A 57671-nucleotide genomic window follows, 5' to 3' on the forward strand; every position below is an offset into this window, starting at 1 on the left:
GAGCTCGCCGCGGCTGCTCTGCTCGAGGATGCGGGGAAAGCATCAGCGGATGGAGCGCGCCTGGTGGCGGCTCGCGAAGCGATCCTGCGGCAGCGTGATATCCTCGAACGTGCCTTTCCCTTCCCGGTTGATTGGTTCGAGACGGTCCCGGACGAGACGACGCTGTGTCGTTGCGAGGAGATTACCATTGCAGAAGGACGCCGCGCCATTGCGAGCGGCTCCATCAGCGAGATCAACCGCCTGAAGGCGCTGAGCCGGGTCGGGATGGGACGTTGCCAGGGGCGCATGTGTTCCGCCGCTGCCACCGAGTTGTTGAGCGGGCTTTGTGGTGTTTCGCCCGGTGAGGTTGGTCGCCTTCGCGCTCAGGCGCCGGTCAAGCCGATCCCGCTTGGTTTCGGTGCTGCCGTAGAAGCGGAGGCTCGGTCATGAGCTGGCGCATCTCCGTCGACGTCGCGATCATCGGCGGCGGGCTGGTCGGCAGCTCCGCAGCACTTGCCATGCGTAAAGCGGGGCTTTCAGTCGCCCTCATCGATAAGGGCTATTGTGGCGCGCAGGCGAGCGGGGTGAACTATGGCGGCGTGCGCCGGCAGGGCCGCGCCCCCGAACAATTGCCTTTGTCGCAGCGCGCACACGGTATCTGGCCGCAACTCAAGGCAATGGTCGGCATCGATGCCGAGTACATGCGCTCCGGCCATCTGAAGCTCGCCCGCACGGAAAAGGATTTCGCCAAGCTCGAAGCCTATGCCGAGATGGTTCGGGACTATGGGTTGGGGCTTGAGCTCGTTGCCGGTTCGGCGTTGGCGCACCGGTTCCCCTGGCTTTCCGCCCAGGCGGTCGGCGCGTCGCTCTGCCCCGATGACGGTCACGCCAATCCGCGTCTCGTTGCGCCCGCCTTCGCAAGGGCCGCCGAGCGCGCCGGCGCGATGGTACTGGAGCAGACGCCGGTGCGCGACGTCGCTGCGACCGGAAACGGTTTCGAGATCCTCGCCGGCGACGGCATCGAGATCCGCTGCCAACAACTGGTCAACAGCGCCGGTGCCTGGTCCGACCGCTTTGCCGCGAATTTCAACGAGCCTGTACCGCTGACACGTATCTATCCCTCGATGGTGGTCACCGAACCTCTGCCATTGCGTTTGCCCGTCAGCATGGGTGAACAGGGCGGCAGCTTCTATGGCCGGCAGGTGGCGCGCGGCAACTACGTCATGGGGGGCGGTCGCGGTCTGCCCCTTGGAGATCCCGACTATTCGCGTCCGTCGGTGACGGCTGCATCCTCCGTCATGCAGCGTGCAATCACGCTCTTTCCGCATCTGGCTGAAGCCCAGGTCATCCGCTTCTGGTCTGGAACCGAGGCGGAAATGCCCGACGGCAACCCGGTGATCGGCCCGAGCGAGACGACATCAGGCCTCTTCCACGCTTTTGGCTTCTGCGGCGCAGGTTTTCAGACCGCGCCCGCCGTCGGCGAAGTGCTTGCAGAACTCGTCACCGAGGGCCGCAGCACTACGCCGATAGACGCCTTTTCCATTGGCCGCTTCCGCAAGGTGGCGGCCGAAACTGCAGCCTCGTTGTAAACAGAAAGGGGAATACCATGATCGACCAACGGCTTACCAAAACCACGGCCCTCGCACTGCTGGCGTTCGTTATGCAGCAGAATTCTGCCTCGGCGGAAACCAAGACGCTCTACATCGGCATGAACGGCGGAAACTTCGAACGCGCCTATACCGAGCACGTGCTGCCGCCTTTCGAAAAGGCGAACGACGTCAAGGTCGTCGTCGTACCCGGCACCTCCGCCGACATCCTCGCCAAGGCAACCGCCGCCAAGGACAATCCGCAGATGCATGTCATGCTGCTTGACGATGGCGTAATGGTGCGCGCCATCGGCGGCGGTCTCTGCCAGAAGATTGCTGCTGATCCGGTGCTTGACCAGATCCAGATGGCTGCCCGCCTGAAAGACGACATGGCGATCGGCGTCGACATGGGCATGACCGGCCTTGCCTATAACAAGAAGCTCTTCGACGAGAAGGGCTGGCCGGCACCGACCTCGTGGATGGACATGGCCGATCCCAAATTCGAAAACGCCGTCGTGTTCCAGTCGGCTTCCGCATCGAGCTTCGGCCTGCACGCCTTCCTGATGTTCAACCGCATCCAGGGCGGCGACGAGACCAACGTTGAACCGGGCTTCGACAAGTTCTCCGATACGATCGGCAAGAACGTCATCGAGTTCATCCCGAGTTCGGCGAAGATCTCCGAAATGGTGCAGACCGGAGAGGCAGCGATCTTCCCGCTGACCCCAACAGCCGTCAACAACCTCAAAGACAAGGGCATTCCAGTGGAATACGCCCAGCCGAAGGAAGGCTCCGTCGTGCTCGCCGTCACCGAATGCGTGATCGCCAACAACAGCGAACCGGAACTCAGTCAGAAGCTCGCCCACTACCTGCTTTCGGCCCAGGCACAGAGCCTGGCGCTCGATCACGGCAACATCATCCCGTCAAACGTCAACGCCAAGGCCGGCACAGATGCGGCGAACGCGAAGCTCTCGACGTTCAAGGCCAACATGGAGACCGCCAAGGTCCTTGATTGGGATGCGATCAACCAGAACCGGCAGGAATGGAACAAGCGCTGGAACCGTATGATCGAACGGTAAGTTTGGCGGGAACGCTCATCAGTCCGCCAGGCGCGCAGGCGTGCGCCTGGCGGTGCGACATGGAGCGGTGATCTTCCTGTCTGACCACGCAACCGAAGCTGGCTATTGGCGCAAAGCGGACATGTCTCACAACATCTTACTGTCGCGGATCTGTTGCGCACCAGTCGCTTCGTTCGTGCGAACCAAATCCCCTATTCTACGGCCGAAGGTGCGGTGAACGTATAACCCACGCCATAAACCACCTTGATCGGTACAGTGAGGTCGGTCTGCTCGCCGATTTTACGCCGAAGGCGACTGACGACGGCATCCAGGTGCCGGTTGTCGAAGTGGGTCCTAGGTCGGGCAATTGTCTCCGCCAGCTTTTCCCGCTCGCATATGCCGCCGCCGTGTTTGCAGAGCGCGCTTACCAGCGCGAATTCGGTCGCCGTCAGCTTGAGTGAGCGCTGGTTCGGCGCAGTGAGCGTCCAGTGTCGGCTGTCCAGCACCCACTTGTCTCCAGTGCTATCAGCCAAATCGACGTGCTCGCCCGTTCGTCGCAACAGGCTGCGGATCGCGGCTTCGATTTCCCGCAGCGTACTGTGTTTGACGAGATAGATGTCAGCGCCGCTTTCGAAGCCTCGGATACGGTCGTCGCTGTCGCCAAGAGCTGTGAGCATGATAATGCCGCAGCGATGTTTCTCGCGGACTTCTCGCGCGAGGTCGAATCCGTTGCCATCGGGCAACCCGACATCGAGAATGATGACGTCTGGCGGCTCATGATCATCCAGTACTCGACGCAGCGCTTCTGCAGTCGCAATTCCTTCGGCGGTGAAACCGCAAAGCGCCAGGAAGTCGACCAGATCCTTGCGCAGCCGCTGTTCGTCCTCGACGATCAAAACATGCGTCAATTCATCTTCTCCTTTAGCTGCGTTGGCTCCGCCGCCTCCCTCAGCAAGGGCACGCGTGCCACGGCAGTCGTCCCCCCTCCTTCATTGGAGAAAAGATCCAGCGTGCCACCATGATAGGCCAGAAGCTTGCGCGACGAGTACAGCCCGAGCCCTGTTCCACTTCCGGCCTTGGTGTTGGAGGCACGGAAGAACCGGCGTCCGATCTTGTGAACCTCCGCTTCGGGTATGCCGATACCGCGATCACGGACCTGGATAACGATGGACCCGAAATCGGATCGGCCATCAATGTGAATAGGCTGATCGTCGGGAGAATATTTGAGTGCGTTGTCAATGAGATTGATAACGACGGTTGCCAGCATGTCTGGATCGGCAATCGTAGAGACTGCTTCACCCTGCGTCCTGAAACGCAAGCGTTCACCGCGACCGGTCATGTCGAAATGTAATTGCACGTCGGCAATGAGAGATGCGATCTGCATCCGCTCCGGCCGAAAGCGATTGTCACCGTCATTTGTCATGAACCGCTCGATCAGGGAGAATAGACGATCGAGCGCCTCGCCAATGCCGGCAAGCCGTTCCTTCGTTGCGTCTTTGGATGTGTCACCTATGAGGCCGATCATGTCGACCGCATTGCGAATGACTGCAAGAGGCGTGCGAAACTCGTGACTGACAATGCGCATGAAGTCAGCCTGTTCTTCACGAAGGGCGCGTTCAGCCTCAAGACTGGCATTCAGTTGGAGTTCGAGCCTTCTGCGTTCCAGCACTTCGCGCGATAAGGCTTCGTTTTTCTCACGCAGGGCTGCCGAAAGTCGCGAGTTGACCATAAACAGCAGGCAAGCGAACAGGGCAATCAGGAACAGACTTCCCTGCAGAAGGTACCAGGCGTTGCGGTTGTTAAGGATCGCGATGTCCTGGTGCGCCGCCGGAAACCAGAATTCGATCGCGCTATGAACCATGCTGGCTGCCATGTATTCACCCAGCACCGCCATCGTAATCCAGCGCAGAAGCCGGGGCTGCGTCCGATCGCGCAAGAGGGCCACACACATCAATGACATCATCAATACCGTAAAGGCGGTCGATGTGTGGACGCGGATTGCAAGATCGCCCGGATCGAGCGTCACCGCGATACTCCAGGCTGCGACCTGAAGGACAAGCAGCGAGACGCCGACCCAGGTGTAGCGGGGCTGCCCTAAAAAGCGCGCCAGGCCCTCGGCGAGCAACACGAGGCCAAGCTTGATGATCGTATTGTGTAGCACGATCGACCACGCAGCTGGCTGATCGCCTCTCAAGATCATCAGGAACAGCCCGATGGCGATTGCAGTGTATCCGGCCGCCAGAAACTTCAATTCATAGAGATGGCGCCAAGCAAGCCAGACAAAGATCCACGCGACCGCCTGTAAACTGGCGGTTGCCAGATCGACGACGAGCACTGTCTTGAGGTCCAGCATCTCTCAGCATTTGCACAGGGCAGCGGTTCGCGCAAGTCTAGGTCGTCAGGCGGCGAGTTGAGGGACAAAGAAAGGACAGTAAGTTCAGCCGAGCTTTGGCAGAATCTGTAATAAATTTGAAGATTTGACCTAAATTGGAGAGCGGCGTCTTCCACCGGCAGTCTCGGATGGGCTCGTTCGCCTTCATGCATGTTTTGGTCAGAATTGAATAGTTTTGTTCTGTAGATTCGTCGACCCCATTTGCCTTACCGTCACTTCACAGTGACCTTGCATTTGTTTGATTGGGGGAGAGCCCTTCGCGCGCAGATTGCGTATGCGCCGAAGTCGGCCGCGCTTGCTCCAATTTTGAAGGGGCTCGCCGTATGAAACATGCCGAACGCACGGGAAAGATCTTGCGAGCATTTCGACTTCGGTCGAACGCTGCCTCGTCCCTCACCCAGGGGGAGTTGCCATTCTCTCAAACATGCAGTCGTGAAGTTGCTCCTTTCCGGCCTAAATTGATCAACCGAGCGCGGGGCAATGATGGTTGCCCGGCCGGCGTTCGGAACGTTTACGTCCCGCATGTGCTCATCATGTTGGCTTTGGGGCTCGGTGGAGCTGGTATGGCAGGCGAAGCGTCTGCAGGCTGCAATGGCGATCCAAACCAGACAATCGGCCAGGTCGACTACGGATATACGTGGTCAGCCTGTTGGGGCGACAGCGGTGTCGATCATGACGATGAAAAGGACGGAGACGCCGGAGCAAACATAACGATCAACACAAGTGCGTCGTATACCGCTGGCGCAAGTCTCCCCTACGTCGTGCCGTCGGGCTCAGCCGGCGGTGTCATCATGACATACACGATGGGCGGCGGCGGTGTCGACGAGGGACGCGCGGGTGCCGGCGGGACCGTGACGATCACTAATTTCGGCGCCATTACCCTGTCTGCGTCTACGGATCCGGGCACCATCGGGAGTTTGATCTCGGCAACGAGTTTCGGCGGCTCCGGGGACGAGGACAATGACAATTACAAATCGAACGGTGGTGCCGGCGGTGCCGGAGGCGCGGTAACGATTACCAACTATGGAATGCTGGCCGTGGAATCGCTGAAGTCGACCACGGCCAGAGGCATGGCCGGGATCTTTGCGGTGAGCAAGGGAGGCAGTGGCGGTGAACAAAACAGCGGCGCGACCGGCGACCAGGTGGGCGGCAACGGTGGCAACGGTGGCACGGTCAGCATCGCCAACACAGGGCAGGTAAATCTCGGCAGCCCGACCAGTTCGCTGAGTGGCCTCGACTATGCGTGGGGCCTGGCTGCCGAATCCACCGGTCAGCAGGGCGGTCACGACAACGGTGCGGGCGGTGCGGGCGGCTTCGTCGATATCGCGAACGGTTCCTCCGGAAACGCAAGCGCCGGGGCGATCAGCGTTTACGCAAACGACACCGACAGCGTGCGCGGCATCCATGGGCTGAGTCAGGGCAGCGACGGCACGGCATCGCGAGACAGCTCCGATAAAGGCGGTGTGGGTGGAGGTGGCTCGGTCGTAAATGTCGACACCTACGCAGATATGACGATCGTCGCCACGGGCCAGGTGACCGAGCTTTCGGGCGGCGTCGTCGCCGTCACTCGGGGTGGCGATGGTGGCGACGGTTGGAGCTCGAACGTCGCGGGTGCCGGCGGCGAGGGTGGCAGGCCAGACAGTGGGCTGGCCGCGACGACCGTGACGGTCCATTCGGGCATCATTTCGACGCAGGGCGACGACCTTGGCGGTGTGATCGCATTGAGCCAGGGTGGCCGTGGCGGCGACGGCCAGGACGGAGAGAAGGACAGCTCCGGCGGTCTCGGCGGGAACGGCGGTCAGATCCAGTTGAACCTGTCTGGCGGCAGCGTTTCGACAGATGGCAGCAACGCCTTTGGCCTGTTGGGCCAGAGCATAGGCGGTCAGGGTGGCAATGGCGGCGACGAAACGGCTGTTGTCGGCACGAGTGGTGGGGGCGGCTATGGCGGTAACGCCGGCAGCGTGGGCGCCTTTACGAACGGCGCATCCAGGATCACGACGACGGGTGACTACTCGACCGCCATCACCCTGCATTCCATCGGAGGCGGTGGTGGCACTGGCGGCGACTTCACTGACGTGCTCGGCGGGGGAGCGGGCAATGGTGGTAATGGCGGCAGTGGCAACACGGCTATCGTCAACAACAATGCAGCAATCACGACGGCGGGCGGACATTCCTACGGTATCCTGGTCCAGTCGATCGGCGGCAGCGGCGGCACAGGCGGCATTGCCGCCGGGCTCACGCTCGAGCTGGGTGGCGATGGTGGCAGTGGTGGGTCGGCGGAGACGGCCGGCGTCCTGAATGCCGGTACGATCACCACATCTGGCTATTCGGCGCACGGCATCATCGCCCAGTCGATCAGCGGCGGCGGCGGCGCTGCCGGTATGGCGGGTGGAATTCTGTCGATCGGCGGTTCCGGCGGCTCCGGTAACTTTGGCGGCAATGCGCAGGTTCAGAATTCAGGTGTCATCAGTACCGGCGGGGATGCCGCCATCGGCATCCTGGCGCAATCGATCGGCGGCGGTGGCGGTTCGGGTGCCGGCGCGTCGGGCATCGCGACCGTTGGTGGTTCAGGTAGCGCCGGCGGTGACGGCAGCGAGGCTGGCATATTTTTGCCCGGCGGCTCGGTCACCACACGGGGTGAGATGGCGCATGCGATCATGGCACAGTCGATCGGTGGCGGTGGCGGCAACGGCGGCAACGTGATCGACCTGTCGGTTGGTCTCCCCGCATTGGGTGTCGGCGGCAGTGCCTCGGGCGGCGGCGCCGGCGGCAAAGTTTGCGTCACCAACCAATATTCCGGTGACGGTTGTTCCGCAGAGACTGGTGCGCACGAGGCGGTTGATGTCGCCACTGCCGGCTCAGGCGCGGTCGGCGTGCTCGCACAGTCGATTGGTGGCGGCGGAGGCAACGGGGGAAATGCCACGGGTGGCGATGCCGGGCTTGGTAGCTTCCAGATTGGCGGGGGCGGTGGGGGCGGTGGCTATGCCAGCATCACCAGTGTCGACTTCCAGGGCTTGACCCTTACCACTCAAGGTTCGCACGCCGCCGGCATCGTTGCGCAATCGGTCGGGGGTGGTGGCGGCACGGGCGGCTCCGCAAGCTCCTACTCCGCAGGTCTCGGCTTTACGGCGTCGGTGGCTGTCGGTGGTACCGGCGGTTCAGGCGGCGCCGGCGGCGACGTCTCCGTCGACCTGACCGATAGCATCATTAGCACCGGCCAACACGGCGGCGATGTGACTGATGCCATCGGCGTCCTCGCACAGTCGATTAGCGGCGGTGGCGGTAGCGGTGGTTCCTCGGTTGCCGATGCGCTCACCGTGGCAGTGCCGACCGGCGAGGATGTCTCCTTGGCGATGAGTGTCTCAACGGCCGTCGGCGGTAGCGGCGGCTCAACCCACTCAGCGGGCGACGTCTCCGTGAGCTTGGACGGCAGCACGGCGGTCTCTACGAAAGGCGCTTCGTCGCATGGCGTGATGGCACAATCGATCGGCGGCGGCGGCGGGAATGGCGGCAGCGCGTCGTCGATGGCAGCGACCGCCGGTACCGTGGATACTGTCAGTGCCGACATCGGTGTTTCGGTCGGGGGCTCGGGCGGCGGCGGCGGCAATGGTGGTGCTGCCGAAGTCGCACTGAAGGATAGTGCCTCAGTGACGACGGCAGACGACTATGCCAATGCGATCGTGGCGCAATCGATCGGCGGGGGTGGCGGCAATGGCGGTGTCGGCAGCGTCAACAGCAAGCAGATTGGCGGCGGCTTCAACCTGACGGCCAATGTCGGGGTTGGCGGCTCGGGCAGCGGTGGCGCAAGCGGCGGGGTGACGACTGTCGATCTTGACGCAGGCACAGCCCTAAAGACCAGCGGCACGGGTGCACGCGGTGTGCTCGCCCAGTCGATCGGCGGCGGTGGTGGCACTTCGCAAGGCGTCAGTGTCGGGCTGTCGGCCAGCGCCAGCCTGCCCGGAGGCGAGGAGCCCGAAGGCAGTAGCGGCGACTTTTCCGCATCGGTTGGGGTTTCGGTTGGCCGGACCGGCGGCAGTGGCGGTTCGGCCGGGACGGTCAACGTCACCACATCGGGCAATATTGCTACCTTCGGCGCAGATGCGGACGGCGTGCTCGCGCAGTCGATCGGCGGCGGCGGCGGGCTTGGCGGCTCCGTGGGGCAGGCGAGCTCCGGTGATGCCGAGCCGCTCGATGACCAGGGCGCCAGTGATTGCCTGAGCGACGACGGTGACGGTAAGTCCGGCTACTGCTTCGATGTCAATGTCGGTGCCACGATCGATGACGGCGGTACCGGTGGCACGGCCGCCAACGGCAACACTGTCACGTTGACACATGCCGGCCGCATCAACACCACGGGTGATTGGGCCGACGGCATCGTCGCCCAATCGATTGGCGGCGGCGGCGGTGCCGGTGGTAGCTCTACCGCGTCTGGCAGCCAGGCAACTGCCAACATAACCGTCGGCGTCGGCGGCCGTGGCGGTGCGGGGGGAAATGGCGGCGAGGTCGACATCACCTTCGACGACAATCACGGCAACAGCATCAACACCTCCGGATACAGTGCCTATGGCGTGCTCCTACAGTCGATCGGCGGTGGCGGTGGCCAGGGCGGTGACGGTTCGGATCATGCGGCGGGCAAGATCACCGTCGGGGGCGGTTTCGGCGGCTCTGGCGGCTCAGGTGGGTCGGGGGGCCTGGTTGAGGCGCAGGGTTGGATCAATCTGTCGACCAGCGGCGACGATGCGCACGGTATCGTCGCGCAGTCTATCGGTGGCGGCGGTGGCGTCGGTGGCGCTGGAAGCCGTACGGCTTCCGAGGACGAAAACAGCCACGCGATCGACCTCGTGGTCGGCGGCAGCGGAGGGGTTGGCGGTCGTGGCGGCGAGGTCGACCTTGCTATCGGTACCGCGCTCAACACCTATGGAGACCGGGCGTTCGGCCTCGTCGCACAATCAATCGGCGGCGGCGGCGGCATAGGCGGCGCCGGCGAAGCCGACAGCATAGCCTCGCTTGTGGTTGGCGGATCGGGCGGCAGCGACACAGATGGCGGCGCTGTCACGGTCGATCTGACGAGCGAGAGCACGGTTCACACGCGTGGCATCGGCGCGCACGGCATTGTTGCCCAATCGATTGGCGGTGGCGGCGGCATTGGCGGAACGGCTTCGGGCGCGCCGCTCTCCTTCAAAGGTGACAGCCCTGCCAGCTTTGGTGATGGCGACGATGTTTCCGTCAATATCGACGGCGGCATCCTTACCGATGGCGACTATTCCTTCGGTGTTCTCGCCCAATCAATCGGTGGTGGCGGCGGTTTCGGCGGCAACGCGACCAGTGCTTTCATCGGGTCGAACGGTAACCTCTCTTCGGCCGGAAAAAGCGGCGATGTGACGGTCACCCTCGATGCCGGCAACGAAATCCGAGCGTCCGGCAAAGACTCGATTGGCATACTTGCGCAAAGCGACGGAGGCACAGCCAACAACGGTACGGTCAATGTGACGGTGGATGGTTCCATTACGGGCGGATCCGGTGACAATGGTGCCGGTGTCTGGGTCGCGGGCGGGCAGAACAATAGCGTGAACGTCAATTCCGGAGGCATGATCTCGGCTGCTTCCGGTGTCGCCGTCCAATATAGCGCCGGACTGAACCCGCTCTCAGACGGCACGCTGATGGTGGTGAACAACGCCGGTATCATCGACGGCAGCGTCAAGGGGGCCACCACCGTCGACGCCAAAATATCGAAGACGGCCCGTGTCGGAAGCGGCATGGCGGTCTCAGTCCTCAATGAGACAGGTGGCCTGCTGACGGGTGCAAAGGTTTACGAGGCTGACGTGTTCAATCATGGCCGGCTGGCAGTCGGCGGTTCTGAGGCTATCGACGCCACGAAAATCACCGGCAACTTTGCCCAGCGTATGGACGGCGTTCTGGCAATCAACGCCGATTTCGCTGGCTCGCGCATCGATCGACTGACGGTCGAGGGCGACGCCAGCCTCGCCGGCAAGTTCACGGTGAGTGCCGAAAGTGTCTTGCCCGGTATCACTTTGTCTTTTCTCACTGCGGGTGGCACCTTGGATCACTCGCTAAGCGGGCAGTCGGCAATCTACGACTACGTGCTGACCCGGACTGGAAACGAGCTGTCAGTTGCGACGGGTTCGGCCCATTTCGGCGAGCCTGGCTTTGCGCTGAACGCGGACCAGGACAACGTCGCCGACCACCTGCAGGAGATCTGGGATGCCGGCGGTGGTTCCTTCGGCAGACTGTTTGGCACACTGGGCTCGCTTGCTGATGGCGATTCTGGTGCCTACGGGTCCGCCCTGTCCGATATATCGCCCGGCGTCGCAGGAGCGGCCGCGGCCGGCAGCATCGCTACGACGCGGCAACATCTCGACCTTTTGCTGAGTTGCCCGATGTTTGCTGCGGACACCTCGTTCCTGACTGAGACGGAGTGCGCGTGGAGCCAGGCAGGTGCACAGAAGCTTGACCAGAAGGCCAGCGGCGGCGTCTCGGGTTTCGACAGCACGACCTATGCGCTGCAGGCCGGCGCCCAGGTCGAGGTGTTGCCCGACTGGTTTGTCGGCTTTGCCGGGGGCTACGACCGCAGTGCCATTCGCGGTGACGACGGCCGCGTCAACGCCGACGGCGACGTCCTTTATGCCGGTGCCTCACTGAAGCATGAAATTGGTCCTTGGCTTCTTTCGGGCGCTGTTTCCGGCAGCTATGGCTGGTACGACAACGTGCGTACGATCCGGATTCCGGGCTTTGCCGGACAGGCGGAGGGCGAACCGGAGGTCTACAATGTCAGCACCCGGTTGCGCGCTGCTTACACCTTTGCGCAGGATGCCTACTATGTGCGGCCGCTGGTCGACCTTGACCTGATCTATTCGCACGCCCGTAGCTACCGAGAGTCAGGTGCCGGCCCGCTCGATCTCCTGATCAACGACACCCGCCAGTGGAGCTTCACCACCACTCCGGCAATTGAGATTGGCACGCGCGTGGATCTGAGCGAAACGACGGTTATGCGGGCCTACGCGGCCGCAGGAGTGAGCTTCAGCAGCGCTGACAGCTGGGATACGTCAGCCCGGCTGGCCAATGCACCAGCTGGGGTCGGCGCTTTCGAAAGCACGGTGCCACTGGCCGATGTGGCAGGTCGACTAAGCGCGGGCGTCGACATCGCTAACGCCGACGGCTTCAGTTTGCGCGTCGGCTACCAGGGCTCGTTTTCCGACACCTATTCCAGCCATGGTGGCACACTGCGGATTGCCTACAAGTTCTGAGGGGATCAAAGATGTTAAGACAGGGCATGTCGTCGTGGGTGGGTCCAACCTGTCCCAAAAAACGTTCCCGGGCAATCCAGCCGGCAAATCCAGTAAACGAGGGCGCGAACGAGGTGGTGGCGCGCCTGCTTGACCCAAGAACAATATACAGAGAACCGGTTTAGCGTACCGGCGTGCGCACAACGAAAATGAGCCTCCGCAGGGGGGGCGGAGGCTCACGCGCGCATATATTGTCAATAACAAGTTTTATAAATATCAAGCAGTTACACGGAAATATGAACCGTAAACGCAGCGGCGGCTGCGTCGAAATAGGGTGGCGGTGTGTGCAAATGCAGGCGCAGTTTGCCAATCGGGAAACCGCATAGCAACTCGCCCAAATGGACATTTTGCGTAATACATTGGGCTTAGCCAATGACGCGACGCGAGCGCTAGAAAAATCGCGTAACGTTTCGTCGGGAACGTTGCGGCGTTGCTCTGCCACCTGATGATTGCGATCTGGCTGTGAGGCTTCAGCACTCATAATATGTGCACTGAAACGACCAAATCATTGGGGAAATGCGAAGCAGTAACGCATGTAGTGCCTCTCCCGACGGTCGCGACCTAGTCTCGCAACAAACAACGCAAATCACCAACGTCGTGCAATTGTTTTTGAACTTACGCCAGCCGCGTCTCACCGCCTGTGCGGGAAGCCCCAACTTATACATATTATCCCGTATATTCTATTGGGATTTATACTTGGTTTATTTTAATGTGGAATGGTGTTCGATTGGAAGCGGCAGTGTAGAGATTAGAATTATCTCCGTTGACATTTTGTGTGTTCTGTATCTTTATAATTATCTTCTTGCATTCTGATAAGTATATCTCAAGCGTGACGTTGCTACGTTCGACGCTGCGAATGCCTTTGGGCTTCCCTAAGCACTATCCGGCGAGCTGGGCCTTAAAGCAGCAGATCTCGCTAAAGCGTCCGTGTTTGCTGGTGCAATTTAAAATTGTGATACTGAATTCTCCGACTGATCGCGCAACGCTTTCTCCGAGGTGCCTTTCATGTCAGAAACAATCACGTGGTCCCTAACCGCAGGTGGCAAGTCAGGCTCTGCCATTCAGACCAAGGGCGCATCGACGGGCGATGGTATCGTTTCCGTCTCTGTTGATCTCGACGCCGGAAGTGCAGAGCGCGATCTGGCCCTGCAGGTCGACAAGGTCGACAACGTCGCCTTTCTCGCGATCTCTTCCGATCTTCTCGACGGTTCGGTGACGGTCAAGGCAGACGGGGCCAATGCTTCCGCGCTGAGTGGTCCGATCCTCTTGTTCGGAGAGGCGGTCAAGCTCTTTGCGGGCGATCTGACCACCCTGACAGTTCACAACACATCGGCGGATAAAGCCGCCAAGGTAACGGTTCTGATCGGCCTGACGGTCTGATCTGACTTTCAATCCGGTTTCGACGGCCCGCAAGGGCCGTCCGATGCATCGTTCGCTTTTGCATTCACGATCCGTTTGAGAACAGGAGCCGCGCATGCCCATCTCTCCAACCTATCCCGGCGTCTACATTCAGGAGCTCGACTCGGGCGTGCGAACCGTCGCCGGTGTGCCGACCTCGATTGCCGCTTTCGTCGGACGCACGAAAAAGGGGGGTGTCGGGGAACCGACGCCCTGCTTCAACATGGGCGAGTTCAATCGCCGCTTCGGTGGGCTTTGGAGCGACAGCAATGTCTCCTACGCCGTCGACGATTTCTTCGCCAACGGCGGCGGGCAATGCCTGATCGTACGGCTGTTCGAGCAGGACGGCGGCGACGGTTATGCAGGCTTGACTGTGGGCACCCTGATCCTGCGGGCCAAGAGCCCTGGTGCCTGGGGTAATTCGCTCTCAGGGAAAATCTCGCACCCGGACGTCGCCGATCCCGAGGGCGCGGCCGCAGCTGCCAAGAAGTACGGACTGACAGTCAACGACATCTTCGATCTGGAGATCGTCGACACTGCCACTGACACCCGGGAGGTATTGCGTACCCTGTCGATGAGAAGCGATGCGGGCCAGCGCCGGTTCGACCGGATCCTCGCGGCCCAGAGCAACCTCGTTGAAGCGCCGCCGGCCCCGACCTTTTCCAATAGCCGGCCCGCGGATGCCGCCACAGGTACTGCTACCGGTGGCGACGACGGAACGACGCTGGCCGATGCGACCTACCAAGGTGATCCGGCGCTGAAAACCGGCATGCAGGCGCTGCGCAAGGCGGATATCTTCAACCTGCTCTGCATCCCACCCGACACCCGCGAGGCCACCCTGCCCAAGGCCGTCAGGGAAACGGCCGCTGCACTTTGCGCTGAAAGGCGCGCGCTTTACATTGTCGATCCGCCGAACGAATGGGACGCCAACCCCGACACCGCGGCGACGACGGCGAAGAATGCCCAGCTCGACGCCACGGACCAAGTGCTTCCACTCACCAATGCCCGCAACGCCGCGCTCTATTTTCCGCGGCTTCTCAAACGTGATCCGTTGCGCGGCGGTCAAATCGATGCCTTCGCGCCCTGTGGGGCGGTGGCGGGCGTGATCTCCCGCACCGACGTCAATCGTGGGGTCTTCAAGGCGCCGGCCGGCCTGGCCGCGACGCTGTCCAATACCCAGGGGTTGACCGTGAAGCTGACCGATCGGGAAAACGGCCTGCTCAACCCGATCGGCGTCAATTGTCTGAGGTCGTTCCAGAACATCGGCCGCGTCGTCTGGGGCGCTCGCACGCTGGCGGGCTCGGACGTGCTGTCGGACGACTACAAGTACGTGTCGGTCCGGCGCCTCGCGCTCTTCATCGAAGAGAGCCTGTTCCGCGGCACACAATGGGTTGTGTTCGAAGGTAATGACGAACCGCTCTGGGCACAGATCCGTCTCTCGGTGGGATCGTTCATGCAGCGGCTGTTCCGGCAGGGCGCGTTCCAGGGGGCGAGCCCCAAGGAGGCCTATTTCGTCAAGTGCGACGCATCGACGACCACGCAGGACGACATCAATCGCGGCATCGTCAACATCGTCGTCGGCTTCGCGCCGCTGCAGCCGGCCGAATTCGTCATCATTTCGATCCAGCAGATCCGCAGCGCGTCCTAAAGGGAGGGCGGACAAACATGCCACAGTTCACCACGAATGCCGACCGTTTCGACCCCTATAAAACGTACAAGTTCCGTCTGCGCTTGCCGGACGGGGATTACGTTGCCGGCGTCAGCAAGTGTTCAGCGCTCAAGCGCTCGACGGAGGTGGTCAAGCACCGCGAAGGTGGCGACCCCTCGACCAGCCGCAAGTCGCCGGGCCAGACCGAATATGAGGCAATCACGCTGGAGCGCGGGGTTACCCATTCCAAGCAGTTCGAGCAATGGGCCAATAAGGTGTGGAACTATGGGGCGGGCCTCGGGGCGGAGGTGTCGCTCAAGGATTTCCGCAAGGACCTGATACTCGAAATCTACAACGAGGCCGGTCAGATTGTTTTGGCCTACAAGCTCTATCGATGCTGGCCCTCCGAGTTTTCGGCCTTCTCCGACATGGACGCTTCGGCTAGCGCCATCGCGATCCAGACGCTGAAGCTGGAGAACGAGGGATGGGAGCGGGACGAAGACGTGGCTGAGCCTGAAGAGCCCAGCTTCGAAGTTCCGGCCTGATCATGCCCCTGGGAGCTCCCTCACGGCTGGACGCCTCCGCGGTGATTGAGCTGGCCGACCGCGCGAGCGTGCTGTCGCCGGCTCAATGGTCGGTCGCGCTGCTGCAACGGGCCTATCCCGAGGCCGCGTGCGGGACCCTCTTGGCCCTGCCTATGGGGGCGCGCGACCGTTTGGTTCTGGCGATCCGGGCACGACTGAGGTCGGGCCCGCTCCGGGCGGAACCGGTTTGCGAAGCGTGCGGTAAGATCTACGAGCTCACGCTCGAACCCGCCAGCCTCGGGCTGGCGGGGGAGGCGCTTTGGCCAGAACCTGGTTTTCACAAGGTGATGATCGCTGGCTGCGAGGCGGTCGTGCGCCCGGTGACCGTCGGCGACATTCTTGAGATCGAGACCATCGCCGAACCTGAAACGGCTGCGCGGATGCTGGCGGCACGGGTCCAGGAAACGGCAATGGATCTGCCGCTCGATGGCCTTGCCGAGGCTCTGGAGGCGATCGATCCGGGCGCCGATGTGTGGCTGGAGACCGGCTGCCCGGAGTGCGGCGCCAGGCAATCCGTGGCTTTCGATTCGGTGCATTTCGTCGCTCATGAGCTGCAACAGATTTCGCGGCAGATCCTGCATGACGTCGTGCACATCGCTCGGGTCTTCCACTGGTCCGAGGCCGAGATCCTCGCTTTGCCGGAGCATCGGCGGGCCTTTTATGTGGCCGAGGCACTGGCATGAGCGCGTTCCTGAGCAACCTTGCCGCGCGCGCGCGCGGCACGCTGCCCCGGCTGGCGCCGCGCCGGCCCGGCCCCTTCGAAACGCTGGGTGAAAGGTCCGAACCCTCCGACAGCGATAGGCCGGTGCCTTCCATGTCTTCCGAGGCTCCGTCGCGCACCCCGCGCACCAGAGAGGCCGCCCCTCCGGCGGCCGCCCCCGTCGCGGGTCCGACCATATCCGCAGCAGCTACGACGGTCCTGAGGTCGACACACGCTGCAGCGCCGGTCACGCCAGCCACGTCGGCACCGGCTGCACCGTCGCGTCGCATGATGCCATTGGCGCCCGCCGCAGGCGTTGCTCCGGCTGCTCTTGCTTCGAGGCCGGCGGTCACGCCACCGGTGGCAACGTCGTCGCAAGCCGTTTTGGCCGCTGAAACCCCTCCGGTCGCGCACGCCCCCGTTTCGCCGCCCATCGCGCCGTCCGCCCCGGCGCCGGTGATCGCTAACGGCACACTTGCAGACGCTCTTGGGGACATGTCCGGCGAAACGGCCCGGGCGGATCCCGAACCGGCGGCGTCCCCTGTCGCTGCCGATGGTCGGCCGGTATCGCGATCATCGATTGTCCCGGTCCCGAGGGCCGCCCCGCCATTGCTTGCGCGCGAGGATACCGCGCCGAATTGGGCAGCGCAGGTCCCGCGAGGCAGGAACGCTGACCGAGCTGTGGAGCCGCAACAGCCGCCCCAGGTCGAGATCCGCATCGGCTCCATCGAGGTGGTGATGGATCCGCCGCGAGGCGGACAACCAGCCCCGGCAAGGGCGGAGGCTCGGGGGATCAGCCTGGATGACTTTCTCGACGGGAGAGGTGGGCGATGAGCAACCCGCTGGCCATATCCACCGTCAGCGCAGCCTTTCTCCGGCGCATCCTGTCGGCGGCCAACGCCGCGGTGCCAAATGCCAAGGTGCGGTTGGGGGCGCCCACGGCCAAGCTTGCCGAGGATGCAGCGCCGCTCGTCAATCTTCATCTCTACCGGGTCGAGCCCAATGCCGCCCATGCCAATGACCATCTGCCGACGCGTGGTGCCACCGGCCAGATGCGCGGCCCCAGCAAGCTGGCGCTGAACCTGCACTATGTAATGAGCTTCTACGGCAATCACGACGCGTTCGAGCCCGATCTGATGCTGGGCGAGGTGATGCTGGCTCTGGAGCATGAGCCGCTGCTGAGCAAGACCACGATCCACAACGCCATCGAAGACAACGACGAGCTGGAAGATAGCGATCTGGAGGCGGCGTTGGCGCGGCTGCGCGTGACGCGCCAACTGATGACGATCGATGATTTCTCGAAGATCTGGTCAATCTTCTATCAGGTCCCCTATGTGCTGTCGCTCTCCTACGAGGTTAGCCATGTGGTGATCGAGACGTCCGCCACGCCACCGGTTCCTACCCCGGTGGCGCATCCCGGGCTTTGGGTCTCGCCGGTTTCAACGCTCCGGCTCGACGCAGCGGGCAGGGCGCCCGGCAGTATCATCCCGCCGGTCTGGGGCGGTATCCTCCACGTGGCGGGCAGGGGCCTGGCCAAGCCGGGGCTCGAGCTGGAAGTCGATGGTGGCGGTCTTGCCATGAGCGGGGTTCGGCAGTCGGAGGCGGCGCTTGCAGTGACGCTCGATGCCCCCACCTTCGGCGGCGTCGAGTTGGCCGTCGGCGTCCACAAACTGCAGGCGATTGCACCCAGGACCAGCGCTGACCAGCCGGATCACGTGCGCGCCCGCTCCAACGCATTGGCCTTTGCACTCAGCCCGGCGATCGTCGTCGGTACGATCACCGCGCCGGCGGGTGGAACGACGGCGACAGGTACGGTCGATATCGGCTTCACCCCTTCGATCCGGTCGGATCAGGCGGTCCGGTTGCTTCTCGATGTCCGCAACCCGGCAGCGCCGGCGCAGGTGATCCTGGCCGGGCGTATCCCTGTGGAGGGTGGAGCGAACGCCGCCTCGCTCACCTTTTCCTTTGTCAGCTTGCCGCGCGGCGACTATCTGGTGAGGGCCGATGTCGACGGGCTCCTCAGCCCGGTCACGCTCGACAGCACCGCGGGCAGCTCCACCTATGGCCAGATCATCGGCCCGGAGCTTTCGCTGTGAGCCGCGCCGAACATATCGCGTCCCTGGCCGACGCCTTCCCGGTCGTGCGCGCCTGGCTCGAACACGGCCCGGTCGCCGAAACCAAACCGCCGCGCACCGCTGCCTGCGAGCTGGCCGATATCTTCCGACTGGATGCGTTCGGTCGCAACATCCTGCTCTTGTGCGCCTATGTCGCCTTGGAACCGGACGGGCGTGACATCGTCGCCCGGTTGCTTGACGATCCTTTGACCTCTGCCCCCACGCTGTCGCTGGCACTGACGCGTCTGCCGGGCGCACACTGGAAGGGACTGTCGGCCGAGGCGCCACTGCGCCGGGCAGGGCTGGTCCGGATCGAGGGCAGCGGCTCGCTGGTCGATGCGCGCCTGCGCCTTGCGGACACGGTGCTGCTGCGCCTTGTCGGTGCGCCCTCGCTGGACGCCGGGGCCTCCGCCCTGCTGCGCCGCATTCCGCGACCGTTGTCATTGGCACCCAACCGCGCCACGCTCGCCCGGGAAATCGGTTCCCGCCTGTCTCTGCCGGACACACCGGTGCTGCACCTGACCGGCGGCGATCCCGAGGGCAAGCTTTGCGCTTTTGCCGAAGCCTCAGCCGGGATCAACGCCATCACCTATGCGCTGAACTCGCAGCTTCTGCCCCAGACAGCCGTCGAACTGGTGGACTTCGCCGCTGGGCTCACCCGGGATATGATGCTGTGTGCCGGGCGGTTGGTGCTGATGCATGACGACATGGGCGAGACACGGACCGCCCAGCTCTTTGCCGAAACCTATGGCGGGCCGCTGGCCATCGCCTCGGTCGAGCCGATGCGGGTCGGCCACCGGTTGGCGCTCCGCCTGGAGATGCCGCGCCTGAAGGCGTCCGAGCAGCTTGCCGTGTGGCACAGCGTTCTTAGCGATGATGATACCGATCTTATCCCGGCCCTGCCGCGCCTTGCCGCGACCTTCTGCGTGGCTCCGGAAGCTGCGCATGCCGTCGCCGCAGAAATGTCGCTGGAGCGCAATCGCGATCCGAAACATCTGGCGACCTGCGCCTGGGAGGCCTGCCGCCGCGCCGCGCGGCCCCGAATGGACGACCTGGCGCATCGCGTGGCCTCGCCCGCGACGTGGGACGACCTGATCCTGCCGCCGCGACAGAAGGATGTGCTTGCAAGCATCATTGCCCAGGTGCGCAACCGCACGCAGGTCTACGACGAGTGGGGCTTCGGCGTGCGGCTCCAGCACAAAGGGCTCGGGGTCTCGGCGCTATTTTCAGGCCCGTCGGGCGCGGGCAAGTCGATGGCCGGCGAAGTCATCGGCAATGCGCTCGACCTCGATGTTTACCGCGTCGACCTTTCCGCGATGGTGTCGAAATGGGTCGGCGAAACCGAGAAGAACTTGCGCCGGGTCTTCGATGCGGCCGAGGATGGCGGCGTGATCCTGCAATTCGACGAGGCCGATGCGCTCTTCGGCCGCCGCTCCGAGGTCAAGGACAGCCATGACCGGCACGCCAATATCGAGGTGAGCTACCTGCTCCAGCGGCTCGAGGCCTATCGCGGGCTCTGCATCCTGACCACCAATATGCGCGATAATATCGACGACGCCTTCCTGCGTCGCCTGCGCTTCATCGTCGATTTCCGCTTTCCCAATCTGGCCGAACGCCGGGCGATCTGGATGCGGATCTTTCCTGACGAACAACCTTGCGAGCAACTGGACTACGACAAGCTGGCACAGCTCAACCTGGCCGGTGGATCGATCCGCAACATCGCGCTGGGCGCGGCCTTCCTTGCGGCCGACCGCGGTTGCGCAGTGTCGATGGCCGAGATCCTGCAGGCGGCGCAACTCGAATATGACAAGGTTGGCCGGCCGATGACCGACGCTGAACGCGCGGGGTGGCTGCAATGACTGCCGGGCCACGGATCGTTCTCAATATCGACCGGCTTCGCGTTCATGGCGTGCACGCAGGCGACGCGGCCGCATTGGCCGAGGGGCTGAGGACGGCGCTTGCCGCGCAGCTTGCCGCCAATGGCGGCGCGCTGACCGGGCAGGGCGGCGCCGATCATGTGCGTTTGAGCCTGCCACCGGCTGCAGGCCACGGGCCTAACGCGCTCGGACGCCTTGCCGGTCAGCGGATCGCCGGGGCGCTCACCCGTCCAAAAGGAGGTGGCTGATGTCCCTGCGCGCTGCTCTGCGTGCCCGACGTTCGATGCCCCGTGCCGCACGCAACCGCGGCAGCTCGGCCGTGTGCGAACCTAAGATGCGGCTGCCCGGATCGCTCAGCGCGGTGCCTGGCGTGCTTCAGCGCAAGCCGGTGATCGGTCCGGCAAATGACGCCTATGAGCACGAGGCCGATCAGGTCGCAGGTACCGTCGCAATGGGCAGCGCTGCACGGGCTGTCACGCCCATGACGGCCGCTTCGGTGCAGCGGGAAGGCGGCGGGCATGGGGGCAACACTCGGGGCAACACTTTGGGCGGGCCATCCGGCGCTGCCACGGCGGCCAAAGCGGTTTCTGCGGGCGGGCGCATGCTCAGTGCCGCTGAAGCCGGCTTCTTCGTACCGCGTTTCCGGCAGGACCTTTCGCATGTGCGCGTCCATGAGGGGCCGCAGGTTGATCAGGCCGCGGCCTTGATCGGGGCGCGCGCCTATACGCTGGGAAACGATATTGCGCTGGCCAAGGGCGAGTACACCCCCGGAACCGCCGAGGGCCGCCGCCTGATGGCGCACGAGTTGACGCATACCCTGCAACAGACCGCCGGCGAGAAAACCATCCGCCGCGCGCCGGACGGCGAACGCAAGGCCACCGACTTCAAGAAAGTCACGATGGTCTTCAACGGTGAGGAACTGATCGTTTACGGCGACGGCGAGGAAATCATGCGCTACGACGGCGATTCCGGTCGTCCGATCAAGATTACTGAAGAGGATGCCAAGGCCTGCGGCGCCGATGTCGATGTGGACACCTATCTGAACGACAAGCGTTTCACCGGCATCAAGGACAAGGGGCCGATCCCGGAGGGCACCTATCGTTTTTCGCCACCGGGTATCAGCCAATTTTCAACCGGGGAGCAGCTGGACCTTTTGGTCGGCGGCATCGTCGGCAAGAAAAACGTCACGGTCCAGGGGCAGAGCATTCATGCCGGCGACTGGGGGGCGGGACGGGTGCACCTCAATCCTGTCGCGGTCAGGGAGGGGCCGTGTGGCAATGCCGGAAGGCGAAGCGCGTTCTTCCTGCACGGCGGGCTACTGCGCGGCAGCTCAGGCTGCATCGATATCCAAACCAGCTTCGACGAACTGGCTGCCTTTCTCGACGGCTACAAAAATCCGGTCACGCTCAAGGTCGAGTATACCGATCCGGCGACCAGGGTCGGGTTCTGGACTGGGCTCGGCGGCGCGCTTGCCTATCAGGGCTTCCAATTCACCAGTCAGGGAACCGGCTTGTTAGGCGCCGAGGTGGCGGGCGACAGGACAAGTTTCGTCGCCTCGCTGCAATACAATGCGCTGCTGGACTGGGCCGGCGGTGCCCTGACCGCCGGCGTTCATGTCGATGTGCCGGTCGACGATCGGGACGCCTTTATCCGCGCCGGATTGCGCGGCGGTGCGGAGTATCGTGTCTACCGGTCCCTCTACGGGCGGATCTTCGGAGGCGGTTACTATGATGCCGCGCGCGGCGATCTTCCGGCCGGGTTCGGCCTCCAGGCCGGCGGCGGCCTCGGCTATGATTTCGGACCGGTGCAAATGGAGGTGCTCTACAATTTCCTGGCGCCTCTGGGCGACGAGGATGCCGCCACTTCAGGCCGACCGGAGCGCCAAAGGGCGCACCAGGTCCTCACAGGGATCGGCTTCGAATGGTAGGGCGGGGCGACATAGCGCGACCTGCGCCGGCGATCACCTGCAGCACCAGGCCAGCTGCCGGGGGGCTGCCATGTCCGTGAGCGTCGCCCAAGCCGCCAAGCCCCCCGCCTTTGCCGTCGCGACGCCGACGAAACACAAGGCCGAGCCGTTGCCGGATCAAGACCAGGTGCCTCGGCGCCTGCTTTCTTCGCTGTCCTCGGTTCCTTCGGTTCAGCGCGTCTGCGCTGAATGCGCCCGAGAGGATGACGAGCACACCATGCCAGTCATGCCGCGGCTTGAAGTGGGCCCGGTGGACGACCCGTTCGAGCGCGAAGCGGATGACATAGCCGGACGTGTGATGGCGACCCGCGAGCCAAATTCCGTTCAACGTGCCGGGCTCGACGCAGAAACGCCGGACGCCATGCCCCGTCGCATCAGGCGGAAATGCTCGGCCTGCGGAGGTGACGAAACGCCGGTGATGCCGAGACTGGAGGTGGGACCGGTTGACCATCCGCACGAGGCCGAAGCGGATTCAATCGCAGCGACCGTCATGACCCAGCGCCCCGGCACCGGTCTTCAGCGCCGGAGCGAAGACGACGAGCCGGAAGTGATGGCACGCAGATCGGTCGTTCAACGCAAATGCGCCGCTTGCAGCGCTGCTGAGGAAGAGATGCCGGTCATGCCGCGTCGGGCCGTAGCGACGGTGCAGCGCATACCCTCGCCGCTGCTTGAGCGCGAGATGTTGCATGACTTGACTGACATGCCGCGGATGCGGGCCGACGGCCCTGCGGGTACCGAACACATTGCCGCCTCGGCCGGTCAGCTGGAATCCGGCGGCAGCGCCCTCTCGCCGCAAACCCGAGACTTTTTCGAAAGCCGCATGGGGCGCGACCTCTCTGGCGTGCGCATCCATCGCGGCAGCGCCTCGGATGCGCTGAATGACAGCATCTCGTCGCTCGCCTTTACCTACCGCAATCATGTCTGGCTGGGGCGAAACGAAGCGGAAGCGCCGTCCTTCACTATGGCGCACGAATTGGCGCATGTGCTGCAACAGACCCAGCCGGATGAAGTGCAGCCGAAAGTGCGCCGCGTCCCGTCCGAGATCATCAGCGAAACGCTCTACTTCGGCGAGGATCCCCAAAAGACACCCACCCATGACCTCGTCGTTGCCGACGCGGTCAAGAAGAATGCAAAACTCATGGGTGAGGTGGCGGTGCCCAACGCGCAGCGCGACAAGGGCTCTGTGGACGACGGGTTTGGCTATGCCGACCTGGTCATCTCAGATCCCAACAAGCTCTGGGGACTGCGATTTGCACCGTACACTGGCATTGGCAGCAGCACCGGGACGGGGACCGGAACTGGCGCTGGCGGGCCGACCGCACTGCCGTGGTACGTCGTGTCGGACGGCGGTAAGAACGTCGTACCCAAGAGCCTGGGTTACGACACAAGAAAGTCGCTTCACATCGGCGGCGCCGCGCTGAGACCGGGCGGAGGCTACGAGAAATACAGCACGGAATCGAGCCCTCGCTGGGCGACCACCGACTTCATTCGATCCGCACTCGATGCGCCCTCGAGCTACGAGATTGGCGACGTAAAATTCGCCGGTGACAGGGATCGCATGAGCGACGCGGAAAAACAGGTTGGCGACTACGCCACCGGTTTCAACGAAGCCGCCCGGCGCTACAACAAGACGGTGGAACAGAGCGAGGCCGTCAAGAATGGCACCGCGCCAGCCGGAACCCTGACCGGGTCGTCGCGAAGCAATTCGCTCGCCAGGACCAACTTCAGCGCCGCCAAGATGGCGAGCTCCGCCAGCAGCGGCGATTTCATCCCTCTGGAAAGTGCATTGAAGCTGCGCCTCAACAAGTACAGCAAGACGATCCTTGGTCGTGACAAGTACGAGAACGTTACAGGGTTCACCTATACGGGGAAGTCCTATTACCGGCAGAAAAGCGGCGCCAAGTTCCTGTGGGAGTATGTGTTCTGGCCCGATGAAATCAAGGAACAGGACACCAGCACATCACGGTCCAACCGGCGCGCCAAGCTGACCGAGGCGAGCCAGACCCTGTACGATCAAATGGTCTCTTCGCCGACGGGCAAGAAGGTGATGCCGCTGCGCCATGCCGATGCCCGCGTTCAACCCAAGAAACCAAAAAAGCCGCTGCCGCCACAGGAGGATCCGTTCCAGGCGCAGTACAACACCTGGAAGGAAAAGCAGAGAACCTTCACCAGGACCTTTGCCGACTACACCAACATCAAGACCGGGACCGGTAAGGCGGACATCGCCAAGCTGGCCTTCGACACAGCGATCCAGAACACCGTCAAGCTGCTGGGTGGCACCGGTCCCGACGGTTCGCGACCGGTGCAGGACACAGCCGCGCTGACCAAGGCGCAAACCGAATTCAACCGTGCCGAGCTCATGGAAGGGCGGTCGGGGCGGATGCTCGGGGCAATGCGCAAGACCTTTGGTGCGACCTTCGTCAAGGCGCTCAACATCTACCACCGGCTGAAGACCAAGTTCGAAAACTTCCTGGCGGGCGCGAAGAAGCGCACGAGTGGCGGCAAGATCGGCAAGGCGATCATGAAGGTCGGCGGCGTGATCTTCGGCGCGATCATCAAGGTCATGCTGCCGCAGGTTGGCGCCTATCTGGTCGACTGCGTCGAGGAAGGGTTCAAATCGCTGCTGAAGTCGATGATCGGCTCCGATTTCAGCAAATACACCGACTCGATCGAAGGCGAATTCGTCAAGAAGTATGAGGAAATCGCGGCTCAGATCGAAGCCAAGGTCGAAGAGGCGGCCGAGGCGATCAAGACCCGTTTCGGCAGCATCTATGAAGCCGTGATGGACACCTGGGAAGCTGCCAAGACCCTCATCAGCATCGCCCGGCATGTGTTCAACGTCGCCCGCATCGCCTCCTGCGCCGCCGGCGGGCTCGAAACGGTGGGAATTTCCTGCGTCGTTGCCGGTGTCGACTACATCCTTTCGCTCTTCGACATCTCGCCCAGCGAGTATCTGCTGTCGCACATGCTGGGCTCCTGTGTCGCACAGGACCTGATCAAGGAGTTCATCCTCGGCCGGGCGATCATCCAGAACCTGCCGAAGGAAATCGCCGAGACGATCCGCAGCCATGTCAAGGACATCCTGCCGCCCGAGGTGAAGCCGCTGCTTTGCGATCATATCGGCGATGCGCCCGATCTGCCTGACGCGGCCGAGGTCCCGTGCGAGGACATCGACAATCCGGGTAGCGGACGGGGCGGCAGCGACCTCTCGAAACCGCCGCCGGGCTTCCCGCCGGGCATGAACGAGCGCCGAGCGACCCAGAAGGAAATCCGCGAACATGGTCGCCTGGGCACTGGAATCGTTGACAACGCAGGCAAGGTCGACCGCAGCAAACTGCCGGAAGAATTCCGCAAGCTGCTCGAGCCGGAAGCGCCGCCGCCTCGGGGCACTCCGGAGGTCTGGGATCCACCGGACAAGAGCAGCCCGCCGACCGCCAAAAGCAGCCCACCGGCGGACAAGCAAACCGTACCCGACGCGGCAAAAGACAAGCCCGCGGGACAGCCCCCCGAGCAGAAGCCCGCAGGCGGCGCGGCCGGCGGCAGCGGCGGCCAACCCGGATCCGGCGGGCAATCGACCCAGTCGGTACGCCGTGGACAAATCGCCGATCCGAGCGGGACGGTAACGAGCTATCACACCATCCTGCCAGGGCCTTCCGGTGGTTTCGCGCAAGGGCGGGGCGACGCCAAGACCTTGTTCGACGTCTACCTCTACGTCCAGACGTCGGACTTGAAGACCTTCGGACCGCTACCCATCCGGATCAAGGTCATCGAGGTGGGGCGTGACAAGTCCGGCGACTGGATCAAGTACCTCCCGGACGGCCCCTATGTGCTGAAGAACGATACCGAAATCGAGATCAATCCCACCGGCAGCGACGGGTTCTGGGCAAAGCTGAGTGCTGACAGATGAGACCGTTTCCAAAGAATGACTTCACTGGTTCCACGTCCGGCGTCTCAGATCGGAGCCTGCTATGACGGGTCTAACCATCTCCCCACAAGTCCAGAAAGGCGCTCTTGTCGGGCTTGATCTTTTCAACCCGCTCTCTTCGGTGGCGATCTTCCAGTACAACCCCGACCAGATCACCCGGTCGATCGCGCCGAACTACAGCCAGGCAGGCAACGGGCGGGCGGAACCGTTGCGGCTGGCGGGGCCTCCCACGGAGACGATCAGCGCCAACCTCAAGATGGACCTGATCGACCAGATGGAAGAGGGCGAGAACGGACCTCTGGGCGGCGGCATTTCGGGCTATCTCGCAGCGCTCGAGATGATGGTCTATCCGAAAACCATCGCCGTTGCGATCAACCAGGCGCTGATGCTGGCAGGAACCATGGAGGTGGTGCCGCCGGCCGCACCGCTGACGCTTTTCATCTACGGCTGGAAGCGGGTGGTGCCTGTCAAGATCGAAAGTCTGTCGATCACCGAGACCGCGCACGACCCGGCTTTAAACCCGATCCGCGCCGATGTCGCGGTCTCGATGAAAGTGCTGACCTACAACGATCTGTCCATGACCAACCCGGGCTACTGGGCCTTCCTGACCCACCAGGTGATCAAGGAGACGCTCGCCACCGTCGCAAGCGTCAACAACATCGCCGATGTGGCGGGCAACCTGGATTTCTGAGAGGGCGTGATGATCACAGCAACGAGCCGATACGCCATCGCCACCGAAACCGAATTCACCCGGCCGGACGGCAGCAAAGTGCGCCACATCGTGCCGCCGATCCTGCCGCACCCCGAGGATCACACCGTGGCGCGCCAGCACCGCGTCAGCGACAGCGACCGCGCGGATATCATCGCCGCACAGACCTATGGCCAGGCGACCGCCTGGTGGATGATCGCCAATGCCAATTCCGCCGCGCATCCCGACCAGTTGACCGCGGTGCCCGGCGCTCCACTGGTCATTCCGATGCCCGATGCGAGGGGAGGCAGGACCACGTGAGCGCCTTCGGCAACATCCTCGGCATTCGCGTCACGCTGCTTCTGGGCAGGGAGGCCGTCGTGCTGCCCGCACCGCTCGAGGCGATGGAGGCGATCGAAGAGATCGAGGTGCGCCAGGCGATGAAAAAGGACTCAGGCTTCAAGATCACGCTGCTGGCCGGGCGAGAGGGACCGCTTGGCGCATTTGGCCCTCCGTTCGTCAATGATCCCCGGTTCCAGCGCGGAGCGCGGGTGGTGGTCGTTGTCTGGAACGGGGTGGTGCCGACGCCGATCTTCGACGGGGTGGTGACCAAGACCCAGTACATACCCGGCGAAGGGTCGAATGAAGGCAAGTACCTGATGTTGGGCCGCGACCTGACCTTTGTCATGGACCGCGAAGAGAAACGAGCCCAGCACCCGGCTCAGGACGAAACCGTGATCATGAATGCCATGGCGCTGAAATATGCCACCTACGGCGTGATCCCGGTGATTATGCCGCCGCCGGTGATCGATCCGCCGATCCCGGTCGACCGCACGCCGCAGCAGACCTGCACGGACCTCGGCTATGCCAAGAAGATGGCCAGGCGCCACGGCTACAAGGTGTTCATCGATCCCGGCCCGGCGCCGGGGATCAGCCAGCTCTACTTCGGCCCGGTGCCGCGCCCCGGCCTGCCGCAAAAGCCGATCTCGGTCAATCTGGGGCCAATGTCGGATGCCTACGACGTCACGGTCAACCACGATGGCGAGACCCTGACGGCTGCGCGCGCCAAGGTGCATGACCGCTCCACAGGGCAGGTGGTTTCGCTGGAGATCCCGACCTCCACCAACACGCCGATGTCGGCCCTGTCGGAGGCGCTGACGCAGATGGGCAATACCAAGACGAAGGAGATAGTGACCTCGGGCCTCAACACCGCGCAGGTGCTTGCGCGTCTGATGGCTGAGGTGAACGAACCGGCCGAAAGGGTACTGGAGGTGACCGGCACCATCGACAACACGCGCTACAACGCGGTGCTCAAACCCTACTACGCGGTCGATATCCGCGGCCTGGGGATGATCTACAACGGAACCTATACGGTGGCCGAAGTCAGGCACGTGCTCAAACCCGGTGCCTATACCCAGTCGTTCGCACTTCAGCGCGACGGGCTCTATCCGATCCTGCCGGCCGTCGCACCGGAGGTATCGCCGATATGAGCTGCGAGGACGAAAAATTCTTCGGCAAATACCGCGGCAAGGTTGAGCTCAACATCGACCCCTTGGGCCTTGGCCGGGTGCAGGTCAGCGTGGCTGATGTCATGGGGGATGGCACGCTCGCCTGGGCCATGCCCTGCCTGCCGGGCGCCGGACCGGGCGTTGGCATCTTCGCCATCCCGCCCTCGGGCGCCAATGTCTGGGTCGAGTTCGAGCGCGGCGACCCGGACTATCCAATCTGGTCTGGCGGGTTCTGGGACGCCGGAGACACGCCGGCGGCGATGGGACCGACGCAGGCGCTGACGCGGATCTGGGCGGGCGACAACTTCAAACTGGAGGTGCTCGACGCGCCGGGCATGGGGGAACTCACGCTCAGCATGACCACGGCCATGGGGGATGCCGTGCTGAAGGCGGGGGCGGACGCCATGGAACTGAGCTTTTCCGGATCGACGGTCAAGCTTGGTCCCGATGGGGTCACGATCAACAACGGAAATCTGAAGGTGTTGCCATGACCACGCCGATCGTCACGCAGGGAACCGTCGCCACCTGCCCGCATTCCATCCCGATCACGATCGCGGCGACGGGTGTGAAGCTTTTGATCGACGGCACGCCGGCAGCCCTTCTCGGCGACAAGGGCACGATCGCAGGTTGCCCGTTCACGACGCCCGAACCCAAGCCGCAGCCCTGTCTCATTGCTGAGTTCACCAAGGCGGCCAGCAAGGTGCAGTCGGCCGGCAAGCCGGTGTTGTTGGTCAATCCCGGCGACCTTTGCAAATCCGGCCAGATCCCCAACGGTCCGGTGGTCTGGTCTTCGCCGCAAACCAAGGTTGTCGCGATATGACCTGGTTTTCCTTCCCCTACCGGATCTCAGCCGCCGGAACCACGGCCGAGGCCGACCGCGACCAGCAGATCCGCGACATGATCGAGCAGGTGCTGTTCACGCGCCGCGGTGAGCGGCTCAACCGGCCTGAATTCGGTGCCGGCCTGCACGAGATGGTGTTTTCGGAGAACACGCCGGAGATCGCAGCCGCCGTCCAGCACATGGTCCAGGGGGCGCTTCAGCAATGGCTGGTCGAGGTGATCGAACTGCGTGGTGTGCGGGTTGAGGCCGTGGACAGCCAGTTGCGGGTCACGGTCGTCTACAGCCGCCTCGGCGACGACGAGATTCGCCGCGCCGTGGTGGAGGGCGCGATATGACGAAGTGCAGGTGTCATTGCGGCACGTCGCTGCGCCGGCAGAGGGTTCTGGACAGCAACGCCGACATGGGCGGCGGGCTTGAGATCAACGGCATCGACTTCGTCGAGGTGTTGGACAGCGGCGCACCGGCTGGCATGGCGCAGAAACTGCTCGACGTAGCTTTCCTCAAACCCGATGGCGTCGCCGCCCTGAACGAGGACAACTTCGCCGTGACAGGCGGAACGCGGGTCAAGGGCATCAAGGTGCTATCGCTGGCGCTGCAGCCGGACGGGTTGACCCAGCGGCTGACCCTGGACCAGGCCGGGGATTTCTCGCCTTATGTGCTGTCGCTGCGGCAAGGGGCGGTGAACGCTGCACCGCCCGCCAATATGGATCGCCAGTTGGCGAGCGTGTGCTTCTCCTTCAAAGTCGAATGCCGCTCGGATTTCGATTGCGCCGACCCTGCACTTTCGGTTCCGGCGCGTCGTCAGGGGCCGCCGACAGATTACCTGACCCGCGATTTCACCGGCTTTCGCACGATGATGCTGGACCGCATGTCTGCCACCATGGCCGACTGGACCGAGCGCAATCCGGCGGATCTGGGCGTGACCCTTGTTGAGGTGCTGGCGGATGCTGCCGACAAGGTGAGCTGGTTTCAGGACGCCATAGGCACCGAAGCGTTCTTCGAGCGCACGCGCTTTCGGCAGTCACTCGTGCGCCACGCCCGGCTACTCGGCTATCGTCCGGGCGAGGGTTGCAATGCGCGCACAGCCGTCGCCGTGACGGCGGATGTCGACCGGGATGGCGCACCTGACGTGATTGCGCGCGGCACCCGGTTCCTGACCCGCCCAGAGGACCGGGGGCAGCAGCGGCCGACGGTGATCACACCAGAGGCGGAGCTTTTCGAAGACATGGTCCGACGTGGGTCAGTGGTGTTCGAGGCACTGGAACCGCTGAAGTCGCTGCGCGTGGCGCGCAACGATGCGGGCTTCCACGATTGGGGCGACGAGGGCTGCTGCCTCACCAAGGGCGCAACCTCCGCTTTCCTGACGAAGGCTCCCGGCGATCTTGACCTTGTGGCAGGCGATCTTCTTTTGTTGGAGGAGCGCATTCCTTTTGGCGGTAGCACCGAGGATCCGCCGGATCCGACGCACCGCCAGGTCGTGCGTCTGTCGGAAGGCCCCAAGCCTGCAAGTGATCCGATCTTCGGTCTCGCCTTGACTGAGGTGCGCTGGTTCGCCGAAGACGCGTTGAGGTTCGCTCTGCCGATCGGTACCCTCGATGGCAAGCCGATGTCGGTGGCGCGTGGCAATGTTCTATTGGTCGACGAAGGCCGTACCGTCGATCACGGCGACCCCGCGCACGAAGACGAGATCCTCTTGGAAACCCTCTCCACCGACGGCCTGCTGCCAGATGACGGGCCTGGCCAGGTGCTGCGCTACCGGCTGGCCGCCGGAGAGGTGGTGCGCGCGCCGCCTTTCGATCCGGAGAGTGCACGCACCGCCTCGGCGGCTGCGTCGCTTTCGCCGGTGGCCGAACCGGTCGCACAGGTCGCGCTCGTCGGCGACGGTGAGATATGGACGACGGTGCCGGACCTTCTGGCGTCGGAGCGTTTCGCGCCGCATGTGGCGGTCGAGCCAGGCACCGTGCCAGGGGCGGCCTATGTGCGCTTCGGCGACGGGGTACTGGGACGCCGCCCAACCGATGGAGCCGCGTTTGTCGCGCGCATCCGTCACGGCGGCGGTTTGCGCGGCAACATCGGGGCCGGCGCGATCGCCCATGTGGTGACCGGCGACGGCAACGGCATCTTCGCGCTGAGCAACCCTGTCCCGGCAACCGGCGGCATCGTGCCGGAACCACGCACGGCAGTGCATGTTGCCGCGCCACAGGCGTTTCGCGTCTCGCGTCGTGCGGTCACGGCGGCCGACTACGCCGTGGTTGCCGCCCGCCACCCGAGCGTCGAACGAGCCTTCGGGCGCCGCCGCTGGACCGGCAGCTGGCACACGGTCACGCTGGCGCTCGACCTCGTCGGAGGCGGCGAGGTGGACGCTGCAGTCGAGGCCGAGTTGCGCGCGTTCATCGAAGATCATCGGTTGGCGGGCCACGATCTGGAATTTGTCTCGCCGGTCTTCGTACCGCTCGACATCATCCTCTTTGTCTGTGCCGCGCCCGACGCCTATGCGTCGGACATCAACCGCGATCTCCTGGCGCTCTTTTCCGATCGCGATCTGCCGGATGGAACCCGCGGGCTCTTTCATCCGGATGTCCTGGAGTTCGGAGCGGACGTGGCGTTGTCGCCGATGATCGCCCGCGCGATGCGGATCGACGGCGTGTCCTGGATCGGCACCACCGACGAAAGCAACGCGCCGGTGGGCCGTTTTGCCCGGATGGATCAGCCCGGTGTGGACTATGCCGCCGAGGCGATCCTGCCGATCGCCAGCGCCGAGATTGCCCGGCTCGACAACGATCCCAGCCGTCCCGAGAACGGCCGGGTCCGCTTCATCGTGGAAGGGGGGCGCTGATCATGGCAACGCGCGACAAAAGCTCGCCGTGTGGCGGCATCGACCTCGGTCCGCATCGCCCTGCCAACCGTGCCGGGCTTTCACAGGTGGATTACCGGATCACGACCCAGCCCGAGGCGCTGGCGCGAATGCTGCATCTTCTGCCGCGACACGGGGTGATAGACCCGGAGACCGGTGCCGAGCTCCAGCCGTTGGAGGCGTTGCGGACGCGCGACCTTCGCGATCCGACGATCAGCCTGTTCGACGCCTGGGCCATGGCCTGCGACGTGGTGTCCTTCTATTCGGAGCGCATCGCCAACGAAGGTTTCATCGGGACTGCCACCCAGCGCCGTTCGGTGCTCGAACTGGCGCGGATGATCGGCTATGAGCTCGCCCCCGGCGTGGCGTCCAGCGCCCATCTGGCATTCTCGGTCGAGGACACGGACAATCCCTATCGCGTGGTCCAGATCGGTATCGGTGTGCAAGCGATGTCGATCCCGCACGAGAAGGGCAAACTGCCGCAGATCTTCGAAACGGTCGAAGAGATCACCGCACGCGCCGAATGGAACGACATTCACGCCCGAACCGAGCGTCCTCAGAACCTGGTGCTCTACAACAACCTCGAAAGTGATGAGGACACAGCCAACGGCACGCTCTATCTGTTCGATCTGGACAACTCCTTCGACGACGCCACATTGGCTGATCCTGACCTCGTTACCATTGCTGCCGAGGCGGATCTGGAACACTACCACCCGATGACCCGACGGCTCGATCTGCCCGCCGCGCTGGCGAAACGTATCGAGGATAACGAGACGAACGAAGAGATCGATCCGGTGCTCTACGCGCTGCCGGTGAACGAGGTCTGCCTTAAGGGGCTCGGGCTTAACCTGCGCAAGGGCACCCGGTTGCTGGCGGTGGCGCAGGCGGCGAGCGATGGCGCGCCGGTCACGGCCATACCGATGCGGGTGGTATCAGCCAACGAGGACCGAGCCTTCGGCCTGACGAAAGTCGTTTTGACGCGAAGCGGCAGCGCGCCCGAGAAGGTGCGCCGCGCACCGCCCTTCCGGCTCGCGAAACTGCTCATCGGCATCATGCCCTCGATGCGCATCGCGCTGGGCACTCAGGCAATCGAGACGCATGTGCGCGGCCGGACCTGGTCGGGAGACGGGCTCTCAGCGCTGGTGCAATCCCAATCCTGGCAGCGCGCCAAGATCATGACGCTGGTTCGCCTGCTGGTCTTGCCGCCGCCGGAAAAGGACGATGGCGAGGTACCGGCACTCGGCCTGCATGTCATGCGCGACAGTTCCGGGTTCTTCGGCAGTACTGCGCCGCTCCACGCCACGGTGAACTATGGCACCAAGGCCAATGGGACCTATGACAAGGGTCCCTATACCCACAACTGGGATGGGGCCACAGGTGGATCGCCCAACACGATCTGGCTGGACGGGATGGGGGCAAAGTACATCGACAAAGGCGCCTCCCACGTCTACCTCGACCGCGAGCTGAAGGAATTGCAGCCCAACGGCTGGGCGATCATCGAAAACGCCGCGGGTGGGTCTCTCGGTTTGCGGGTCGTGCATGCGGCGGCGGAATCGCGGGCGGACTACGCAATCACGGGGAAGTCGACCGGCGTGGGGTTCCGCACCGCCAATGGCGGACCGTTGGAGCTCGGCGGCACCGACTCGACCACAATCTACAATTCCTTCCTGTTTCGGGGTTCGCAGATCCATGCGGTCAGCGCGCACCTTCCGCTTGCCGGTGTGCCGTTGTCGCCGGAGCTGCCGCAGAGGTCCACCTCGGTCGAGCTGAACGGGCTTTATCTCGATCTCGAACGCGGACGGCCCGTTTCGCTTTCCGGCGCACGTAACGATGCCGAGGGCATCACCGGCCGCGAGACCCATATCATCGGCGAGGTCCAGCATATCGACGGGATCACCCGGCTGTTGCTGATCGGCGAGACCGCCTGGCCCTATGACCGCACCACCGTGCGCATCAACGCAAATGTCGCACTGGCCACCCATGGCGAGGCGGTGGCCGAAGACCTCGGGAACGGCGACGCCCGGCTGACGTTCCAGACCTTCACGCTGAAGAAGCCGCCACTCACTTACGTCTCAGCCGCCAACGAGGCCGGTCGCGCCTCGACCCTGAAGGTCCGTATCGACGGAGCGCTCTGGCAGGAGGTGACGGCACTGGGTCAGGCCGGGCCGGAAGACCCCGTCTACGAGGTGCGCCTGTCGGACGACGGCAAGGCGCATGTGCGCTTCGGTGACGGATGGACCGGGCGTCGCCTGCCCACCGGATTGCTGAACGTAAAGGCGGAGTACCGCAGCGGTATCGGCCGTGCCGGCGAAGTGCCGGAGGAAGCGATCAGTCAGCTGAGAACCCGGCCGCTCGGTGTGCGCGCAGTGGTGAACCCGTCGCCCGCAACAGGCTCGGCCGATCCCGAGACGCTGGATAGCGCGCGCGAAACCGCACCGGGCACGGTCAAGACCCTCGGGCGCATCGTCTCGCTCACCGACTACGCCGATTTTGCGCGTAGTTTTGCCGGCATCGGCAAGGCCCAGGCGTGCGAGCTGTGGTCAGGGCAGAACAAGGTGATCCATGTCACGGTGGCCCCTGAAGCGGACGCCGAGCTCACGGCAAGCGATCCGCTGATGTCCAACCTTGCCGATGCAATGGCCAAGGCGCGAGATCCTGCACGTCCCCTGATCTTGCAACCCTACGCGCGTCGGTTCTTTGCCCTGACGGCCAAGATTTATCCCGATCCGACCTGCCGCGCCGAGGACGTCAGGTTCTGGGCGCGCCAGCAGATCGAGGCGCTTTTCGGTTACGACGCGCGCAAGCTCGCCCAATCGGTGAGTGCTGCCGAGGTCATTGCCGCGCTGCATCGGGCGCGCGGTGTCGTATCGGTCGATCTCGACGCGCTCGAGGTGCTGCTCGACGGCTCTACCACCGGTTCCGTGGCTGCTGATCTGTCCTCGGTGCTGCCCTCGCTCCCAGCCGTCGGGCCGGGCCAGCGCGGGCAGCGCCACGACTTTGCCCCGGCGCAATTGCTGACCGTGCTGCCGTCGGCGGTCAGCCTGACGATGATGGAGACCGCAAATGTATAATCGCGCGACCGGCAACCTTTTCGAACGGCTGCCCAGCCATTTCCGCACGCGCGATGCCGAAGAGGGTCGTGCGCTTCAGGCGCTGATGGAGATCATGGCACAGGAGCTGGTCATCCTGGAGCGCGACATAGACCAGCTCTACGACGACTGGTTCGTCGAGACCTGCGAGCCGTGGGCACTGCCCTACATCGCTGCGCTGATCGGCGCCCGGCCGATGCGCGAGATCGGGTCCGACCAGATAGGGCTTCTGCGCGGATACGTCGCCAATGTACTGCGCAACCGGCAGGCAAAAGGCACCGCCGCGGCGATCGAGCAGGTGGCGCGCGAAGTGTCCGGATGGTCGGTGGTGGCGGTCGAATTCTTCCAGAGGCTTGCGACCTCGCAGCATATGAACCATGTGCGGCCGGCTGCACCGGCCTTTGCCGACCTGCGCAACACCGCGCGCTGCCGCGCCAGCCGGTCGCCGTTCTCAACGATGGCGCATTCGCCGGCCGCCGGGCAGCCGGGCGCCTATGCCGGGCGCTACAACATTCCGCATCTGGGGCTGTTCATTTGGCGGCGCGCGGCGGCACCGATCTGGCCTGTGGAAAATCCAGCCGCAGGGTACCTGGGCGGCGCCGTTCCGCGTCCCGATGCACCGGATCCGGGGCTTTTGACCTTTGATCCGCTGGGACGCGACCTGCCGTTGGTCAACCGCCCGGCGGCCGACCTGAGCGTGGGTGCGCGGATGACCGCGCGCACCGTGCCTGCGACATTGTCCCGTGATGAGGTCTTCGCCGCGCTCAACGCTGCCCGCGCAGACGGCGCCACTCCGGGCCGCTGGTTTGAGGAGAGCCCGCCGTTCCGGGTGCGTCTGGACGGCACGGAGGTGTCGCCTGAAAAGCTCTTCTGCTGCAATCTGGAAAAGGCCGAAAACGGCACCTGGCGGCGGCCGGCCGTGGCTGGCACGGTGATGGTCGACCCTGAGCTCGGCCGGATCTCGCTGCACGCTTCGGACGAGGGCAAGGCGGTCGAGACCGGTTTTGCCACCGGGCAGCCCTTCGATATCGGCGGCGGCGCCTATGACCGGCGGTCGAGCCTCGAGAAATGGCTGCCCGATCTCGTAGTGCCCGGCGAGGCGCCGCCCTGGCAGATCGGCGTGACGAAGGTGGCGGGCCATGTGACCGACAACCCGCTTCAGGGTGGGCCGGTGGTCGCGAGCCTGCGCGATGCGGTCGACCGCTGGAATGCCCAGGCCACCGCGGGCTCGCGCGGGATCATCGCGGTGATGGACAACGCCACCTATGTCGAGGCGTTGAACGCCACCCATGCAATCACGTTGCCGAAAGGCGCAACGCTGGCGATTGTGGCTGCCGCCTGGCCGGTGGTGGAGGAGCCGGGCGGGGTGCGTCGCCGCTTTGCGGGCCAATTGTCGCCGATGCACCGGCGGCCTCTTGTTCTGGCGCCGGCGATGATCGATGCGGCGGATGCGGGCGACGACCCGGCCGGCTCGCTGGTGATCGACGGATTGGTGATCACCGGCAATCTCACCGCCCGGCCTGGGGGCGATCTGGGGGCACTCCGGCTTTACAATTGCACGGTCGGCGCCTCGGGCGCGGCGCTGGACTATTCGGTGCGTGCCACCACCGAGAATGCCAGGATGGGCCTGGTCCTCGACCGCTGCATTGTCGGCAAGGTGGAGCTACCGCAGGCGACAGGCGCGATCGAGATCACGCGATCGATCATCGGGGAGGATCAGAGCGCCGGTGGCGGCGGGGCAGGGGCTGGCGCCTTGGTGCTGCGCGTGCCGCTCATGGACATGAGCTGCAGCGGCAGTACCGTCCTTGGCCGCACCACCTGCCGCAGCCTGCAGGCGGAAAACAGCATCCTCACTGGGCGGATCACCGTCGAGCACCGGCAGAGCGGCTGCGTCCGGTTCTGCTATGTCGACGAGACCTCGGTCTTGCCGCGCCGCTACCGCTGCGTGCCGCGTGCGAGCGACGACCCCAAGCCGCGGCCGGTCTTCGTCTCGACCCGTTTTCAGGATCCCGAATTCGGACTCTTAAGCCTGCGCACGCCACAGGCCATCCTCGAAGGGGCCGAGGATGGCATGGAGATGGGAGTGGGCTACGCCAACCGCGACCCCGCCCGCCGCGCCAACATCCGCGATGCCATCGAGGAATTTGCGCCATTCGGCCTTGTTCCGGGCTTCATTTACATGAGTTAGGAGGCCTGCCATGACCGGCGATATTTCGAGAAAGACCTTCGATCCTGTCAAGGATTTCAGCCTTGTGGGGATGCAGCAGGGCCGCCTGTTCACCGATGCCGACTGGAACGAACAGGGCGACATCCTGCGCGCCTCGGATCGGGAGACGGCGGCTGATATCATCGGCCCCGCCGGCTTTCCGGAGGACGATGCGGGCTTCGGACTGATCCCGGATGCCGGGACCGGAACGCTGGTGATCACCCCTGGTACCGGATACGTGGCAGGTGTGGGCCATGTGCTGCGCTGGCCTTTTGGCTTTTCGCTGACCCGTCAGTCGGGCACCGGCGGCAATGCGGTCTGGCGGATCGACGATGGCGGGGAGCTGGCTGACGACGACGTGCTGAGCACTGACCCGGCGGGCCTGAGCGTTTTCGTCAAGGTGCGCAACTTCGCTGAGGATGCGAACGGCGTGCGGACCTTCCGTACCACGCCAGCCCTTGGTGATGCCGTGACCCGCGCCTTCCGGCCGGCAACAGTCCAGCGGCAACCATATGGGGCAGGCACGCCGCTTCCGGCGGTGGCCGGCGACTACCTGGCCGTGCTCAAGTCCACAGATCTGATCGTGACCGCACTCGATGAACCGCTGCTGCGCGAGGTGGCTTTCGACGGGCCGGATACGGCCTATCGTGAGCGGACCATCTGGCAAGTCCAGCTGGTCGCGCGCGCGGCGCTCCTGGCGCTTGGATACCAGGCTTCCGACCTGACCTGCCCGGCGCTGTCAAAGGGGTTCGATCCCGTCCTTGCCGACCGTGCGCAGGGCGAGATGCGCGCGCGGGCGGAGCTTTCCGACCTTAGCGCCGGCCCCTGCAACCTTCCGCCCGCCGCGGGCTACCGCAGTCTCGACAATTTTCTCTTCCGCGTCGAGATCCATCTGGCTGGCGACGAGGCGGCGGCGTTCTACAAATGGTCGCGCGAGAATGCCATTCACCGCACGCGATACCGCGAGATCGACGCAGGCGTCTTGGTGGTGGACAGCATCGGCCGTGATGAGATGACCGCGTTGAAGGCGGGCGACTGGATCGAGATCCGCGATCAGGCGGCGATCTATGGGGAGGCGCCTGGCTTCTTCGCCCGGATCGACGAGGTGGTCGGCCAACGCGTCTCGCTTGCCGAACTGCGCGATCCGCTCACGCTTGCGCCACTCCTCAACAACGGTCTCCCGGACACAGACAAGCTTCCGGCGGAGGCATTCGTCACCCGTTGGGAAGGCGGGCTTCCGGCGCAGGTGGACGATGCCGCGGCCGATTGGGCAGATCTGGAGAATGGTGTCCAGATCCGCTTCGAAGCCGGTCAGTATCAACCCGGCGATCACTGGATCATTCCGGCGCGCGCCGTGTCCGGCGATGTGGAATGGCCACGCAATCCGGTCACCGGCGAACCGTTGCCGAAACCTGCAGAAGGACCGCGGCGCAACTATGCGGCGCTCGCCTGGCTCGTGCTCGACGGTGCCGGCGCCTGGACCGTAGCCGAAGATTGCCGCCCGCTTTTCCCGCCGATTACCCGCGCCAAGCAGGTGCTCTACGCCGGCGGCGACGGGCAAGAGGCCCTGGACGATCCCCTGAATGCGGCCGCCTTGGTACCTCTACCAAAGGAGCTTTCCGTCGCGGTGGTGCGCGGCCATAAACCGGTCCAGGGAGAGACGATCCGTTTCACCGTTGCGGAGGGGGCCGGGCAGTTTGGTAACGGCATGCCAACCCAAGAGGCCACCACCGATGGCACCGGCGTGGCGTCGGTGACCTTTAGCCTTGACGGCACGAACCGGGTGCAGCGCGTCTTTGCCCAGCGGCTGGATGCCGCCGGAACACCGACCCATGCGCCCATCAGCTTCAACGCGACACTCGCGCGTGCGACCCACGTCAGTTTCAACCCGGCCAATACGCCCGCGCTTGCGCTCGCCAATACGGTGCAGAAGGCTATCGAGGCTTTGGCGGGGCTCCAGCATGTCGGCTGCACCACGATCGTCATCCAGCCGGGTGAGGACTGGGTGGCCCGGCTGGAGGGGCTCCAGCCGGGCGAGAATGCCTCGATCTGTTTTGCCAGGGGCACCTACACCACCGGGCGCACCGTTGAGATGACCGGTCTTGGTCATATCCGCATCAGCGGCGCCGGGCCCGGGACCGTCCAGATTCTGGCCTATCGCACGGAGGCGGCCATCGCCTTTGCAGCCTGCGCCAGCGTTGTGGTCAGCGGGCTTGAATTTGCAACGCCCGACAGCAACAGCGCGGTCGATCCCGGTCGGAAGATCCACCGTCAGGGCACGCTGGACTTCGGTCACTGCGACGCGGTTGAAGTGCATGGCTGCACGCTGAGTTGCGGCGGCGGCACCTCGACCGAGCGCACCTGCCTGACGGTCCGGGGCTACAGCGAGACGCTGAAGAGCTTGAGGGTCACGCAATCGGTTCGGATCGCCAACAACAGTCTGACGGTCGGCAACCTTCAGGAGGGGATCGTCGTGACCGATGCCGTCGACGTCGATGTGTCCGGCAACATCCTGACCGCCAAGCCGGGCAAGGGCTCGCTCAACATCAAGGCGTTCCTTTCCGACAAGGTCTGGCTAGCCACGACCGCAAACAGCTTCATCACCCGCCCCGTGAAGGGCTATGTCGGCCGGGGCACCGGCTTCAAGGAGATTGGCGTCAAGGAATGGCGCATGACCTTCGACAGTCCAGTGCCGCAGAAGGACTGGGACGCGCTGGTCGCTACAAACCCGCCCGCCGCGGCGGACCTCAAGAACCAGGAAACGTTCGGTCGCTGGGCGCAGGGGCTCGTCGCCTCCGTGGCAGAGAACCCCGACCGGATGCCGGTGTTTCGCAAGCAATTGAAGCGGCTTGGGGACTCGTTCGGCACCCATGGTGAGGGGCTGGACAATACGAAGGTGCGCACCACGCTCCTCGTTTCGAGCGACCCGGTCGTGCAGCGCTTCGATGCGAGATCGGGTGCTGAGCGACAGGTCGTGGTCGAGGCGAACGGGCAGGTCGTCGCCTTCGACAGTGCCTTCAGCCAGAAGGATTGGACGACGCTCATTTCCCGCAGCGGCTCGGCTGCCAAGATCGCAAATGCAGACGAACTTCTGGGGCTGAGCTACGGCCTGGCGAAGAAGGTATTGGAGGATGCCGAGCTCCGCGCCGGGCTGGGATCGGTCCAGAACTGGCTGAAGGGGCTTGAGGAAAACTCGGTCAGCCTGGGGGCGCAGGGCATCGTCTGCGGTGGACGGCGGATGGACAATGTCGCGATCCGGGGCAATGCAATCCGCGCCTTCCAGGTGGGGGTGCGGGTGGCGGTCAGCCACATGCGCAACGCGAATGTGCGGGCCAGATCGGTGTCGATCGACGACAACCGCATGGAGTTGATGGCGCCCTACGCGCAAGCCTATGCCGGTTACGGTGTGCTTGTCGGGAATGTCGATACCCTGCGCATCCGGGGCAACGAGATGGCACTGTCGACCCGGCCGAATTTCAGCAGGTATTTTGCGCAGGGCATCCGCATCTGGGGCTTCATCGGTCACCAGGTGCTGGTGGCGGAGAACCGGATTTCGATGGCCACGATGGGCATCCGCCTGGTTTCGGTCGTCGCGTTCGGCGACGAGGATCCGCACCTTTGGGTGTTCCGCGAAAACCTGATCGAGGGACCGGGGATCCGTGGCTGGAAGGTGACGCCATCCTGGCCGCTCGTCGACCAGAACAATCTGACGCGTAGCGTCTAAGGATGGCCTGACGCCGATTTTCGTTGTATGATTGTGTTTCCTGGCTCTTATGGCAATGATTTTGTGGTGCCACCGGGTTCGAGTCCCTGTCAGGTAAGCGAAGCGGAGCGGGACACCGGTCCGCTTCCCGCATTTTTGCGGTATTATGTAGGAAATGCCACCAAAAGTGCTGCGGCGCTGGCAGCTTTGGTCGTGGTCCGCAGCTTCAGCATTCCCAGCACGATGCTGAGTAGGCTAAACGTATCGAAGTCGTTCGACCGATTTCAGGTGGCCCCATGAATCAGGAAATCCGACTTTTTGGCGCTGTTGCGGTCCGCCCCGCCGTCCTCGATATCATATCTCAGTTCGAAGCGGCGACAGGAAACACAGTTGCGGTCAAGTTCGAACTCAATTCGATAGTAAAGAAGAAGATTGAGGCTGGGGAGCCTTTTGACCTCGTCATAATCAATCCGAACCTGGTTCAGGACCTGATCGCTTTGGGAAAGGTAAAGGCGGGGAGCCAGGTAGCGTTTGGCCGGATAGCAATGGGTGTGGCTGCCAAGGCAGGCAGTCGACTGCTCGACTTAGGTTCCGTGGAGGCGTTCGAACACGCATTAAAGGGTGCCAAATCAATCGCCTATGCCGCTGGCGGAACCAGCGGCGGCTACTTCTCCGGTTTACTGGACCGCCTGGGAATAGCGAACGAGGTGAAGCCCAGGCTGGTGGGCACACCAGGAGGGCAAACAGCGCTGGCCGTAGCCCGTGGGGAAGCCGAGTTGGCGGTCGTTCCGGTGACCTCAATTCTCGCTGCCGCTCCCGATGTCATGCTTGTCGGTCGGTTTCCGGCGGAACTCCAAAGCTACATCGACTTCGCCATTGGCATCAGCGCCGATCCAAGGAACACTGAAATTGCCAAACAACTGTCGGAGTTGCTGACGTCGGCTGACGTCTATGGCACCTTGGCGGCAAAGGGCGTGGAGCGCTGCTAAGGGCATGCCTGACACGCATCGATTAGCAGATGGGCGTCGCGTCACAAGGCAATCTCATGCTCGTGCCCGATCGTCCGCTCTGCGGCTCGATCATCTCGTTCGTGTTTGAACCGCGCCAACGGTCGCAACGGAGTGCCCATCGGTGGCATTTGCTACTTCATCCCGCATTTTTGGGCATGCAAAACCTGTGTGCCGGGTCCGTCCGGACTGCCCGTTTTCCAGCTTCGACGACGTGATCCGGACCCTCAGAAGGTACGTCCGGGGCAGTCCGAGGTGACGATCGGAACGTCGAGCGAGATCACGGCGATGCACCGGGACGGCAGGACGCTGATCTCCGACTTTTTGAGCCGGCTGGTCGTAGGTGACTTCAAGGGGTCTTGGCGGTATCGGTCGTCAGTTGAACCAGAAGATACGTGACGATTGCATCCCGCTTGGCCAACCCCTTGGGGCGGCCCTCGGGGTCCAGGGCAACCAGCGTTTTGCGTGCCAGCTGATCCATTTTTGTGAGCGCTTCGGCGTTCGTCGCGTCGGCTGCGATCGCTTCCTTCGTAAACCCTGGTAGCTCAAGAAGTTTGCCGGCGTCGGGCGCGTCGAGCGCCTCGCGGAATCGTGCCTGGGTCTCAGAACCGTTCTGGCCCGACAGGTAGCTGATCACCGCTCGGCCGTCGGCGGCTGCGGCGAATTTCCCATCCGGGTCCGTGACCACCAACGTCAATTCCGGATCAAAGCTCGACAGTGCCTGAAGGTAGAGGACGACGGCCGACGGGGCGTAGTAACCCGGGCGGCCAAGATGGAGGACAAGCGCTACCGGTCGCCCCGGCGTGAGGGTGCGCGTCAAGCCTTCGATCGCTGCGACGCCCTCCTTCTCAATCGATTGGAAATTTTCGACGACATCCGTAAGGGGCAATAGCTTGACTTCGGATTTAGCGGCCTCGCGAAACGTCAGTGCGACACCGCCCGCGGACAACTCGCTGATCGTCCCAGACGCGATGCCCCAGACCCCGAGCGGGAGCAGAAGCAGCGCGATGAAGGTGGTGCTCTCGCCAATCTTCAGATGTTTGAGGATCAGGGCAAGCAGCACAGCCAGTGGGATGCTTGCGATGGCATATACTATGGCGCTCATGGCTGCCCCCGCTCTAAAATCGAGCTATCGCGTATATCCTTAAACATTATAATCAGCCATTTTGGCTTTAACTGTTACATTTGGAACAGGTTCGTCACCAATCGTCATGTAAAGTATCGGAAGGCTGGCTGAATAAACTCAGTCAAAGGCTATGTCCGATACTAAATGTCAGGGATTTTCGTCCGAAAATCCGACGGATATCCTTGTTTTATCGCCAAAGTGAACGTTTCTCGTTGAATTTTTAACGAGGTGGATCTTTTCCATAGTGTTGCATACGAAACCCGACGACCAACTGACGGCTCTGTCCCAATGTGAAGCAGAGCCCGACGGCGGTTGGACATGCCCTGGCGTTGGTCTGGGCGATTGGCAGGTCCCGCGTGGCGTGACCGTGCCAACTTGAACGCACAGTAAACCGACCATCAGCCGCGGCAGAACTAGCGGGCAACAGCGCGCTACAAAAACGATGGGAGGCTTCCGTGAAGACAAGTGTACGCGGCATATGCGCCATGCTCGCCGAAGAGGCAATCGTCCTATCAGCCTACAACGATGGCACAGGAACCATGACGATCGGCGCCGGACATACGGCGGCGGCCGGTCCACCTGTTCCCCGCTCCGGCCTGACGATCACCCTGACGGAGGCGATCAACATCTTCCGCACCGATCTTGCCAAGTTCGAGGCGCAGGTTCAGGCAGCCGTCAGGACCCCGCTGGCGCAGCATCAGTTCGATGCCCTTGTGTCGTGGCACTTCAATACGGGCGCGATATCGAAGGCAGGCTTGACGCAGAAGCTCAATGCCGGAGACGCTGTTGGCGCGGCCGCCGAATTTGCGCGCTGGAACAAGAGCAACGGCAAGGTGCTCGACGGCTTGGTTGCGCGTCGCGAGCGTGAAGCAGCCATGTTCGCAAAGGGAGAGTATGGCAGCCCGAAGATCCGCGTTCTGGAGAGCAGGGGCGGCCCGGACGAAATCTTCACCGCCGACCAGATCGAGACGCTCCTCGGGGGTGCCCCGAACTCGGAAGAAGAACAGACCACCGAAGAACTGCTGGCCAATCCGATCTCGCAGCTTCTCCCGCTCAACCGGCCCAAGCAATCCGCCGCGCTCACGAACACCGTGCTTCAGGAGTTTAGAAACCTCATCCCGGAAGAGGGGCGTGATGACGCTGTGACGTTGGTCGCCGTGCGCGGCTACTACCTCAACTCGATGGGCAAGGAGAGCGCAAACGATCGCGGCGTCTACGACGACGCGATCTTCATCGTCGAGCCGAGCGGTGTCCACAACTTCAACGCCAATACGGACCCCAGCCGTTTCGGTCGCGGTATCGCGCGGCTGAAGCCACGCCAGGCGATCCGGTACAGACCCGGTCTACACGGGTTTGGGCGCAAGAACGGACCCTATCCCGCCTTCCGGCAGGACAGCGACTGCACGGTCATTCGCGATGAAACCGGTGAGGATACGGATTCGCAGGATGGCCGCTTCTGGATCAATCTCCACCGCGGCGGCGTCACGTCCACCTCCAGCCTCGGTTGCCAGACGGTCCCACCGCATCAGTGGAACGAATTCAAGACCCTCGTAGACGGTCTGCTGAAGAAGCATGGACAGGAGACTTTTTACTACTTGCTCGTCGATCAGGACGATGTCCCACAGGAGGAAACGACCATGCCTGTTATCACGCAGCCGGCACCGGCTCCGGCGACGACCGAGGCGAACCCCGCACAATTGCTGCAACAGATCCTCGCGCTCGCTGCGATGTCGCGCGGACACAAGCCCGCGAACCAGGGCGACATGACCTGGCTGGTCGATGTCTTGCGGGCACTTGTCACCCAACCGACGATCAATGGCGTTGTCCTGAATGGCGCGAAACCGGACCCGCTCGCATCGGTCAGCGACCCTGACCTGACGCCGGTCAACGGTGCGCTCGGAAAGACGCTCGGGAATGCGCTCGACGGCCGCAAGACCGCGATAGGTGCCATCGGCATGCTCGCCACGACCCTTCTGCCAATCTTCTTCCCGCAGCTGGCGCCGGTCACGGCGATCGCTGCACCCTTGATCGAGGGGGCGGCGAACGCGGGCGCCACAGCGGCGGCGACGCATGCTGGCGGAGGGCTCGGCAGCGAGCTTGTAACGGCCGCCTTCCCTGTCTTTGCCGCGATCAGCGGCTGGGGCGTGATGGGCAAGGTTGAAAAATGGGTCCGCGCCCTTCGGGGCGGGCTTGAAGCGCCGGCCGCGTGAGAACCGCGGCTGCTCACGCCAAGACAACAGGGAAACGCACATCAGGGCCATAAAGGAAAAAAGAGATGAAACGCTTGGTTGTTTGTTTCGACGGAACCTGGAACGACGCCGATAGTGCCCGTTCCGAAACGAATGTCGCGCGGATCGCGAGGGCCATTCGCGCTTGCCAGGACGAAAGAGGCGGTATTCCGCAATCTGTCCTGTACCTGCGTGGTATCGGATCGTCCGGCCTGCAAATTCAACGCCTTTTGGATGGCGCGATCGGCACTGGCGTGGATGAGAACATCCGCTCCGGATACATGTTCCTCGCCCAGAACTATGTTTCAGGCGACGAGATCTATCTGTTCGGTTTCTCGCGTGGCGCCTTTTCCGCGCGCAGCCTGGCGGGGCTGATCGCCTCATGCGGACTTCTCAGACGGCAGCGGCTCGGGGATCTGCGCAACGCCTGGCAGTATTACAGAACCACCGAGGACCGGTCGCCGAAGGATTTCGTTGATAGATATTCGACGGATGCGCACCTGGATGTCGAAGTCACGATGCTCGGGGTCTGGGACACGGTCGGCGCGCTCGGCGTTCCCAGCCACATTTTCAGTGGCTTCAACTACAGGGAATATGGATTCCACAATACCACGGCCTCAAAGATAACGCGCCACGCCTACCACGCGATGGCCATCGATGAGTCGCGAGACGAGTTCGTGCCGACGCTCTGGACAGGCGACGTCCCGGCCAATTGCACGATAGAGCAGGTCTGGTTCGCAGGCAGCCATGGAGACGTTGGCGGAGGGTATGTCGACCGTTCACTGGCCGATATCCCGCTGGTCTGGATGGCGCAAAAGGCGCAGGCCTGCGGGCTTGTGATCGACTGGACGATGCTCCCGAAAGGACTCGACGTCAGCGCCCCGCATCACGACTCGCGTGCAGGCTGGTCGCTCAAGGACCGGTTGACGCCGACATTCCGGCAAATCTGCGAGAAGCCGTTCAGGGTGAATTACTACGAAACGCTTTACCGGCCGCGCGATGGACAGGGCATCGCTCAACGCACGATCAACGAATCCCTTCATGAAAGCGTGATCGCGCGCTATGGGCAGACAGTTTCCTTTTCTCCGGACGACAATCCGTCGGCGCGCGCGCAGCAAGTCTACAAGCCCAGAAATCTCGCTCCGCTTTTCAATGTCCCGGTTCGGGGGCAGCGCCCAGTGGCGCCCAATGTGATCGCGGCTCAGACTGCCCAGGTCGCGACCGTTTGAAAACACCTACACGCCCGGTTCATGGGGCTGGACGGGAAGATGCACGGCAAGACGAGGAGGTCTTGCCGTGCATTTTCGTCTGGCCGCTCGTGAAGCCAAAGCTGGAATGGATTTCACCTGAGCCGGAGGTCAAGGCGACACTGCACATTCGCAACCGCATTGCACCGTCATCGGTTTTGTGGAGCCGGACGTCCGTGCCGCAGCGTTTGGGGCCGAGCAACTTTCAGGCGGGCCTCGCTTGACGGCCCACCTGAGAATGCGCCGCAAAAAAGAGATCGCCAGGTGGTGCCCGTGATCTACTGCCATGGTCCAATCCGCTTCACGTGTCCTCACGGACCAGCATTGCCAGCAATCGTGCACTGCCCGCCGGTAAGCGAGCGGCTAGGCACGTTCTAGGCCCTTGCGGGCTTGCGGTCACGCTGCCGAGGGAGAATAGACGATCGGTGGTTAGTCCCAGTGACCGTGACTCCGGTCGCCTCGTCCGTATTCTTGAGCTTACGGATCCCGGCCCACATATGGCGTCGTCGGCGCCGGCTAGCGGTCCGTCTTCGAAATGCTTTGCGAAACCTCGGGCAAATGCACCGGATCTTGCTGCGCACCGGCAGCAGACCCAGGCTTCTCAGTCACGTCGCTTCCCGCCGGAATGCTGTTGATCCGGAACAGGGTGGCGAGATGTTGAGACTTTTGCGTCCCGGGAAAATGACCTGAGAACAGCCGCTCGACGGTTCCGTCCTCGAACATGCCGTAAAGCGCAAGTGTGATGCGCTCGGGGAAATCGGGGAAACGGCGAGATGAGACCACGAGGGCGTAGGGCTCGTAGGTGCCTTCCGTGGTCGGTGTGGTGTCGGCAGCACAACGGGTACCGGTACGTTCGCCATAGTCGGCAAGTGCGGCCTTGATGATATCGACATCCCCGAAATAGCGGGCCAGCCGACCGTTACAAAATTCCTCCGCCGCCTCGGAATGCGAGTCGATTTCTCGCGGGCAGATCATCCAGTTGTCCTGCGTCAGGTGCGCCGCATTGGTTTTCAGCGTGTCGCCGATCGTAGATCCCTTGACGTAGCCCCAGATCTCAAAGGTTCTCTTCTTCTCGGTGTTTTCCTTCGTGGGCTGCTGGAGAGTGAAATCAAACTTCTGTTCCAGCCAGCCGAGAAGGCCGTTTCCGGCGGTTGCTGCAGGTTGGGTCGTACTGGGCGGGGTGGCTTGGTTCGCGGGCACCGACGACCATCTTCTCGTCTTCGGATCTTCGCCCTTTGCCTGTTTCAGCCAGTTGAACACGTCCATGCAGGTCGGTTTGGGCGGTGCGTCTTTGGGAAGGTCTCCGGCTGCCTCTGACGAACGTGGATCGAGATGCGCCTTGACGTATGAGCCGTTCGCCACGAAGACGATGGGCGAGAACGCAAGATAGGGTGCCTGCCCGTTGTAGGCGAAGTTCTGCATCCGCTTGAGCGTGATTGTCGTCGGATCGCAAAGCAGGTCGTAGTCGCCGTCGCCTGTTTTCAGGAACGCGGCTCGTTTCTTTGCGTCCACGCCCTCTTCGCTAAAATGATATCCCGCACGCTGGACGGCCTCGGTGCAGATATCCCAAAAGAAGCCGAGATAGCCTTTGGTGTCTTGGTCCCGCCAGATGAAGGGTCGCGCATCTTCGCGCACCCCAATCCTAATCTCACCGCTGTCAAGCGTCTCAGCACGCGCAGTGTAAGAGAGGACATGCGCTGGGACGAGTGCGGCGACGACGAATTTGGCGAGCAGTGGGCGCATCGGCTACTCCGCGGGTGTTGGTCTTGACGCCACGCGTGCGGGCGTCTTTCCCGAACGGAAGCGCTCGGCGCCGCCGCGTTGGTTGAGAAGAGCAGCCGTGACGCAAAACACCACGACGAAGCCGATGAACGCCGAGAACATCGCCGAGTAGACGACGAGACCTCTATCGATTGCGTCGAGGCTCAGAGTGGTTGCGGGCTTTGTTGCCCATGATGTCAGGTAACGGGTCGCCCCTCCGCAGACGGCCATGACAACCGATGCGCCGACCGCCCAGATCAGGCTTGAGAGATACGTCGGCTGCAGCGAGAGTGACAGTGCCCGAGCCAACCATGCATCGAGCAGGAACGCCACGATCAGGGCAAGTACGGCGCCGCGAACGGCCGTCGGCGCGTTGTATTCGAACGAAAGCTGCAGGAACAGCGAGAGGCCTTGATCGCCGGCGGCCCAACCTGTGTCGAGGCCGGTTTTCCAGAGCTGCAGCCCCATGACGAATACGGCGGCGACGGCCCAGGACACGAAAACGACGAGCACGGCTTGCGGCAACCATGAGGTCCAATGCGCCTCGCGCATGTTCCGCCAACGACGCGACTGCATGCCTGCGTCGCGAAGCGCGAGCGTCACAATCATCGGGATGCAGTAGTTGTTGAACGCGTAGAAGATGTAGGTCAGCGTGCGAGAATAGACATTGACGGGGCTACCCCATACGAGCTCGCTTTCAAACCGACCGGGTAGGAGGCTCCAAAAGAGGCTGACGAAGAGCACGGTGCCGAGGGCCCAGAGCGCAGTCAACGTCGCGTAGGATCTGCGATAGCCAGCGCTTAAATGGGGGTGCAACAGGGCGCCGAGGAACTGCTCGAGCTTTTTCCGGGCAACGACTTGCTGATGTGCCGCCGCCTCGTCTGCCGTCGCCGGCGAGACGACGATGATCTCGTGCTCGACATAGAGCGCGAGCAGGATGCAAAGATCGTCTGCAAGGTCGTCGGCATCCGACGCCAATCGCTCCCAGGTCGCCCTCTTGCGTTCGCCGAGGCTTGCATCGGCGGCTCCGTTGCTGACAGGCGCTTCCTTCGCCGCGCCTGACCCGTAGCCCGACCTCTCGTCCAGATCCACGACCAACTGATCCCGTCGCTTGCTGAGCTCTTCCTCAAGTTTCTGAAAACGCTCCCGCGCGGGGGCGTTGGCGAGCTTCAGCTTGCGGTCGAGGATCCAGGCAGAGACGGAGAAGATCAGTTCCAGATCGAGACGAAAGTCCTCGGGTTCGCTCAACTGATCCTTCGCGGCCGCCTGATAATGATCAATACGCTCCCAATTGCTGCGCGGAATGAGGAGGGTGTTCTTTTCGAGGGATGACGCGCTGTCGGCCGAGATCGCGAGGTCCTTCCGGCGCAGATCTTCACTGGCGCCGATGACGCGGGTGGGAATACCCGCCAGGCGGTGGGCAGCACTTCGCATCCAGTCCTCGAAGCTTCCCAGAAGCGGGAAACTGGGTGCCAGACCGACCATGATCAGCGCGATGGCAAGCGAGACCGATGCGTCGATGCCGATATCGAAGTCCCGCACGACCGACGGAACGACGATGGTGGACAGAGGCTGCATCCAGGTGCTTGCAGCACTGTTGCTGCCCGGGGTGAAGCCTGTGGTGATCGCTACCGGGGCATCGACGGAAGGAACGGGAAGCTTGCTCGCACCGATCGAAAGATCCGGGCCACCGAGCATCGGGAGGAGTTCCGCGTAGGCGCAGAGGAAGAAGTAGATGATCAGAAGTATGAGCGCGTAGCATGCGTAGGCATGCATGACGATGCGCCGCGCCCGAAGCTTGTCGGGCGACAACAGGTTGACAAGCCGCTCCATCTGCCGCCCGCCCTCGTAGGTGACACGGTTGAAGCGCCCGTAAGAATAAAACAGGACTATCGCCGCTCCGAAAAGCAGCGCGACAAGGTTCGGCATGGTGGTAAATCACAGTTTGGAGCAGTGCCTTAACGGCACTGCTGTACCGCCGGGTTGCATTGTGCAGCTGCCGTCGCAGGCACGAATGACGTCAGGGCAATGAGCACGAGCAATAGCTTCATCATGGCATCCTCCCTTGCGATTTTGCTTTTTGATGCAGGAAGCGATCAGTTAACAAGTCGCGTTGTCGAAAGGCATAAGTTGCAAGACAACCGAGTGTTCAAGGAACTACTTTCCCGATTGTATGATACCAAACGCGTCACGGCGTGGATGTTACGTTCGTAACACCTGAAGTCTCTGGGCAGGTGTAATTTACATCGGTCTCTGTGCGTTCCGCGCCGTCGCCAGCGCGGTCACCAATCTCCGGATCTCCAGGCAACGCGCCGGCGAAAGCCGGATGGATGGATCTCTAGCGCAGCCGCGGGCTGCCGCGGAATACCTCAGCAGCTCTACGGGCCGATGCCATGCTCTTTTGGGACGATAGTCGGCGCTTGAGCCGCCGCTGACATTCGATTGGTGTGCGCGGTTGCTTGCGGCGATCCTGAGGCCAAAGCGGCGCGCGAGATTGACGCCGACCGGATAGGACAAAGTCTTCCGTCCGAATGGGGCGGCCCGCATCGTTATGGACTGGGAGGCCTGCCACTGGCTGGCACCAGCTGGTACGAGACGGTCCTTATGGCACCATAAGGGACGCTCCACGGCGAGGTAGGGAACGGCCGCTGCACGGAAGAAAAACCTGACTTGCGCAATCGCGGATCGGGCGGACAGTTCGCGCGAACCGGCTTTGCTCGCTTTCGCGGCCGCCGCCTGGTACACCCACTTTGTCCGTCTGAGCGGCACCGCGACCACCGCCGTATTCGTGGATCCGTTTCGCGGTGCCTACGCACCCTTGCCAAATCGGCTTTCGAGATATGCCACACCAAACGACACGATGTCCCGCGCGTCGAAGAGGTGGCAGATCGCATCTCCGACCGTCCCGCTCCGGTGCCGGCTAGTGGCAACGTAGGCATTCGCAATCGTTTCGACCGCGTCGGCCTGGTCCGCGACCGCAAAACGATCAAGGATGCCGTTGGTGTCAAAGTCTTCGGCGGTCTCCCATACCGTTTCACCATTCGGACCAAGAAGCGGCATCTCGTAAGTCACGCGCCGCTTGCCGGGGATGTCGGCGATGGCTTCCGCATAGTGGAGAGCGGTAACGGAGTTCAAAGGGGCGCCCAGCAAGAGCACTTTTCCCCTAAGTTCGACAAATCGTTGGATTGGCGAGCCATTTCCCAAAGCCTGGCCAAGCCGATGAGGCTCGATCAACGTCTCGGAAAGTGGCCCAACCGCAACCATGGATGCGTCGGGATGAGCGCTACGGCGTGCGCCGGGCGCTTCAACAAGAAACTGGTTGAGCAGGCCGAAACCCGGATAGGTGCGAGCGGTTGCGGGATCGAACGGCGGCCAAGTACGACGCGCTTCATCAGCCATCCGGACGCCATTCAAAGTTTCCTCGTAGGGTGAGCGGTCCCATGAGGCATAGCCCATAAGGGTGCCCGATGACCCAATCGCATCGAGAAGTGCGCCGACAATGGCCGTCGGCCCGCCTTTGACAGCACCAACGGCTTTCAAGGAGGCGTGCACCATCACAAGATCGCCCGTTCGAACGCCCAGTTGTCGAACATCCGTCGTAATTTCAGTCCGGGTTTTCATCGAACCAGTTCAGATTTTCCGAGGTCCTCGAAATCAGGCCGCCAGGGCCAGCACGAGTACCCACGCTACCAGTGAGGGCGAAGGTCAAAGCCAGCATGCTTGTGCGGAGGCCGGCGGGCGACTTGCCAATTGTAGGGCATGAACTGTCTCCTCTCCGAGGCAAACAATGCTTAATTGAGGCTGGATGCAGAGGCGTGTTCCATGCGATGTTTAAAGCGGACGCCCGACGAGCCGTAGCGAGCACCGTGGCCTAGAGGGCCTCGCTCGCGACTTTGGCCGCCATCGATACCAGGAGCGCTGCCAAAGCAACGGCTGTTCCAAACCTCGCGATCTTCATACGGCGTTCGCGACGGCCATTCCAGTCATATCCCATCAGCGTCGCCTCCCGTTCCGCATTTGGTTTGGTCCGCCAAGGGCTTTCAATCGACCTTGCGCCCTGGCCGGCGTTCTTGAAGTAACTTGAGGTATCTGCGCCGGATGCAATCGATGGGTACATCGCCGGTGAATCGCAACTTGAGCAGGACCTCGACCTCGGAATCACGCTCGATCGCCATGCCGCGCTCTGCCCATTTCGCAACGACGCGATCGGCGATTTCCTTCCGCGTGGTCACGAACGTCCCTTTGCTTTGGGTCATTTTCGTTGCAGGGCGAGCGCGCCGGCCTCCCGGCAAACACCCCGCAGCGATGAAGACCGATCCGCAAGGCCTCCCAACGTCCCACTGATGTGATCGGCCTGTTGTCTGGTTAATCTGAACTGCAGCGCCGACACATCCGTGAGATTAGGGTCGACGCTGAATTCGATCCTCAAGAAAACGTCGCCCGTTTCATCGCCTTTTGCCGGCTCGGCTTTCCAGCCGACGATGGTCGAGGACCTGACATTGCCACGCCCGTCCGTACTCCAGTCGTTCATGTGCTTGCAAACCTCTCTCTTTGCGAAAACCAACGACAGACAAGAAGCTCTAGACCGCACGCCAGGAAGAATGTCCGAAAGTGCGCGTATCAGAATTGGTACATACCAGTGTTAAGCAATAGTTTTGATTTATGCATTTGGCATTTAAAAATTACAGGTCGCTAAAAGATTGATGCGACAATAGAGCCAGACACTTCCTTGCGCTGATTGTTAGCGCAAGGATTGCAGCTTGCCTGTAGGATGTCCTTTCTCAAAGCAAACGGGAGGTTGTTATGAGTGATCACGTCTATAAGAAGGTAGAGCTGGTCGGCAGTTCGAAGTCGTCTGTTACCGACGCTATCGAAACCGCGATCGCGCGTGCATCGAAGACCATGAGAAACCTGGAATGGTTCGAGGTCGACCAGATCAGAGGACACATCAAGGATGGCGAAGTCGCGCACTACCAGGTGGTCATGAAGGTCGGGTTTCGTATTGACGACTGAACAGGCGACGCGTGGGCGCCAGCTTGGATCGACTGGCGCTTGCAGCAACGATCGTTGCGCCACGCCGGTAAAACACGCGGCTCAGTCGATCGTGCAGGGTTAGTAAGGGCTACATTCTGTTCCAGCATAAAGCTCCGCGCATGACAGGGGTGTGCCATGGAGCCCCTGCGGGCACGCTGCTGCAGAGCGAAAGAAGACGTGGTGGCCAGGACGCTGGTCAACGAACGCGGGCGCGAGATCATGGCGAGGTTCCGCGGAACCACGCTCGCCGGCTGTCTTTCCCGCGCAGGTGCGCAGCAAGGTGCGGTACAGGCTGAGCGTCGTCTTTGCCAGACCGAGCAACTTGAACACCATCGACGTAAGGTAAGTTTTGCCCCGAAACCCCACCCCTCGAACTACCTTCCGCCCATCAAGTTCAGGACGACAAATCGTCAGGCTCCCCGGCCTTTTCGATCTGCTCCCGGATATAGGATTCGATGTAGTCGAAGACCTCGGCCGCGCCTGCGTCCGTCGCGATCAGATCGATCGGCCGACGGCCGCCGAGATGCACGCTTTCTCTGCGTGCCCATTTCAGGATCTCGCCTTCGCCTCGCAGGACCGGGCGCGCCATCTCCAGCATTTTCGCAAGGTGATGCGGCTTCGCATACCATGAGTGTGGCTTGATGCTGGCACGACGGCGGCCGGGAACGACATCCGGCAATTGCGAGGCGCGCAGCTCTTCATCCAAAATATGCCGCCGCACCCAATGGGCGAGCTTCGCAAGCGAGACGTTCGCCTCGCGCTCAAGATCGCCGCCAGCGCCGACATTGCGCGTCGGGATCACCAGCCCACGGACGATATGGGGGCAACGCGCTTTCAGCATCTCAAGTGCCGGCGCCAGGTCCGTGTCATTGGTGACAAGTACCACTTGGTCGACGTCCCCGCTCAGCGCGTCGTCGTAGAGTTGGAGCGCCAGATTCACATCCGACTGCTTTTCCTCAAGCTTCCACACCTGGATCTTGTCGCAGTCACGCGGCCAGCGTTTCGGATCATCCGCCGGAACGATATGCTGGTTGGCCTTGTAGAGCGAATAATAGCCCATCACGAAGGAAAGCCGTCCGGCACAATGCGCCGTCAGGGCATTGTGGTAGTGAGCCTGCGACGAGACCGAATCCTCTCCCTTGGCCGCGCTGTCGATAATCTTCGCCGTGAAGTATTTAATCGCACAGTCCGGGTGCAGGATCATCGTCGCCGGATCGGCGCCCGGTTCGGGACGATAAAGGATGCTCGGCAGTATATGCGCCTCGAATAGGGCGAGAACATCGAGCCATTTAAACGCGGTCTTGCGTAGGCATCCATAATAGAGATTATAGCCGTCGATATAGACGCGTGTTCGTAACGCTGGCACTCCTTGCTCCCGGGCATAAAAAAACCGGCTTGCGCCGGCTTTTTCTCCCAACCGCCCGGAGCCCATGTCTCTCAGGATGCTGGGTTAGTTGTTAACTGCCAACATAGTGTTGGGAGGGCTTATAGTCAATTGGATTTGACGGTCGTTTGCGCTTCGAAGCCAACGATTTGGCCTTGTAGGCCGCTAAAATAGGCATGCCTTGCGAAATTCGCAATCGAATTGCCCTATCCGTCGTAGTCGATCGTTCTGCCGATCATCGAGGACCTGTCACTTGCCATGGTCGACCGGTTCAGCGCCAGCCGCTTCTGGAATCAGGTGAGAACCTACGGTGCCACCCCCATCCACTACCTCGGCGGGATTCTCCAGATTCTCCTAAAGCAACCCGAAAGCAAAGGTGACCGCGAGCATCCGGTGCGGGTCGCGTGGGGCGGCGGCTGCCCAAAGGAGGTGTGGCCGCTCTTCAAGGAGCGTTTTGGTATAGATATGCGCGATTGCTACGGCATGACCGAAGCCTCCAGCATCACCACCTGCAACGCCACCGGCGTTGTCGGCGCCGTCGGTCAACCGATGCCCTGGTTCTCGGTCGATATCCTCGACGAAAAGGGCGAGCCGGTGCCGACAGGGGGCAAGGGCGAGATCGTCGTGCGCACTTCGCTGGAGGGCGCGCTGCACACCGGCGATTCCGGCTCATTCGCGCAATATCGCCGTTGTCGACGAGTTCGAACGCACGCCGAGCCAGCGGATCATGAAGCATCGGTCGCCTGTCGCACTCGGCGATTGCTGGGACCGACTGGCGCAGCAATAGGGCTGGCGTGCTTTGGGCCGAGTGCGCGCATGAAGGGAAGCGACGGTATGGATCAGTCTGGCGAAATCGTGCTGGTTGGTTGCGGTAACATGGGTTTTGCGCTGCTTGAAGGCTGGGTGGCCTGGTTCGGCATTGCCGCTGACCGAATTCATTGGCGGTGCCCTGACCGCCGGCGCGCAGCGGCTGCGGCCTACGCGGATGCGTCCGACCTGCCGCAGGCGTTGCAGCCGCGCGCTGTCATTTTCGCCGTCAAGCCGCAGGTCATCGGCTCATCGCTTGCGACATACCTGCGGTTTAGCGCAACCGCCGCTTTCGTCAGCATCGCCGCCGGCGTGACGATCGCGACCTTCGAGGCGACGCTTGGTGAAGTGCCGATCGCGCGCGCCATGCCCAACATGCCGGCGTCGATCGGCATGGGAGTGATCGCCGCCTTTGCCAACGCGCACACTGGTATCGTTCAGATGCCCTATGTGAGTGATCTTCTGGCAGCTGTTGGAAGCGTCCATTGGTTGGGGAAGAAAAGCTCATCGATGCTGCAACCGCAATATCGGGGTCGGGGCCGGCCTACCTCTTCCATTTCATTGAATGCTTGATCGAGGCAGGTATCGCTGTTGGTCTGCCGGTAGAGACTGCGCGTGCGTTGGCGAAGCAGACGGTTGACGGTGCCTCAACTCTCGCCTGTGCCAGCGTCTTTTCTCCGACGGAGCTCCGCAGCAAGTAACCAGCCCGAACGGCACGACTGCTGCGGCACTTGAGGTCCTCATGGCCGAGCCGGGTCTGGCGGCTTTGGTGAGGGAGGCAGCCGCGGCCGCACATCACCGGGCTCTGGAGCTTGCCGTGGTCGGTTGAGCGCAAATGCTTGTGCGATAGACAATGACGGACTGTTGCGTTCGTGATCCCAACTCTTGGGCTCGCGTAATGTGTCGACCGGTGCGCCCCGTTTTTTCGCTCAAGGATCATCCCGATGGCGTGGCAAGAGGATTGCTGAGAGGGGGGCGCCCTTGATGGCCTACGTCGTTTGCTGCGTCCTGAGGCGGCTCGGTGTTTGTCCGTAGGCCTTCGCGAATATTCTGGAGAAGTGCCCGGCGCTCTCGAAGCCAACTTCCAGCGCGATCTCGATCAGCGACGCATTCGTCTGGGTGAGAAGATGTTTGGCGCGCTCCAGTCGAAACTTCCTGTAGGCGAGGGCAGGCGACATCTTTGTCTCTTCCATGAACAGGCGCTCAAGCTGGCGCCGAGATAGTCCGACGGAGGCTGCCAGCTCAGGGATCGAGATCGTATATTCGGTATGTTGTTCCATGATTATGAGGGCAGCGTTCAATCGGGGATCGTTGCTCTCGATCGCGAGCGGCCTTCGCGGCTGGACGTGAAGCTGCGAGCGCGCCTTGTCGATCTGCAGCACTTCCAGCGCGTTCCGCTCCGCTTCCTTGCTGATGTGAAGTCGAACGATATGAGCGGCCATGTCGGCGGCACTGCTGCCGCCCGCGCAGGATCCGCGACTTCGGTCCAGGTTGAAGAGGCGATCCGAACGCACCTTGAGATCGGGAAAACGTTCGCGGAACGTCCGGTGGTGCAGCCAGCTGACACACACATTGTGTGCGTCCATAAGGCCCGCGTCGGCCAGAATGAAGGTTCCTGTGCACAGGCCGATCAACGGTACTTTTCGCGCGGCCGCCTTTT

38 protein-coding genes and 2 pseudogenes (2 of these 40 cut by a window edge) are annotated in these 57671 nt (G+C 62.8%); 30 read left to right on the plus strand and 10 right to left on the minus strand.

Annotated elements, in window-relative coordinates; translation table 11 throughout:
• The 3 genes in view from IB277_RS30175 to IB277_RS30185 are tightly spaced (at most 17 nt apart) and all read left to right on the plus strand, a layout consistent with a single transcriptional unit that may run on beyond the window.
• A protein-coding gene (locus IB277_RS30175) for an NAD(P)/FAD-dependent oxidoreductase (RefSeq protein WP_089045073.1) crosses the window boundary here: on the plus strand, positions 1 to 429 show its 3' portion. 975 nt of this gene lie to the left of the window's left edge; only the last 429 of its 1404 coding nucleotides appear in the window; its start codon lies off the left edge, out of view; its stop codon occupies positions 427 to 429.
• A complete protein-coding gene (locus IB277_RS30180) occupies positions 426 to 1568 on the plus strand; it encodes an FAD-binding oxidoreductase (RefSeq protein ID WP_060582082.1) in 1143 nt (380 codons plus the stop codon). The genes IB277_RS30175 and IB277_RS30180 overlap by 4 nt, the downstream gene beginning before the upstream one ends.
• Before the next feature lie 17 nt (positions 1569 to 1585).
• The gene (locus tag IB277_RS30185; RefSeq protein ID WP_089045074.1) at positions 1586 to 2641 is read left to right on the plus strand and encodes an ABC transporter substrate-binding protein; all 1056 of its coding nucleotides are present in this window, start codon (positions 1586 to 1588) and stop codon (positions 2639 to 2641) included.
• Between the two features lie 191 nt (positions 2642 to 2832).
• Here the strand turns inward: IB277_RS30185 and IB277_RS30190 are convergent, their stop codons facing one another.
• Together IB277_RS30190 and IB277_RS30195 are read right to left on the minus strand one after the other, a co-directional pair.
• The gene (locus tag IB277_RS30190) at positions 2833 to 3528 is read right to left on the minus strand and encodes a response regulator transcription factor (RefSeq protein ID WP_060519061.1); all 696 of its coding nucleotides are present in this window, start codon (positions 3526 to 3528) and stop codon (positions 2833 to 2835) included.
• On the minus strand, positions 3525 to 4973 hold the full coding sequence (locus IB277_RS30195) for a HAMP domain-containing sensor histidine kinase (RefSeq protein WP_060582081.1): 1449 nt from the start codon (positions 4971 to 4973) through the stop codon (positions 3525 to 3527). The genes IB277_RS30190 and IB277_RS30195 overlap by 4 nt, the downstream gene beginning before the upstream one ends.
• 572 nt (positions 4974 to 5545) lie before the next feature.
• Between IB277_RS30195 and IB277_RS38730 the strand changes: the two genes are divergently transcribed.
• The 22 genes from IB277_RS38730 (at position 5546) to IB277_RS39010 (ending at position 42823) form a co-directional block, all read left to right on the plus strand.
• Complete coding sequence (locus tag IB277_RS38730; protein WP_371813709.1) at positions 5546 to 12277, plus strand: autotransporter outer membrane beta-barrel domain-containing protein; 6732 nt, start codon at positions 5546 to 5548, stop codon at positions 12275 to 12277.
• Between the two features lie 1044 nt (positions 12278 to 13321).
• Positions 13322 to 13696, plus strand: a complete 375-nt coding sequence (locus tag IB277_RS30205; protein WP_060519066.1) for a hypothetical protein — start codon at positions 13322 to 13324, stop codon at positions 13694 to 13696.
• Positions 13697 to 13937: 241 nt separating this feature from the next.
• Complete coding sequence (locus tag IB277_RS30210; protein WP_246812854.1) at positions 13938 to 15362, plus strand: phage tail sheath C-terminal domain-containing protein; 1425 nt, start codon at positions 13938 to 13940, stop codon at positions 15360 to 15362.
• 17 nt (positions 15363 to 15379) lie between these two features.
• A complete protein-coding gene (locus IB277_RS30215) occupies positions 15380 to 15907 on the plus strand; it encodes a phage tail protein (RefSeq protein ID WP_060519070.1) in 528 nt (175 codons plus the stop codon).
• A 41-nt stretch (positions 15908 to 15948) separates the two neighbouring features.
• Entirely contained in the window at positions 15949 to 16629 is a 681-nt protein-coding gene (locus tag IB277_RS30220) for a hypothetical protein (RefSeq protein WP_143556366.1), read from the plus strand.
• Positions 16630 to 17476: 847 nt separating this feature from the next.
• Positions 17477 to 18742, plus strand: a complete 1266-nt coding sequence (locus IB277_RS30225) for a DUF4255 domain-containing protein (protein WP_060582078.1) — start codon at positions 17477 to 17479, stop codon at positions 18740 to 18742.
• Positions 18739 to 20619, plus strand: a complete 1881-nt coding sequence (locus IB277_RS39005; RefSeq protein WP_192372403.1) for an ATP-binding protein — start codon at positions 18739 to 18741, stop codon at positions 20617 to 20619. The genes IB277_RS30225 and IB277_RS39005 overlap by 4 nt, the downstream gene beginning before the upstream one ends.
• Entirely contained in the window at positions 20616 to 20885 is a 270-nt protein-coding gene (locus IB277_RS30235; protein WP_060582076.1) for a hypothetical protein, read from the plus strand. Before IB277_RS39005 ends, IB277_RS30235 begins: the two co-directional genes overlap by 4 nt.
• Positions 20885 to 22564, plus strand: a complete 1680-nt coding sequence (locus tag IB277_RS30240) for a DUF4157 domain-containing protein (protein ID WP_192372405.1) — start codon at positions 20885 to 20887, stop codon at positions 22562 to 22564. The genes IB277_RS30235 and IB277_RS30240 overlap by 1 nt, the downstream gene beginning before the upstream one ends.
• Positions 22565 to 22634: 70 nt before the next feature.
• Entirely contained in the window at positions 22635 to 26510 is a 3876-nt protein-coding gene (locus tag IB277_RS30245) for a DUF4157 domain-containing protein (RefSeq protein WP_192372407.1), read from the plus strand.
• Between the two features lie 61 nt (positions 26511 to 26571).
• A complete protein-coding gene (locus IB277_RS30250; protein WP_060519084.1) occupies positions 26572 to 27219 on the plus strand; it encodes a hypothetical protein in 648 nt (215 codons plus the stop codon).
• A gap of 9 nt (positions 27220 to 27228) precedes the next feature.
• Positions 27229 to 27537, plus strand: a complete 309-nt coding sequence (locus tag IB277_RS30255; RefSeq protein WP_113080087.1) for a LysM domain-containing protein — start codon at positions 27229 to 27231, stop codon at positions 27535 to 27537.
• Complete coding sequence (locus IB277_RS30260) at positions 27534 to 28706, plus strand: hypothetical protein (RefSeq protein ID WP_090427537.1); 1173 nt, start codon at positions 27534 to 27536, stop codon at positions 28704 to 28706. The genes IB277_RS30255 and IB277_RS30260 overlap by 4 nt, the downstream gene beginning before the upstream one ends.
• Positions 28703 to 29215, plus strand: a complete 513-nt coding sequence (locus IB277_RS30265; RefSeq protein ID WP_090300666.1) for a phage baseplate assembly protein V — start codon at positions 28703 to 28705, stop codon at positions 29213 to 29215. Before IB277_RS30260 ends, IB277_RS30265 begins: the two co-directional genes overlap by 4 nt.
• Positions 29212 to 29544: a hypothetical protein gene (locus tag IB277_RS30270; protein WP_060519092.1), complete on the plus strand. Its 333-nt coding sequence runs from the start codon at positions 29212 to 29214 to the stop codon at positions 29542 to 29544. Before IB277_RS30265 ends, IB277_RS30270 begins: the two co-directional genes overlap by 4 nt.
• On the plus strand, positions 29541 to 29900 hold the full coding sequence (locus tag IB277_RS30275; protein ID WP_060519094.1) for a GPW/gp25 family protein: 360 nt from the start codon (positions 29541 to 29543) through the stop codon (positions 29898 to 29900). The genes IB277_RS30270 and IB277_RS30275 overlap by 4 nt, the downstream gene beginning before the upstream one ends.
• Positions 29897 to 32401 (plus strand): putative baseplate assembly protein, encoded by a 2505-nt coding sequence (locus IB277_RS30280; RefSeq protein WP_192372409.1) that lies wholly within the window; start codon positions 29897 to 29899, stop codon positions 32399 to 32401. Before IB277_RS30275 ends, IB277_RS30280 begins: the two co-directional genes overlap by 4 nt.
• A 2-nt stretch (positions 32402 to 32403) precedes the next feature.
• A complete protein-coding gene (locus IB277_RS30285) occupies positions 32404 to 35490 on the plus strand; it encodes a putative baseplate assembly protein (RefSeq protein ID WP_192372411.1) in 3087 nt (1028 codons plus the stop codon).
• The gene (locus IB277_RS30290) at positions 35483 to 37696 is read left to right on the plus strand and encodes a hypothetical protein (RefSeq protein WP_060582065.1); all 2214 of its coding nucleotides are present in this window, start codon (positions 35483 to 35485) and stop codon (positions 37694 to 37696) included. Before IB277_RS30285 ends, IB277_RS30290 begins: the two co-directional genes overlap by 8 nt.
• Before the next feature lie 10 nt (positions 37697 to 37706).
• Entirely contained in the window at positions 37707 to 41438 is a 3732-nt protein-coding gene (locus IB277_RS30295; RefSeq protein WP_060519103.1) for a DUF6519 domain-containing protein, read from the plus strand.
• A gap of 275 nt (positions 41439 to 41713) precedes the next feature.
• Positions 41714 to 42406 (plus strand): substrate-binding domain-containing protein, encoded by a 693-nt coding sequence (locus tag IB277_RS30300; RefSeq protein WP_192372413.1) that lies wholly within the window; start codon positions 41714 to 41716, stop codon positions 42404 to 42406.
• A 189-nt stretch (positions 42407 to 42595) separates the two neighbouring features.
• Complete coding sequence (locus IB277_RS39010) at positions 42596 to 42823, plus strand: hypothetical protein (protein WP_371813717.1); 228 nt, start codon at positions 42596 to 42598, stop codon at positions 42821 to 42823.
• Here the strand turns inward: IB277_RS39010 and IB277_RS30305 are convergent.
• Entirely contained in the window at positions 42774 to 43487 is a 714-nt protein-coding gene (locus IB277_RS30305; protein ID WP_371813711.1) for a hypothetical protein, read from the minus strand. The genes IB277_RS39010 and IB277_RS30305 overlap by 50 nt on opposite strands.
• Before the next feature lie 518 nt (positions 43488 to 44005).
• On the opposite strand from IB277_RS30305, the gene IB277_RS30310 reads away from it, so the two are divergent.
• The gene (locus tag IB277_RS30310) at positions 44006 to 45760 is read left to right on the plus strand and encodes a lysozyme (protein ID WP_192372415.1); all 1755 of its coding nucleotides are present in this window, start codon (positions 44006 to 44008) and stop codon (positions 45758 to 45760) included.
• 65 nt (positions 45761 to 45825) lie between these two features.
• Positions 45826 to 47007 (plus strand): DUF2235 domain-containing protein, encoded by a 1182-nt coding sequence (locus tag IB277_RS30315; protein WP_192372417.1) that lies wholly within the window; start codon positions 45826 to 45828, stop codon positions 47005 to 47007.
• A gap of 534 nt (positions 47008 to 47541) precedes the next feature.
• On the opposite strand, the gene IB277_RS30320 is transcribed toward IB277_RS30315, so the two are convergent.
• The 5 genes from IB277_RS30320 to IB277_RS30340 form a co-directional block, all read right to left on the minus strand.
• On the minus strand, positions 47542 to 48768 hold the full coding sequence (locus IB277_RS30320; RefSeq protein ID WP_192372419.1) for a transporter substrate-binding domain-containing protein: 1227 nt from the start codon (positions 48766 to 48768) through the stop codon (positions 47542 to 47544).
• A gap of 3 nt (positions 48769 to 48771) precedes the next feature.
• On the minus strand, positions 48772 to 50715 hold the full coding sequence (locus IB277_RS30325) for a hypothetical protein (protein WP_113506246.1): 1944 nt from the start codon (positions 50713 to 50715) through the stop codon (positions 48772 to 48774).
• Positions 50716 to 51594: 879 nt separating this feature from the next.
• Positions 51595 to 52407, minus strand: coding sequence for an aminoglycoside 3-N-acetyltransferase (aac(3), locus tag IB277_RS30330; RefSeq protein WP_192372421.1), 813 nt, complete (start codon positions 52405 to 52407; stop codon positions 51595 to 51597).
• Between the two features lie 419 nt (positions 52408 to 52826).
• Positions 52827 to 53018 carry a hypothetical protein gene (locus IB277_RS30335; protein ID WP_192372423.1) on the minus strand — a complete coding sequence of 64 codons (192 nt, stop codon included), beginning with the start codon at positions 53016 to 53018 and terminating at the stop codon, positions 52827 to 52829.
• Positions 53019 to 53038: 20 nt separating this feature from the next.
• The gene (locus tag IB277_RS30340; protein ID WP_034799974.1) at positions 53039 to 53317 is read right to left on the minus strand and encodes a hypothetical protein; all 279 of its coding nucleotides are present in this window, start codon (positions 53315 to 53317) and stop codon (positions 53039 to 53041) included.
• 272 nt (positions 53318 to 53589) lie between these two features.
• Between IB277_RS30340 and IB277_RS30345 the strand changes: the two genes are divergently transcribed.
• Positions 53590 to 53799: a dodecin gene (locus IB277_RS30345; protein WP_034799975.1), complete on the plus strand. Its 210-nt coding sequence runs from the start codon at positions 53590 to 53592 to the stop codon at positions 53797 to 53799.
• A 415-nt stretch (positions 53800 to 54214) separates the two neighbouring features.
• Here IB277_RS30345 and IB277_RS38320 read toward each other — a convergent pair whose 3' ends face one another.
• Entirely contained in the window at positions 54215 to 55186 is a 972-nt protein-coding gene (locus tag IB277_RS38320; protein WP_060529593.1) for an antitoxin Xre/MbcA/ParS toxin-binding domain-containing protein, read from the minus strand.
• Between the two features lie 276 nt (positions 55187 to 55462).
• Here IB277_RS38320 and IB277_RS39015 point away from each other — a divergent pair.
• Together IB277_RS39015 and proC are read left to right on the plus strand one after the other, a co-directional pair.
• Positions 55463 to 55777 (plus strand): annotated as a pseudogene (locus tag IB277_RS39015) (AMP-binding protein); the annotation flags it as partial.
• Between the two features lie 261 nt (positions 55778 to 56038).
• Positions 56039 to 56840, plus strand: a pseudogene (gene proC / locus IB277_RS30360) (pyrroline-5-carboxylate reductase).
• 160 nt (positions 56841 to 57000) lie between these two features.
• Here proC and IB277_RS30365 read toward each other — a convergent pair.
• A protein-coding gene (locus IB277_RS30365) for a GlxA family transcriptional regulator (RefSeq protein WP_192372488.1) crosses the window boundary here: on the minus strand, positions 57001 to 57671 show its 3' portion. It continues 313 nt past the right edge of the window; 671 of the gene's 984 nt are visible here — the last part of the coding sequence; the start codon falls outside the window, past its right edge — the gene reads right to left on this strand; the stop codon is at positions 57001 to 57003.

Origin of the sequence: Ensifer sp. ENS07 (assembly GCF_014852185.1) — a bacterium.
In the GTDB taxonomy this organism is placed as follows: Bacteria; Pseudomonadota; Alphaproteobacteria; order Rhizobiales; family Rhizobiaceae; genus Ensifer; species Ensifer adhaerens.

Excerpts from the sequence above, each read along its gene's own strand:
- IB277_RS30180 (WP_060582082.1), top strand. The coding sequence starts at position 426 with ATGAGCTGGCGCATCTCCGTCGACGTCGCGATCATCGGCGGCGGGCTG.
- IB277_RS30185 (WP_089045074.1), top strand. The coding sequence starts at position 1,586 with ATGATCGACCAACGGCTTACCAAAACCACGGCCCTCGCACTGCTGGCG.
- IB277_RS30195 (WP_060582081.1), bottom strand. The coding sequence starts at position 4,973 with ATGCTGGACCTCAAGACAGTGCTCGTCGTCGATCTGGCAACCGCCAGT.
- IB277_RS38730 (WP_371813709.1), top strand. The coding sequence starts at position 5,546 with ATGTTGGCTTTGGGGCTCGGTGGAGCTGGTATGGCAGGCGAAGCGTCT.
- IB277_RS30205 (WP_060519066.1), top strand. The coding sequence starts at position 13,322 with ATGTCAGAAACAATCACGTGGTCCCTAACCGCAGGTGGCAAGTCAGGC.
- IB277_RS30210 (WP_246812854.1), top strand. The coding sequence starts at position 13,938 with ATGGGCGAGTTCAATCGCCGCTTCGGTGGGCTTTGGAGCGACAGCAAT.
- IB277_RS30215 (WP_060519070.1), top strand. The coding sequence starts at position 15,380 with ATGCCACAGTTCACCACGAATGCCGACCGTTTCGACCCCTATAAAACG.
- IB277_RS30225 (WP_060582078.1), top strand. The coding sequence starts at position 17,477 with ATGAGCAACCCGCTGGCCATATCCACCGTCAGCGCAGCCTTTCTCCGG.
- IB277_RS30235 (WP_060582076.1), top strand. The coding sequence starts at position 20,616 with ATGACTGCCGGGCCACGGATCGTTCTCAATATCGACCGGCTTCGCGTT.
- IB277_RS30240 (WP_192372405.1), top strand. The coding sequence starts at position 20,885 with ATGTCCCTGCGCGCTGCTCTGCGTGCCCGACGTTCGATGCCCCGTGCC.
- IB277_RS30245 (WP_192372407.1), top strand. The coding sequence starts at position 22,635 with ATGTCCGTGAGCGTCGCCCAAGCCGCCAAGCCCCCCGCCTTTGCCGTC.
- IB277_RS30250 (WP_060519084.1), top strand. The coding sequence starts at position 26,572 with ATGACGGGTCTAACCATCTCCCCACAAGTCCAGAAAGGCGCTCTTGTC.
- IB277_RS30255 (WP_113080087.1), top strand. The coding sequence starts at position 27,229 with ATGATCACAGCAACGAGCCGATACGCCATCGCCACCGAAACCGAATTC.
- IB277_RS30265 (WP_090300666.1), top strand. The coding sequence starts at position 28,703 with ATGAGCTGCGAGGACGAAAAATTCTTCGGCAAATACCGCGGCAAGGTT.
- IB277_RS30270 (WP_060519092.1), top strand. The coding sequence starts at position 29,212 with ATGACCACGCCGATCGTCACGCAGGGAACCGTCGCCACCTGCCCGCAT.
- IB277_RS30275 (WP_060519094.1), top strand. The coding sequence starts at position 29,541 with ATGACCTGGTTTTCCTTCCCCTACCGGATCTCAGCCGCCGGAACCACG.
- IB277_RS30280 (WP_192372409.1), top strand. The coding sequence starts at position 29,897 with ATGACGAAGTGCAGGTGTCATTGCGGCACGTCGCTGCGCCGGCAGAGG.
- IB277_RS30285 (WP_192372411.1), top strand. The coding sequence starts at position 32,404 with ATGGCAACGCGCGACAAAAGCTCGCCGTGTGGCGGCATCGACCTCGGT.
- IB277_RS30290 (WP_060582065.1), top strand. The coding sequence starts at position 35,483 with ATGTATAATCGCGCGACCGGCAACCTTTTCGAACGGCTGCCCAGCCAT.
- IB277_RS30295 (WP_060519103.1), top strand. The coding sequence starts at position 37,707 with ATGACCGGCGATATTTCGAGAAAGACCTTCGATCCTGTCAAGGATTTC.
- IB277_RS30300 (WP_192372413.1), top strand. The coding sequence starts at position 41,714 with ATGAATCAGGAAATCCGACTTTTTGGCGCTGTTGCGGTCCGCCCCGCC.
- IB277_RS30315 (WP_192372417.1), top strand. The coding sequence starts at position 45,826 with ATGAAACGCTTGGTTGTTTGTTTCGACGGAACCTGGAACGACGCCGAT.
- IB277_RS30320 (WP_192372419.1), bottom strand. The coding sequence starts at position 48,768 with ATGCGCCCACTGCTCGCCAAATTCGTCGTCGCCGCACTCGTCCCAGCG.
- IB277_RS30325 (WP_113506246.1), bottom strand. The coding sequence starts at position 50,715 with ATGCCGAACCTTGTCGCGCTGCTTTTCGGAGCGGCGATAGTCCTGTTT.
- IB277_RS30340 (WP_034799974.1), bottom strand. The coding sequence starts at position 53,317 with ATGAACGACTGGAGTACGGACGGGCGTGGCAATGTCAGGTCCTCGACC.
- IB277_RS30345 (WP_034799975.1), top strand. The coding sequence starts at position 53,590 with ATGAGTGATCACGTCTATAAGAAGGTAGAGCTGGTCGGCAGTTCGAAG.